The organism is Pseudomonas cuatrocienegasensis, from assembly GCF_900110925.1.
Taxonomy (GTDB): Bacteria; Pseudomonadota; Gammaproteobacteria; order Pseudomonadales; family Pseudomonadaceae; genus Aquipseudomonas; species Aquipseudomonas cuatrocienegasensis.
Genome location: NZ_FOFP01000021.1, coordinates 1 through 47,016 on the forward strand (window position 1 = coordinate 1; position 47,016 = coordinate 47,016).

Below are 47,016 nucleotides of genomic sequence, written 5' to 3' on the forward strand. Positions count from 1 at the left end.
GCGGGCAAGATCAAGCAGCAAGTGGTAACCGCCGTCGCACGGGAACTGGCAGGGTTCATCTGGGCCATCGCCTGCGAGGTTGCGGGCAAGGCACACGGCAGTAAGGCAGTGGCATGACCACGTCTCAGTGGCTTCGGTTCAGGGGGTGGAGGGCCGGTGAGGAGAACCCCTGGCGCTCCTATGTGGCGTCCTCTTCCGGGAGGACAGACCCACGACCGTAGAGAAGGGCAGCTCCGCGACGAAGTGAAGTCAGGTCGGTAACCAACCCACGCATATCAGAGTGATCCACCGTCGCCAAATCGCCCTCCACCCCCTGAACCGAAGCCATTGATGGAAAAGAGCAAAGCGAAAGAATAGACCCATAGTTGACAGGTCAATCCATATCAGGAGTCGCGCCCCGCGACGAATAGAAACCATCGCACAATCCCACAAGCACCCAACCGCTTCGCGCCGAGGCGGCGCTCCTACAAAAAGCGACAGATGATTCGTCTGGCGGCACTAGGTGTCTCACTCGATCTCGAACAAGCCATCACGCAACTGCGCGCCGCTCAGGCGTTGGCGGATGTCGTCGTCGATGCGCGGATCGTCCGGTGGGTAGAGCATCACCTGGCGATAGGCGTTGACCCGGTTGATCTCCGCGCCCAGGTACTGCCAGACCACGCGGGTGCAGGCCGGGGTACGTCGGTCGCCGCTGGAGACCCCGGTTTTCAGGCCGTTGAGGCGGGTGATGCGGCTTTTGAAGCTGGGGATGAGGATGGTCTGGCTCATCTCGTTGCCGGTCAGCGACTCATAGTCGATAAGAAACAGCCGGTCCTGCAGGTAGAACGCCGCGCCCAGGTAGCGGCAGCGCACCCAGTCCTCGGCGGTGCCGCCACGGGCACGCTCCTGCCGCTCCTGGCGTTCGAATACATAGCTGCCGCGGTCCTCGCGCAGGTGCACCAGCGACAGCAACACCTGCCCCGGCACCGACATGCAGTTGGAGTACTCGAAGTAGTAGCCGCAGTAGCGCGACAGCGAGCTGGCGTGCTCACGCAACGGGGCGAACAGCTCGAGTAACGGATCACCCGCCGCGACTGTCTGCTGGTCGTTGCCGCGGGCGCCGACCAGGCGCGCAAAGGCATCGGCCGGCAATGCCAGCTCGTGGGCCTCGACGCCGAAAAAATCGCAGATGCGCTTGAGGTTGTGTACCGTCGGCCGGCTCTGCCCGGCCAGGTAGCGGTTGAATTGCGCGCGGTTGAGGCCGAGCTTGCGGCAGACCTCGGCAATCGAGCGGTAGTGGCTGCACAGCAGTTTCAGGTTGGTGCCGAGGGAATCGGACATAGGACCGCTCCAGGTGATGCGCGTGACGCGATTCTAGCAGCAACTCGCACCAAAACGATGCGACCTGCGAAATTGCCCCGCGAGGCCTGATCGCGAACCATTCGCCAACCGCACGACGGTCCGCTTTCCAACCAAAACAACAAGAGAGAGACGCCCTCCTATGCTCGACCTCCTTAACGACCTTATCTGGAGCAAGTTGCTGATCGTCATGCTGATCGGCCTTGGTCTGTACTTCACCATCGCCTCGCGCTTCGTGCAGTTCCGCTACTTCGGCAGCATGTTCCGCATCTTCGGCGAAGCCTTCCAGCGCCAGCCCGGCCAGCTCAGCTCGTTCCAGGCCTTGATGCTCTCGGTCGCCGGCCGCGTCGGCGCCGGCAACATCGCCGGGGTTTCGGTCGCGATCATGCTCGGTGGCCCAGGCGCGATCTTCTGGATGTGGGTCGTGGCCCTGGTCGGTATGGCCACCAGCTACTTCGAGTGCTCCCTGGCCCAGCTGTACAAGCGCCGTGAGCCCGATGGCAGCTACCGTGGCGGCCCGGCGTTCTACATCCAGCACGGCCTCGGCCAGCGCTGGCTGGGTATCGTCGTGTCGATCCTGCTGCTGGTGACCTTCGGCTTCGGCTTCAATGCCGTGCAGTCCTACACCGTGGCCAGCTCGCTGCACGACACCTTCGGCCTGCCGACCTACGCCAGCGGCCTGATCCTGGCCGTGGTCATCGGCCTGATCATCTTCGGCGGCATCAAGCGCATCGCCAAGTTCGCCGATGTACTGGTGCCGATCATGGCGTTCTCCTACATCGCCATGGCGCTGGTGGTAATCGGCCTGAACCTGGGCGAAGTGCCGGCCGTGTTTGCGCTGATCTTCAAGAGCGCCTTCGGTCTGGAGCCAGCCTTTGCCGGCGGCATCGGCGCGGCCATCATCATGGGCGTGAAGCGCGGCCTGTTCTCCAACGAAGCCGGCCTGGGTAGTGCGCCGAACGTCGCCGCTGTTGCCGAGGTCAAGCACCCGGCCGCCCAGGGCATCGTGCAGTCGCTCAGCGTGTTTATCGACACCCTGATCCTGTGCAGCTGCACCGCGCTGATCATCCTGCTCTCGGGCGTGTACCAGCCCGGCACCGAATTGGCTGGCGTGGTGCTGACCCAGACCGCCGTGGCGGCCGTCGTCGGCGAGTGGGGCCGGGTATTTATCAGCGTGGCGCTGCTGCTGTTCGTCTTCACCACGCTGATCTACAACTACTACCTGGGTGAAAACGCCCTCGGCTTCTTCAGCGAAAAACGCGGCCCGGTGATGGTCTACCGCGTGCTGGTGGTCGGCCTGGTGCTCTGGGGCTCGATGCAGGACCTGGGCACGGTGTTCGCCTTCGCCGACGTCACCATGGGCCTGCTGGCGATCTGCAACCTGGTCGCCCTGGCGCTGCTGTTCAAGGTCGGCCTGCGCCTGATGCGCGACTACGATGCGCAGATCAAGGCCGGTGTCGAGTCGCCGGTATTCGATGCCCGTCAGTTCGCGGATCTCGATCTGGATGCCAAGGCCTGGGCCTCGACCGACCGCCCTGCAGCGGCCGCCCAAGACATGCCGCACACCGTCACCAGCCAGCGCTGAGTGATGCCGCGCCGGGGCACACCCGGCGCGTAACCCCCTTCTGCCCTCACCCAGCCGCTGACGCCTAGGCGCCGGCGTGCCTGGGTGCGCCTGGGCAACAGATCGGCACGGGATGACAGCCAGGCGCCGAGCCGGCACCATGCCCCTACTTGTTTCTGGAGACCTGCCCATGTCGGCAATCACAAAACTGCTGGTGCTCTACACCGGCGGCACCATCGGCATGCAAGCCACGGCCGAGGGCCTGGCCCCGGCGTCCGGCTTCGAGGCCCGGCTGCGCGCGCAGCAGAATCTGGAGAACCCGCCGCGCCTGCCGCAGTGGACCTTCCGTGAGCTGCTGCCGCCGCTCGACAGCGCCAACATGAACCAGAGCCACTGGCTGGCCATGGCCGCCAGCATCCGCGCGGCAGTCGAAGAGGACGGCTGCGATGCCGTGCTGGTGCTGCACGGCACCGACACCCTGGCCTACAGCGCTGCGGCCTTGAGCTTTCTGCTGCTCGGCCTGCCGGTGCCGGTGGTGCTCAGCGGTTCGATGCAGCCGGCCGGCGTGCCAGGCAGCGATGCCTGGAGCAACCTGTTCGGCGCCATGCAGGCGCTGCATGACGGTGTGAGCAATGGCGTGCACCTGTTCTTCAACGGCGCGTTGATGCACGGCGCGCGCGTCAGCAAGCTGCGCAGCGACGCCGCCGATGCCTTCGCCGTACTGCCCCGCCCGCGCGAAGGTGAACGGGCCACGGCGATTCCCGCCGCGCTGGACTATCGCCAGCCGCGCCAGCCAGTGAACCTGGCCGTGCTACCGTTCTACCCCGGCATCCAGTCCACCCACGTCAGCGCGCTGCTGGCCAGTGGCGTGCAGGGCCTGCTATTGGAATGCTATGGCAGCGGCACCGGGCCGGCCGACGATGAGGCGCTGATGGCTGCGCTCGAAGGCGCCCATGCCCAGGGCGTGGTGCTCGCGGCGATCAGCCAGTGCCCCCACGGCGCGGTATCCTTTGGCGTCTACGCGGCCGGTAGCCGGCTCAGCCAGGCAGGCCTGATCTCGGCGGGCGGCATGACCCGCGAAGCCGCCCTGGGCAAGCTGTTCGCCCTGCTCGGTGCCGGCCTAGACCAGGCTGCCGTGGAACACTGGCTGGCCCTAGATCTGTGTGGCGAGCGCGTCGACTGACAGCCCTTGCAGCGCCGCGCTGTGCGCTACAGGCTGAAGCCTGTAATTTAAGGCGATGTCCCACGTTGGCTGTTGCCCCCATGCGCAGGCCATAACGCAACTTCACGTAGGAGCCCCACCTCGGGGCGAAGCGATTGTAGCCCTTGCGCAAAATCGGCTGCGCCCATGGCATTCGCCGCGGGGCGCGGCTCCTACGAGAAGCATCGACGCCGTGCAACACAGCACTGGGACAGTGCCTACTTTAAGGAGTGACTGCCATGCCCGTACGCATCCCCGTCGAGATCCGTCCACTTACCGCCGCTGACGAGGCCGCCTGGCTGCCGCTGTGGCAGGGCTATCAGCGCTTCTATATGACCGAGATCCCGGCCGAGGTCAGCGCCATGACCTGGCAACGCCTGCTGGATGCCGACGAGCCAATGCACGGCGCCCTGGCCTGGCACGAGGGCAAGGCGATTGGTCTGGTGCACTACCTCTATCACCGCTCGACCTGGACGGTCGGCGACTACTGCTACCTGCAGGACCTGTTTATCGACAAGGCGGTACGCAGCGGCGGTGTGGGTCGTCGGTTGATCGAGCATGTCTATGCCGAGGCGCGCGCCGCCGACTGCGCGCGGGTGTATTGGCTGACCCACGAGAGTAACAGCCGGGCCATGCTGCTCTATGAGCGCATCGCCGAACGCTCGGGCTTCGTGCAGTACCGCAAGCTGTTCTAGGGGCGCGTCACGAATCGGATGTCGGTCGATGTCATGTCGCGTGGGAGGGGCCGGGCGGCGTTCCGCTGGGCGGCATCCCGCTTTAGCCGCGATGCTTTCAGCGCTTTCAAGGATTATCGCGAATAAATTCGCTCCTACAAATTATGTGTGTCGCGATACTAGGCGCCCCCTTCGCGCCTACAGAGGTTGTCGCAAGCCGCGTTGCCGCGAACGCAACAGCAACAGCCCCCAGCGCTTGGCATGCAACCCGCATCCCTGGCGGTATCTTCCTCCGCGAAAACTGCCGCCATGAACAAGCTCGACCACGCCCTGCTGAGCATCCTGATCAAGGACTCACGCACCTCCTTCGCCGACATCGCCCGCCAACTCGACATCTCTCGCGCCCACGCGCGCACCCGCGTGCAGGCGCTGGTCGACAGTGGCGTGATCGAGAAATTTACCGCAGTGGTCAACCCGGAAAAGCTCGGCAAGGGCATCTCCACCTTCGTCGACCTGACCGTCGCGCCCCATGCCATCGAAGCCGTGGCCGAGCGCCTGGCCTCGACCATGGAGGTGGTCAGCCTGTACATCATGAGCGACCTGAAAAGCCTGCACATCCACACCTTGACCGACAGCTACGAGACCTTCGACGCCTTCGTACGTGAGCACATTTTCAACCACCCGGAGATCCTTACGGTCGACTGCAAGGCACTGATGACCCGGGTTAAACACAGACGCGGCGGCGCGCGTCTATAACCGAGCACGGGACGAGGGTGCCTTAAAACAGCGCCCTGCGCGTCCTCATGGTGCACAGCTGACATTCGTCAGCTCAGAGCAAGCTCAGCGGACCGATCGTATGCAAATGGTTTGGCACTGCTGACAAATGTATTCATTACCCCGCGCTGATTGACGATTCGTCGCCAGAAAAACCCTGGAGGCGCTTAATTTTTGTGCAACCGGGTCACTGACTAAAAATCGACAATTAAAAATAAACCCATATAAATCATTAGCTTAAATATAAATTTTGCCTGGCACGCGTGTTGCTCTAAGGCTTCCAGACCACTTTACATCCGATAGGCCATCCCGCTGATCGGAGCCACTGTGTAACTGGAGACCGCCCCATGAGCCTTAACCGTCGTAAATTCCTCGGTGCTGGAGCCATTGCCGCAGGTGCAGGCCTGACCCTGGGTGCCTCGGGCATCGCGTCGGCCAGCGAGAAAACCTTCAACTGGAAGATGACCAACGCCTACGCGCCCGGCTCGCCATTCTATGTGCAGGGGCCAGGCAGCCCGACCGACTTCTGCAAACGTGTCGAGGCCATGTCCAATGGCCGCCTGAAGATCCAGCACTTCGCCGCCGGCGAGCTGATCCCGGCGCTGGAAGGCTTCGATGCGGTGTCCAGCGGCATGGTCGAAATGAACGCGGCCAACGCCTTCTTCTGGGCCGGCAAGATCCCCGCTGCGCAGTTCTTCACCGCCGTACCGTTCGGCATGAACACCCAGGGCATGAACGCCTGGCTGTACAACGGCGGCGCCCTGCAACTCTGGGAAGAACTCTACGAGCCCCACGGCCTGGTGCCGATGCCCATGGGCAACACCGGCACGCAGATGACCGGCTGGTTCCGCCAACCACTGGAAAACGTCGACAGCCTCAAAGGCCTGAAAATGCGTGTGCCTGGCCTGGCCGGCAAGGTCTACAGCGAGCTGGGCGTGGCGGTGCGTTTGCTGCCCGGTGGCGAGATTTTCCCGGCGCTGGAGCGTGGGGTGATCGATGCGGCCGAGTTCGTCGGCCCGTTCCAGGACCGCCGCATGGGCCTGCACAAGGCGGCGAAGAATTACTACACCACCGGCTGGCACGAGCCGACCAACGTCACCGAACTGATCATCAACAAGAAGGCCTGGGAAACCCTGCCGGCCGACCTGCAAGCCATCGTGCGCATCTGCGCCCAGGCCTGCAATGCCGAGAGCCTGGCCTGGTCCGACGCAGTCAATGCCGATGCTCTGGAAGACCTGGTGACCAATGAAGGCGTGATCGCCAAGCCGCTGCCGGGCGATATCGTCACCCGCCTGCGCGAAGTGACCAACGACACCCTGGCCAGCATGGCCGCCGCCGACCCGGCGACACGCAAGGTGCACGACCACTTTATGGCGTTCCGCAAGAAGTACAGCACCTGGTCGGCCACCGGCGAGAAAGGCTTTATGGACCTGGGGGTTTGAGGCGATGTCTGCTGTGATCAACCGCCTTGAGCAGTTGGTCGAGACCCTGGGCGGCCTGGCACGCGGATGCGTGCTGGTGCTGGTCCTGTTGGTGTCGGCCAATGTGCTGATCCGCTATGGCTTTTCCGTGAGCCCGGTGGCCTTGCAGGAGCTGGAGTGGTTCCTGATTTCGCCCATCGCCATGCTCGGTATTTCCTACGTGCTGAAACACCGCGCCGATGTGCGGGTGGACTTTATCTACGAGAAATTCCAGCCGCGCACCCAAGCGGCGGTGGACCTGTTCAGCGCCCTGGCGACCTGCCTGATCGGCGCGTTCCTGGCCTGGGTCTGCTGGCATTACATGATGCAGTCCTACGCCATCGGCGAAGGCTCACCGGACCCCGGCGGCCTGCCCCATCGCTTTCTGGTCAAGGCCTTCTTGCCGCTGGGCTTTGCCCTGTTCGCCTTGCAAGGCATCGCCGACACCCTGCGCGCTATCAAGGGCTTGCGCACGCCCAACCCCACACCTGAGGAGGTCTTGCCATGAGCCCCAATGAATGGCTGGCTATCCTGATGGTCTTCGCCTTTTTCTCGATGATGATGGTCGGCGTACCGGTGGCCATTTCCCTGGCCGTGTCCGGTTTCGCTGCCGGCCTGATCGGCTTCGGCCCTATGCTCTTCAGCCTGCTGCCGGCGCGCATGTTCGGTGTGGTCAGCAACTACACACTGCTGGCGATACCGCTGTTTACCTTTATGGGGGTGATGCTGGAGAAATCCAAAGTCGCCGAAGACATGCTGGAGACGGTCGGCCAGGCCATGGGCGGCCTGAACGGCGGCATGGGCCTGGCTATCGTGTTGGTCGGCGTGTTGCTCGGTGCCTCCACCGGTATCGTCGGCGCCACCGTGGTGACTATCGGCCTGCTGACCCTGCCGGTGCTACTGCGCCGCGGCTACAAACCCAGCGTGGCCTGCGGCACCATCTGCGCATCCGGCACCCTGGGGCAGATCATTCCGCCGAGCCTGGTGCTGATCCTCCTGGCCGATATCCTCGGCGAATCGGTCGGTTCGATCTTCGCCGCGGCTTTTATCCCCAGCCTGATGCTCGCTGGCGTCTACGTCGTCTATATGCTGCTGCTCGGCTGGCTGCGCCCGCAGTGGGTACCGGCGATTCCAGCCGCAGAGCGTGCCCTGCTGAGCCGCAAACAACTGTGGAAGAACATCGCCAAATCGGTCCTGCCGCCGCTGCTGCTGGTGGTCTGCGTGCTCGGCTCGATCATCGGCGGCCTGGCCGCACCCACCGAAGCAGCCTCAATCGGTGCGCTGGGCGCGCTGCTTATCGCCGGCTGCGCCGGGCGCCTGAACCGCGACACGCTCAAGCAGACCCTGCACGGCACCCTGAGCATCAGCGCGATGATCTTCCTCATCCTGCTCTGCTCGCAGCCGTTCTCCCTGGCCTTTCGCGGCCTGGGCGGCGAAGCGCTGGTGCATGACCTGTTCAGCCTGCTGCCGGGCGGTGAGTTGGGGGCAATCCTGTTCCTGATGGTGCTGCTGTTCGTGCTGGGTTTCTTCCTGGAGTGGATCGAGATTTCCTACATCGCCCTGCCGATGTTCCTGCCGGTATTCATGGGCTACGGCACCGACATGGTCTGGCTGGCGATTCTGGTCGCGCTGAACCTGCAGATGTCGTTCCTCACGCCGCCGTTCGGCTGGGCGCTGTTCTTCCTCAAGGGCGTCGCGCCGCCAGGTATCAGCACCAAGGACATCTACATCGGTGCACTGCCGTTCGTCGGCCTGCAAATGCTCGCGGTGGCCCTGGTATTCGCCTTCCCCACCCTGGCGACCTGGCTGCCCAACGCCATCGGCTGGTAACCCTTACATAAGAGAACGCTTATGGAATTTTTCTCTGCCTACAGCCCGCTGTGGCTGGCCGGGCTGGTCTGCGCCCTGCTGCTGACCGGCGCGGTGGCTGGCATCCTCGCCGGCCTGCTCGGTGTCGGTGGCGGTATCGTCATCGTGCCGGTGCTGTACCACCTGTTCACCCTGCTCGGTATCGACCCCGAGGTGCGCATGCACGTCGCGGTCGGCACCTCGCTGGCGGCCATCGTGCCGACCTCGATCATCTCCGCCAGGGCGCACTACAAACGCGGCGGGCTCAAGCCGGAACTGCTCAAGCCGCTTATCCCCGGCACCCTGGTCGGCGTGCTGATCGGTGCGCTGCTCAGCGGCTACCTGAGCGGTCAGGTGCTGGCGGCGATCTTCGCCGTGATCGCCCTATTGGTGGCGCTGAACATGGCGGTCGAGCGCAACCTGAGCCTGCGTGACGGCCTGCCCGGTAAAGCCGGCACCGGTGTGCTCGGGGTGTTTATCGGCAGCCTGTCGACCCTGATGGGCATTGGCGGCGGCACCCTCAGCGTGCCGATCCTCAACGCCTGCCGCACGCCCATGCACATTGCCGTGGGCACCGGTGCCGCGCTGGGCGTGGTGATCAGCCTGCCCGGCGCCCTGGCCTACCTGATCAACGGCCTGGGCGCGGACAACCTGCCACCGGCCACCCTGGGCTACGTCAACCTGCTCGGCCTGGCCATGATCGTGCCGGTGACCATGCTCACTGCACCCTGGGGCGCGCGCATCGCCCATGCCATCAACGCGCGCCTGTTGCGCCGTCTGTTCGCCCTGTTTCTGGCCCTCACAGCAATTCGTATGCTGTTTGGCGCCTTTGCCCTCTGAGGATCGACCATGCTGAAAAGTACCCACGCCACCCGCGGCATGTTCGTCGCGCCCCATCACCTGGCCGCCCAGGCCGGCCGTGACGTGCTCAAGGCCGGTGGTAACGCCGTCGAGGCCATGGTGGCCGCCGCCGCCAGCATCGCTGTGGTCTACCCGCACATGAACGCCATTGGCGGTGACGGCTTCTGGCTGATCCACGAGCCGGGCAAAGCGCCGGTGGCCATCGACGCCTGCGGCAGCAGCGCAGCCCTGGCTGATCGCAGCTTCTACGCAGGCCTGGAGACCATCCCCAGCCGGGGCCCAACGGCAGCGTTGACCGTCGCCGGGACCATCGGCGGCTGGGCCAAGGCGCTGGAAGTCGCATCCGCATGGGGCACGCCGCTGCCGCTGCGCGACCTGCTCGCCGAGGCCATCGGCCAGGCGCGCAACGGCATCGTCGTCAGCCGCAGCCAGGCGCACCTGACGCGGGTCAAGTTCGAGGAACTCAAGGACGTGCCAGGCTTTGCCGACGTCTACCTGAGCGACGGCCAAGTGCCCGCCGAAGGCAGCCTGATGCAGCAGACCGCCCTGGGCGACACCCTGGCGCACCTGGCAGAAAAAGGCCTGGATGACTTCTATCGCGGCGAGCTGGCCACGCGCATGGCCGCCGAGCTGGAGCAACTGGGCAGCCCGCTGCGCCTGGCCGACCTGCAGGGCTACCAGGCCCAAGTGGTCACCCCGCTGCAGGTGCGCCTGGGCGACGCCACGCTGTACAACATGCCGCCGCCAACCCAGGGCCTGGCTTCGCTGTTGATCCTTGGCGTGTTCGAGCGCCTCAAGGTCGCCGAGGCCGAAGGCTTCGCCCATGTGCATGGCCTGGTCGAATCGACCAAGCAGGCCTTTATGATCCGCGATCGGGTGGTCACCGACCCGCGCCGCGTACCGGCTGACCCGCAAGGTTTTCTCGCCCCCGACAACCTCGACGCCCTGGCGGCGGCGGTCGACCCTGACCGCGCCCTGGAATGGCCGCGCCCGACTTCGCCCGGCGACACCATCTGGATGGGCTGCATCGACAACCAGGGCCGCGCGGTGAGCTTTATCCAGAGCGTGTACTGGGAGTTCGGCTCCGGCGTGGTGCTGCCGTCCAGCGGCGTGGCCTGGCAGAACCGTGGCATCAGCTTCTCCCTAGACCCGACCGCGCTGCAGGCGCTGGAACCGGGACGCAAGCCGTTCCACACCCTCAACCCGGCCCTGGCGCTGTTCGACGACGGCCGCGTGCTGAGCTACGGCACCATGGGCGGCGAAGGCCAGCCGCAAACCCAGGCGGCGGTGTTCAGCCGCTACCGCCTGGGCAGCGACCTGCAGGCCGCCATCACCGCACCGCGCTGGCTGCTGGGGCGCACCTGGGGCGACGTCAGCACCAGCCTCAAGCTAGAGAACCGCTTCCCGGCCGAGCTGGTCGAGCAACTGCGCGCCGCCGGCCATGTGATCGAGGTGCTCGACGAAGCCTTCAGCGACACCATGGGCCACGCCGGCGCGCTGCTGCGCCACCCCAGCGGCGTGCTCGAAGGCGCGGCGGACCCGCGCAGCGATGGCAGCGTTTGCGGTTTGTAAAAACCCTGTGCGAGCCATAACGCACACCTGTAGGAGCCCCGCCTCGGGGCGAAGCGATTGCAGCCATTCAGTGAAACCGATGGTGTACACCGCATTCGTCGCGGGGCGCGACTCCTACAACAGGCCCTATGGCCGACGCGCAATAAAGTCGATTTCCACCAGGGCATGGCGCGCCAGCCCGGTGGTGCCAATGCAGGTGCGCGCCGGGCGTTTGCCTTCGGGGAAATAGCTGGCGTAGACCGCATTGAAGCGCTCGTAGTCGCCATAGAAATCGGTGAGAAACGCCCGCGCCGAGACCACGTTTTCCAAACCCAGACCGAGACCTTTCAAGACCACCAGCAGGTTGTCGAAGGTCTTGTGGGTTTGCGCCTCGATACCCTCGGGCAGGGGCGCGGACTCGTTACCCGGATCGATGGGCAACTGCCCGGTGACAAACACCCAGCCGTCGGCTTCGCAAGCGTGGGAAAAGGGTGCAACCGGCGCCGGGGCAGCGGCGAACATGTGGTATTCAGGCAACGACATAAGCACTCCAGGGCTGATCAACGGGCATCGGCGCAGCACTGCACCGGCCCCTGTGACCATACCTCAGAATACCGACCAGCCAATGCGTTCGCTGAGCAATTCCAGCGCCTTGATCCCCGCCAGGGAGTTGCCCGCTGCGTTCAGCTCCGGCGACCACACGCAGACGCTGAACTGCCCCGGCACCACCGCGATAATTCCGCCGCCCACGCCACTCTTGCCCGGCAGGCCGACGCGGTAGGCGAAGTTACCGGCCTCGTCGTACAGCCCGCTGGTGGCCATGATCGCGTTGACTTGCTTGCTCTGCCGCGCGCTGAGTATCTGCTGGCCGCTGTGCTTGCAGAAGCCGTCGTTGGCCAGAAAGCAGAACGCCCGCGCCAGGTCGGCGCAGCTCATGCGCAGCGCGCAGTAACTGAAGTAACTACGCAGCACCGCTTCCACATCGTTGTGGAAATTGCCGAACGACTGCATCAGGTAGGCCGCCGCGGCATTGCGCGCGCGGTGCTGGTATTCCGACTCGGCCACGCGCCGGTCCACTACGATCTGCGGGTTACCGGCCAGGCGCCGGACAAAATCGCGCATCGATAATACCGGCGCGGCAAAGCGCGACTGGTTGATGTCGCAGATCACCAAGGCACCGGCATTGATAAACGGATTGCGCGGCTTGCCACGCTCGAATTCCAGCTGCACCAGGGAGTTGAACGGCTGACCGGAAGGCTCATGCCCCAGGCGCTGCCAGATGTCTTCACCGGAATGCTCGATGGCCTGCACCAGGCTGAACACCTTGGAGATGCTCTGCACGGAAAACGGCGTGTGCGCATCACCGGCGCAGTACAGCTCGCCGTCGTTGCTGTACACCGCAATGCCCAGCTGGTTGGCCGGCACGTCGGCCAGCGCCGGGATGTAATCGGCCACCTTGCCCTGCCCGATCAGCGGGCGGACCTGGTCAAGAATTTCAGTCAACAGTGCTTGCATGTTCAGGCTCGCGAGCAACCCCGGACGGCGTCCGGGCAGTGCCTGCTAGACGCACGGCGCCGGCGACAAAGCACAGCGCCGCGCACTGCTTAGCGCAGGCGCTCGGCCAACACCGTTATATGCTCCGGACCGATGCCACAGCAGCCGCCCAGGTGGCTGGCGCCGCGCGCACGCCAGTCGGCGGCCCACTGCAGGTAGCCGGGCGGGTCGAGGTCGTCGCGCAGCGGGTCGAGGCCGTCGTTGGCGGTGGCTTCTTTCGGTTGCGGCGGGAAGGCGTTGGCGTAGGCGCCGATGGCGACCTGCACGCCCAGGCGGGCGAAGGTCTCACGCGCTGCATCGATGGCCCCGCCGATCACTTCCGGCTGGCTGCAGTTGAACAGCAGCACCTCGACACCCAGCTCAGCAGCCACCGCCGCAGCCTCGGCCACCGGCTCGCCGGAGCGCAGGCGTGGCACCTCGTCAGTGTCTTCATCCTGCAGGGTGAACGACAGCCAGAAGGGTTTGCCATCGGCCGGCAAGCCGGCGCGGATGGCCCGTGCTTCGGCCGTGGCGCTCTGGGTTTCCGCCAGCCACAGGTCAACGTGGGGCGCCAGGCCGGCCACCAACGGAGCGAGCACTTCATTCACCCGGGCCGCGTCGAACAGGTCCGGGCGGTAGGAGCCGAACAGCGGCGGCAGCGAGCCGGCGACCCGCACCTGACCATCCGCGGCATCGGCGGCCTGACGCGCCAGGCGCCCGGCGGTGTCAGCCAAACCTTGGCCTTCAGCGGCAAAGCGCGCCTCGCCAATGTGGAACGGCACCACCGCATAACTGTTGCTGGTGATCACCTGGGCACCCGCGGCGATATAGGCCGCATGCACCGCCACCACCTGCTCAGGGGCCTCGCTCAGGGCCAGGGCCGACCACTCGGGCTGGCGAAAAGGCGCCCCACGGCGTTGCAGTTCACGGCCCATGCCACCGTCGAGAATGACTACCGAATTTGCGCTCATATGCTGCCTGCTTATATGTTTATGAAAAAAACTCACTATCAGAGCGTTCTCTATAACTATTTAATACGCCCGCCTCGGCGCTCCACAACCACTTTCGTACCAGGGATTCCCATGAAACTGCACACGCTACTGGCCTTGGGCCTCACCGTACTGGCTGCATCCACCCAGGCCCTGGCCGGCGCCACCCTGGATCGCGTCGAAAAAAACCAGGAAGTGGTCAGCGTGCTGATGGAGAGCTACCCGCCGTTTTCCTTCCTCAACGAGCAGAACCAGCTCGACGGTTTCGACGTTGACGTGGCCAAGGCCTTCGCCGAAAAGCTGGGCGTCAAGGTGCGCTTCGAGACACCGTCCTGGGACGTGATCGCCGCCGGCCGCTGGGGTGGCCGTTATGACATCTGCATCTGCTCGATGACCCCGAGCAAGGCGCGCGCCGAAGTCTTCGACTTCCCGGTGCAGTACTACGCCTCGCCGGCAGTGATCGTGGTGCACAAGGACCAGCAGGCCATCAACTCGGCCAAAGACCTCAGCGGCAAGAAAGTTGGCCTGGTCAGCGCGTCCAGCTACGAAAGCTACGTGAACAAGAACCTGGTCATCGAAGGCGCTGAAGACACCCAGCTGGAATTCCCCTTCGACAACGTCCAGGCCGCGCCTTACGACTCCGATAACGTGGCCTTCCAGGACCTGGCCCTGGGCGCCGGCGTACGCCTGGACGCGATGATCACCAACCTGGTCAGCGCCCAGCCGCGCCTGGATCAGGACGGCCGCTTCAAGCTGGCCGGCGCGCCGCTGTATGCCGAGCCCAACTCGGTGGCGATCGAGAAAGGCGATGCCGAGTGGGACGCCAAGGTCCGTGCGGTATTCGCCGAGCTGAAAGCCGACGGCACCCTCAGCGCCCTGTCGCAGAAATGGATCGGCGCCGACATCACTCAATGAGCCCCACCCCACAGTCGCCTCGCCCGGCCGAACCGCGCGAGGCCCCGCTGGCCCGCCTGTTCGGCTTTCGCACCCGCCTGTACCTGACCTGGGCGCTGATGCTCGCCCTGTGTGTGGCGTTCTTCCTGACCTTCGACCTGAAGTTCTCGATCATTCAGGAAAAGCTGCCGTTCCTGCTCGGCCTGCAACTGGCGCCCAACGGCTTCCTGCAGGGTGCGGCGCTGACCCTGTTCGTCTGCGTCTGCTCAATCTTCGCCTCCCTGGCCCTGGGCTTTGCCACCGCCCTGGCGCGGCTGTCGAGCAGCGCGGTGGCCTTTGGCATCGCCAGCTTCTACGCTTCGTTCTTTCGCGGCACGCCGCTGCTGATCCAGATCATGCTGATCTACCTCGGCCTGCCGCAGTTGGGCGTGGTGCCAGGCGCGATCACCGCCGGGGTGATTGCCCTGTCGCTGAACTACGGCGCTTACCTGAGCGAGATCTTCCGCGCCGGCATCATCGGCGTACCCAAGGGCCAGCACGAAGCCTCCCTGGCGCTGGGCCTGAAACCGGCGGTAATCTTCTGGCGGGTGACCCTGCCGCAAGCCATGCGCACCATCATCCCGCCGTCGGCCAACCAGTTCATTTCGATGCTCAAGGACTCTTCGCTGATCTCGGTGATGGGCGTCTGGGAAGTGATGTTCCTGGCGCAGTCCTACGGCCGTTCCTCGTACCGCTATATCGAGATGCTGACCACCGCAGCGGTGATCTACTGGCTGCTGTCGATTGGCCTGGAACTGCTCCAGGCCCGCCTCGAGCGGCATTACGGCAAGGCCTACCTGAACGCGCGTTAACATAGCGGCCCACATACCGAATCCGTAGGAGCGAATTTATTCGCGATGCTTTTGCTGTGTAGGCATAAACGAGCAATTGCAGGTATGTAGGCGCTAAAAAAGGTGTCCAGCCTTATACCCGCGAAATGCGTGACAGCATCGCGAATAAATTCGCTCCTACAGTCGCGCGTAGCGCTCAGCCCGCTAGAACTTCTCCGGGCGCAGCACTTCCACCTGCGACAGGTAACAGACCATCGCGTAGTCCGCGTAATACTGCGCCTGCAGATGGCTGGCGATGCGCTCGGCCAGCTCACGGTTGCAGATGATCTCCAGGCGGATATTGCCCTCGGCCTCCCAGCCGGCGCTGCGCACGCCACGGCCGCCGCGGCCACGGGCGTCGGAAATGGTCCAGCCAGGGGCGCCGAGCTGTTCCAGGTCGGTGACCAGCTTCTTCTCCAGCGCCGCTTCGGCGATCACGGTCAACAGGCTGCGGGTGTGTGCGTTCATCTCAAAGCCCCCAGGCGATCAGGCGCTCGCTCAGCGCCAGGTACAGCGGTATGCCGACCAGTATGTTGAAGGGAAAGGTAATGCCCAGCGAAGCCGTCAACGACAGTGACGGGTTGGCCTGGGGCAGCGCCAGGCGCATGGCCGCTGGTACGGCGATATAGGAGGCGCTGGCCGCGAGGGTGGCGAGTACCGCCGTGCCGCCCAGGGACAGGCCGATAAAGCGCCCCAGCAGCGCGCCGATCAAGGCGCCCAGCAGCGGCATCAGCAAGGCAAAGCCGAGCAGGCGCAGGCCAAACTGGCGCAGCGCGCCGAGCTGACCGGAGGCGATCAGGCCCATCTCCAGCAGAAACAGCGCCAGCACCGGTTTGAACATGCTGGTGTAGAACGGCTCCAGCGGTTTGATCGCCTCCTTGCCGGCCACCGCACCGATGATCAAACCGCCGATCAGCAGCATGATGCTCTTGCCCAGGAAGATCTCACGGCCCAGCTCGCCCCAATGGGTGTCGCGGGCAATGCCCTTGGCCAGGAGGATGCCGACCAGAATCGCTGGAATTTCCAGAATCGCCACAAACAGCGGCATATAGCTCTCGAAGGTGATGCCCTTGGCCAGCATATAGGCCACCACCACGGCGAAGGTCCCGGCGCTCACCGAGCCGTAGTGCGCCGCCACCGCCGCCGCGTTGACCCGGTCGAAGCGCAGCAGGCGCAACACGGCAAACGCCAGCACCGGCAAGCCGATACCCAGGGCCAGCACCCAGGCTGCCTGGCCGAGCAATTGCAGGCTGGCTTGAGCGGCCAGCTCCACCCCGCCGTGCAGGCCGATGGCGAGCAGGAGGATGATCGACAGGGTTTCATAGAGTGCCGGCGGCAGCTTCAGCTCGCTTTTCAGCAGCCCCGCGCACACGCCGAAGACAAAGAACAGCACAACCGGATCCAGGCCCATCTCACTCTCCGCAGCGTTAAGCGTTGACCTTGGAAACCCAAATTCGCAACGCAGTCACAATCGTTGCACCCGCCACTGGTGACAAGCTGTTGCAAACACTACGGGGGAGCCTGAGCTCGTAGGGTGCGCCGTGCGCACCGGCGCAAGCGTCTGCAACATTTATTAATTGGGCTATGTCCCAGTTCGGTGTTGCACGGCGCCGCTGCTTCTCGTAGGAGCCGCGCCTCGCGGCGAATAGCGGCCATTCAGCGGTCTATCAGATAGCCCACAAGCTTCGCGCCGAGGGCGGCGCTCCTACGGGATTCGCGTTTATGGTCTGCATGCGACTGCAACATTTAATTGGGAAATAACCTAAAAAAGAGGCGCCAACACCGGCCATAAGCCGGGTTGACGCCCCATGAGGTTAACCTTCGATTTCCACCAGCACCTCGCCCGGGTTGACCCGGTCGCCCTTGGCCACGTGCACCGCTTTGACCGTACCGGCAATCGGCGCCTGGACTTCGGTTTCCATCTTCATTGCTTCGCTGATCAGCACCGCCTGGCCGGCCTTGACCGGGTCGCCAACCTTGACCAGCACCTCGACGATATTGCCCGGCATGCTGGTGCTGACATCACCCGGCGCACTGGCGCTCTTGCGCTGGCTGCCCCCAGCGCCGCCGACGTAATCGTTGAGCGCCTCGAACACCACCTCTTCGGGCATGCCGTCGATCGACAGATAGAAGTGGCGCTTGCCGTTGCCTTTGACACCCACGCCGGTGATGTCCACGCGATAGCTCTCGCCGTGCACGTCGATGACGAACTCGGTCGGCACGCCTTCGCCACCCACCGGCGCCACACCACCGGCCTCGGGGATCGGCAGCAGGGCTTCAGGGGTCAGGGTGCCGGCGGCGCGCTCCTCAAGGAATTTACGGCCGATATCCGGGAACATGGCGTAGGTCAGCACGTCTTCTTCGCTGGCGGCCAGGGCGCCAACCTCGGCACGCAGGCGCTCAAGCTCCGGCTTGAGCAGGTCAGCGGGGCGCACATCGATGACCTCTTCGCTGCCGATCGCCTGTTTGCGCAGCTCGGCGTTGATCTGGCCCGGCGCCAGGCCATAACGACCCTGCAGGTAGAGCTTCACCTCGTTGGTGATGGTCTTGTAACGCTCGCCGGCGAGTACGTTGAACACCGCCTGGGTACCGACGATCTGCGAGGTCGGCGTGACCAGCGGCGGGTAGCCGAGGTCGGCACGGACCTTGGGGATCTCGGCGAACACTTCGTTGATGCGGTTCAGCGCGCCCTGCTCCTTGAGCTGGTTGGCCAGGTTGGAAATCATCCCGCCCGGCACCTGGTTGACCTGCACGCGGGTGTCGACGCCGGTGAACTCACTCTCGAACTGGTGGTACTTCTTGCGTACGGCGTAGAAGTACACGCCGATTTCCTGCAGCAGCTCCAAGTCCAGGCCAGTGTCGTAGGGCGTGCCGCGCAGGGCCGCGACCATCGACTCGGTGCCCGGGTGGCTGGTGCCCCAGGCCAGACTGGAGATGGCGGTGTCGATATGCTCGGCGCCGCTCTCGATGGCCTTGAGCTGGCACATGCTGGCCACCCCAGCGGTGTCGTGGCTGTGGATAAACACCGGCAGCTTGATCTCGGCCTTAAGCGCCTTGACCAGCTCGGCAGTGGCATAGGGCGTGAGCAGCCCGGCCATGTCCTTGATCGCGATGGAGTCGACACCGAGCGCGGCCATGGCCTTGCCCTGGGCGACAAAGGCATCGGTGGTGTGCACCGGGCTGGTGGTGTAGGCGATGGTGCCCTGGGCGTGCTTGCCGGATTTTTTCACCGCGCGGATAGCGGTTTCCAGGTTACGCACATCGTTCATCGCGTCGAAGATGCGGAACACGTCGATGCCGTTGGCCGCCGCCTTGGCGACGAAGGCTTCGACTACGTCATCGCTGTAATGGCGATAGCCGAGCAGGTTCTGCCCGCGCAGAAGCATCTGCAGGCGAGTGTTGGGCAGCGCCGCCTTGAGCTGGCGCAGGCGCTCCCAGGGGTCTTCCTTGAGGAAGCGCACGCAAGCATCGAAGGTCGCCCCGCCCCAGACTTCCAGGGACCAGTAACCCACGCGGTCGAGCTTGTCGCAGATCGGCAGCATGTCTTCGGTGCGCATGCGCGTGGCCAGCAGCGATTGGTGGGCATCGCGCAGGATGGTGTCGGTGACGTGAATCTTCTGGCTCATCTGTTGTTCTCCTGACCCGGTGTCAATCCGGGGCGCACGGTGCACGATTCGTCAAAGGTTGGCGTAGGCGGCAATGGCCGTGGCGATGGCGATGGCCAAATGCGACGGGTTGCGCTTGATCGAGTACTGGGTCAGTTCCGGGTGGCTTTCCACGAAGCTGGTGTTGAAGCGGCCACTGCGAAATTCCGGGTCGCGCAGAATTTCCTGGTAATAGGCGGCCGTGGTCTTCACCCCCTGCACGCGCATGTCGTCCAGCGCGCGCAGGCCACGGTCCATCGCTTCCTCCCAGGTCAGCGCCCAGACGATCAGCTTCAGGCACATGGAGTCGTAATACGGCGGGATGGTGTAGCCGGTGTAGATCGCCGTGTCGGTGCGCACGCCAGGCCCGCCAGGGGCGTAGTAACGGGTGATCTTGCCGAACGAGGGCAGGAAGTTGTTCTTCGGGTCCTCGGCGTTGATCCGGAACTGCAGGGCGAAACCGCGGTACTGGATGTCTTCCTGCTTGACCGACAGCGGCAGGCCGCTGGCGATGCGGATCTGCTCGCGGACGATGTCGATGCCGGTGATTTCTTCGGTGATGGTGTGTTCCACCTGCACCCGGGTATTCATCTCCATAAAGTACAGCTCGCCATCCTCGGCCAGGAGAAACTCCACGGTGCCGGCGTTCTCGTAGCCCACCGCTTTGGCGGCGCGCACCGCCAGGTCGCCGATATAGGCGCGCTGCTCGGGGGTCAGCTGCGGGCTGGGGGCGATCTCGATGAGCTTCTGGTTACGCCGCTGGATCGAGCAGTCACGCTCGTACAGATGCACGGTGTTGCCAAAGCTGTCGGCGAGAATCTGCGCCTCGATATGCTTGGGGTTGACGATGCACTTCTCCAGGAAGACTTCGGCACTGCCGAAGGCCTTGGTCGCCTCGGAGATCACCCGTGGGAAATTCTGCTCCAGCTCCTCGCGCGAGTTGCAGCGGCGAATACCGCGCCCGCCGCCACCGGAGGTGGCCTTGAGCATCACCGGGTAACCGATGCGGTCGCCTTCGGTGAGGGCTTCAGCGATGTCGACGACGTTGCCTTCGGTGCCCGGCGTGACCGGTACGCCGGCCTTGATCATGCTGCGCCGCGCTTCGGTCTTGTCGCCCATGCGGCGGATCACTTCGGCCGACGGACCAATAAACTTGATCCCGCGCTCGGCGCAGATATCCGCCAGCTCGGCGTTCTCCGAGAGAAAGCCATAACCGGGGTGCAGCGCGTCGCAACCGGTCTCGACCGCCAGGTTCACCAGTTTGCGCGGGTTGAGGTAGCCGGCCAGCGGATCGTCGCCCAGGCCGTAAGCTTCGTCGGCACGCTTGACGTGCAGGGCATGGCGGTCGGCATCGGCGTACACCGCCACCGAGCGCACGCCCATCTCGGCACAGGCACGCACGATGCGCACTGCAATCTCGCCGCGGTTGGCGATCAGGATTTTCTTGATCACGAGCCTAAAGTCCTTGATCACATGAACAGGCGGCCGAACCCTCCGGCCAGTCGCGCCCCGCTGCAGTACCAGGGCGTGGGGCCTACCCTACGCCGGGGCATGGATTAACCAAAATCAATATTTATTGGGCTAGCCATAAGTAAAGACTTATAGTTGTGCGCAAACCTCCCCGGCGAGATTCCAGGCAATGCGCAAGTCGTTGTTACGCATGACATTTCGTCAGCTGCAGATTTTTCGCGCGGTGTGCGATAACCGCTCGTACAGCCGCGCAGCCGAGGAAATGGCCCTGACCCAGCCGGCCGTAAGCCTGCAGATTCGTCAGCTTGAAGAGCTGGTGGGCCAGCCGCTGTTCGACTATGTCGGCAAGAAGCTCTACCTCACCGATGCCGCCGAAGTGCTGCAACGGGCCAGCGCCGATATCTTCGGTCGCCTGGAGAGCCTGGACATGCAGTTGACCGACCTGCAGGGCTCGCTGCAGGGCCAGCTGAGCCTGGCGGTGGAGTCCAGCGCCAAGTATTTCGTGCCGCACCTGTTCGCCGCGTTCCGCCGCGAGTACCCGGAAGTCAGCCTGCAACTGACGGTGGTCAACCATACCCAGGCCATCAGGCGCTTGAGCGCCAACCGCGACGACCTGCTGATCATCTCCCAGGTGCCGTCCGACATGGACCTGGAGTTTCTGCCCTTTCTCAACAACCCGATCATTGCCGTGGCGCCTGCCGACCACCCCCTGTGCAGCCAGCCAAGCCTGCACCTGCAGGACCTGACCGGCTGGCCGCTGCTGGTCCGCGAGCCCGGCTCCGGCACACGCCGGGCCTGCGAAGAGTACTGCCACCAAAAACGCGCGCACTTCGCCCAGACCCAGGAAGTCGGTTCCATGGAAGGGCTCTGCGAAGGCGTGATCGCCGGCCTGGGCCTGGCCCTGCTGCCCCGTCATGCGGTGCGCCGCGAGCTGCAGACGGGGGTATTGCGCGAGCTGCCGGTGGTCGAGCTGCCGCTGCTGCGCAGCTGGTGCGTGGTGCACCCGCGCGGCAAGTACCTGTCACCCGTGGCCCAGGCGTTTTTTACCTTCGTGCGTAACCAGCGCACGCAGATTGGCGCGCTTGCCGAGCATTTCGGCGGCGCAGGAAATTCACCGCAATAATTTCGTATAAGATATCCAAAACCTGTCCTGACTCGGTACACCCGCGTGCCTTTACCTCGATTCAATGCGCCCAACCTGGGCATCGCGCCCTCTGCCTCGGAGGTCATCACCAAGCATTTGCGTGAGGCCATCGTCGCCGGCCACTTCGCTGAAGACGAGCCTATTCGCCAGGACGACATCGCCAAGCTGTTCAACGTCAGCAAGATCCCTGTGCGCGAAGCCCTGAAACGCCTGGAGGCCGAAGGCCTGGTGATGTTCCAGCGCAACAAGGGCGCGGTGGTCACGCGGATTTCCGAACCGGAACTGGCGCAGATGTTCGAGGTACGCATCCTCCTCGAGGACAAAGTGCTGCGCCTGGCCATCCCCAACATGAGCGAAGAAACCTTCACCCGTGCCGAACGCATCTGCGACGAATTCATTGGCGAAAACAACATCGGGCGCTGGGCCGAGCTCAACTGGGAACTGCATGCCTGCCTTTACGAGCCGGCGCAACGGCCGTTTCTGGTCGGGCTGATTCGCTCCATCCACGACAAGCTGGAGCGCTACCTGCGCCTGCAGATGAGCCTGTCGGAGGGCAAGGACCGCGCCGACCACGAGCACCGCGAGATCATCGCCGCCTGCCGCGCCCGCGACATCGAGCGCGCCGTAACGCTGCTCGACGAGCACATCATCGGCGTCTGTCGCACCCTCTACGAGCACCTGCCGGAACACCGTTAGGGCCTTGTAGGGTGCGCCGTGCGCACCAGCTCAGCGGCGGCTCTTGGTGCGGCGCACCCTACTCTGCTCATCTAGATCCGGTTGGACGCCTCCAGCGCCTTGAGCAGGCGCGCGTCATGGCCGTAGATATCCGGGCGGAACTGCACCTGACCATCAGCGCCGACCTGGGCGGTCCAGTAGGCCATCAGAATCGGCACCGGCCGCGGCAGGTTCGCCCGCAGGGTTCGCCCGCTCTCCCATTGCCGGGCAATACGCGCGCGCTCACCCGGCGTGGCCTCGGCAAGCAGGTGCTCGACCAGTTCGGTGACGCGCTCGATGCGCACGCAACCGGAGCTGAACAACCGTGGCAGGTTGTCGAACAGGCGCTGGCTCGGGGTGTCGTGCAGGTACACCGAGAACGGATTGGGGAAGCGGATTGCCACCTTGCCCAGCGGGCTGTGGGCGCCCGCATCCTGGCGGATCATCACCCGGCCGGGGCGCTCCCAGTCGACGCTGCGCGGGTCGACCGGGTTGCCGTCGTAGTCGATCACCCGCATATGGTTGGCCGCCAGATAGCCGAGCGCATCACGGCGCAGTTCCGGCAGTTTGTCTTCGCGCAGGATGGTCGGCGGAATCGTCCAGGTCGGGTTCAGGGTCAGGTGGGTAATCGATGAGCGCAGCAGCGGTGTCGGCCGGGCTGGGCGACCGACCTGGGTGCGCGCCTGCCAGACCGCCACGCCGTCGCGCAAAAACATCACCTCGGCCCCCGCTACATCGATCAGCACACTGGTGGGTTCGAGTGTCCGCGCCAGCCAGCGCATGCGCTCGAGGTTGATGCGGATCTGCTGCATACGCTCGCTTGCCGAGTGGTTCAACTCCGCCAGGGTGGCCGGGCCGACCACGCCATCGGGCTTGAGCAGGTGATCGCGCTGGAAGGCCTTGACCGCCTCCACCAGAGCCGTGCCGTACACCGGGCCGTCCTCGCCGAGGAACAGCGCCGAGCCCTGGGACAGATCACCGCGCACCTGCAGACGCTGCTCCAGCAGCGGCACCCGAGCATCCACCGCACCGGGGCGCAACAAGCTGCCACTGGGTATCGCCAGCCATTGCGGCAGCGGCTGGCGGCGCAACGCGGCATAGCGCTGGCGCAGCTCGCGATAAGGCGCGAAGGTCGGGCGCGCCTGCTCGAAGGCGTCGGCCGGCGCGGCCAGTCCGGCATGGGCGATAGCCAGCAAGGGCGCGTGATTCGGCGCCTCGACACTGTCTTGCGGTTGCCAGAGTGGCTCGACACGGGCCTGCTCCAGACGGCCGTAGGCCAGGTCGCGCAAGGCCTGCAAATACGCCGTGGACGCCAACACCTCGATGCAGGCCGACAAGGTGGCCGAGGGCTGCTCGACCGCCGCCAGCGTTCGCAGCGGCTCCAGGTGATAGGCGCGCGGCTCCAGCCCGTCGTCTGCCAGGTCCTCAAGCTGCACCAGCAGTGCCTGCAGGCTGGGCTCGTTCCATGCCGGCTGAGCGCCGCGCAGCAAATAAAAGGGCTGCAACCACTCCAGGTCGCTCGCCGACAGACTCAACGCAGGCGACACACAGGCCAGGCTGGGCGCGGCAAGCTGTTGCTCAAGGGGGCTGAGCGGCTGGTCTTCGGCCAGCGCCAGAGGTGCAATCAAGGCCAGCGCCCAGACAATGGATAAGTCGCGATAAAACACAGCACTGCTCCAGATATAAGACCGACTAGTGTCGCGACACGAATCAAATGTCGGTAATGCCAGGTCACGTGGGAGGGGCCGGGCGGCGTTCCGCTTTAGCCGCGACTTCTGTAGCGCTTTCAAGATATATCGCGAATAAATTCGCTCCTACAGAGAGATGACCTGTGTTGCGACGCTAGCCTGCTAGATGACAGCCTGTCGGATTCGTCCATGGCTCAGGGGAATCGGCCAGATGGGCTGCTAGACTCGCAGGCTTGACTACGCATTGCCTGGCGTCAGTGTGAGGCTTGCTGGCCGCTCCCCAGAGACTGAATGATGACAATGATCCAGCGGATTTGCTTCGCCATTTTTTGCCTGGCACTGCCAACCCCTTCGTTACTGGCCGCCAACCTGGCGCCTGATGCACTGCTGGAGAACCTCGCCGCCGAAGCGCCGGCACTGCAACGCAAGGTGCTCGGCCATGCCATCAGCGCCATGCGCTGCGCGATCAACAACGGCGCCCAGCCAGCAAAACGGCTGGCGGTCATCGACTTCTCCAAGCCCTCCAGCGAACGCCGCCTGTGGATCTTCGACCTGACCAGCCAGCGTCTGCTGCTGCACGACCTGGTCGCCCACGGCCAACAGTCCGGCGAGAACTTCGCCACGCAGTTCTCCAATCGCGAAGGTAGCCATCAATCCAGCCTGGGGCTGTTTCGCACCCAGGAAAGCTATACCGGCAAACATGGCTACTCGCTGCGCATGGACGGCCTGGAGCCCGGGATCAACGACCGCGCCCGGGAACGCGCCATCGTCATTCACCCAGCCGATTACGTGGACCCAGCGTGGATTACCGCCCAAGGCCGTATCGGTCGCAGCCAGGGTTGCCCAGCCGTGCGCCCGGAGGTCGCCCGCATGGTGGTGGACAGCCTCAAAGGCGGGCAATTCATGTTTTCCTACTACCCGGACCCACGCTGGCTGCAATCCTCAGCGTTTATCAACTGCCAGCCACGGCTGGTGGCCGGCATCATCAGCGCTAAAGAAGGCTAAGACGCCGCAAAGCGATCACGACCCGCCCCGTCTACCGCTCTGCGATCGCAATGGTGGATGAGAAAAGCGTCATCCACCCTACGTGAAGGTGGCGTGGCTGTGCCGATTTCGGCATCACCACCGAGCAAATCCCTCAAGCCGGGCAGGCCGCACGCGCGGCACTCTGTCAGCCACTCCACCGGTTTACAGGCGCAGCCCCATGAAACGCATCGAGGTTATCGACTCCCACACCGGCGGTGAGCCGACCCGCCTGGTGATCAGCGGCTTTCCTGACCTGGGCAACGGCAGCATGACCGAGCGTCGGCAACACCTGGCCTACGCCCATGACGCCTGGCGTGCCGCCTGCATTCTCGAACCACGGGGCAACGACGTATTGGTCGGCGCCCTGCTCTGCGAGCCGGTTGACCCCAGCGCCTGTGCCGGGGTGATCTTCTTCAATAACACCGGCTATCTCGGCATGTGTGGCCACGGCACCATCGGCCTGGTGGTCTCGCTGGCGCACATGGGCCGCATCGGTGCTGGCGTGCACAAGATCGAAACGCCGGTGGGCACGGTCGAGGCGACCTTGCATGAAGATCGCTCGGTCAGCGTGCGCAACGTGCCGTCCTACCGTTACCGCAAGGCTGTCGAACTGCAGGTGCCGGGCTGTGGCCCGGTGCTGGGCGATATCGCCTGGGGCGGCAACTGGTTCTTCCTGATCGCCGACCACGGCCAACGCATCGCCGGCGACAATGTCGAGGCTCTCACCGCTTACACCTACGCGGTGCAGAAAGCGCTGGAGGAGCAAGGCATTCGCGGTGAGGACGGCGGCCTGATCGACCATATCGAGTTGTTTGCCGAAGATGAACAGCCAGTTCCCAACGCAGCATCATCGAGCGCAGCAGCTTCGCTGCGAGCCGACAGCCGGAATTTCGTGCTCTGCCCGGGCAAGGCCTACGACCGCTCGCCTTGCGGCACCGGCACCAGCGCCAAGCTGGCGTGTCTGGCAGCCGACGGCAAACTGCAGCCTGGCGAGATCTGGCATCAGGCCAGCGTGATCGGCAGTCTGTTCGAAGGCTCGTTCGAATGGCAGGGCGACAAGGTGATTCCGACCATTCGCGGCCGCGCCCATATCAGCGCCGAAGCCACCTTGCTGCTCGAACAGGACGACCCCTTCGCCTGGGGCATCCGCCCGTGAAGCCCACGCGGGTCGCCGATGTCATCGTCATCGGCGCCGGCATTATCGGCGCGGCCTGCGCCCGTGAACTGGCCCGCTGCGGCCAGCAGGTGCTGGTGATCGACGCTGGCCTGCACAGCGCCACCGCCGCCGGCATGGGTCACCTGCTGGTGCTCGATGACAACCAGGCCGAGCTTGATATCAGCCGCTACTCGCTGCGCCGCTGGCGCGAGCTGGGCCCACAGCTGCCGGACGACTGCGCCTACCGCAGCAACGGCACCCTGTGGCTGGCCGCCAACGAGCAGGAGCTGGCGGCAGCGGAAGCCAAAAGCATCAACCTGCGCGGCGAAGGCATCCGCTGCGAAATGATCCCCGGCCATTCCCTGCAGGAAATGGAGCCGATTCTGCGTGATGGCCTGCACGGTGCCCTGCGCCTGCCGGACGACGGCATTCTCTACGCGCCGAATACAGCACGCTGGATGCTCGATAACCCACGTATCAGGCAACGCCGCGCGCGGGTCACTGAGCTGGACGGCAACCGCGTGCGCCTCGACAGCGGCGAGTGGCTAAGCAGCGAGGCCGTGGTGCTGGCCAACGGCATCCAGGCGGTGGACCTGTGCCCGGAGCTGCCCATCGCGCCGAAGAAAGGCCATCTGCTGATCACCGACCGCTATCCCCATCCGGTCACCCACACCATCACCGAGCTGAGCTACCTGACCAGCGTGCACAACAGCAGCGGCGCCTCGGTGGCCTGCAATATCCAGCCGCGGCCGACGGGCCAGCTATTTATCGGCACCTCGCGGCAGTTCGATACGCTCGACCCCGAGGTCGAAGGCTGGCTGCTAGCACGCATGCTCAAGCATGCCGCGAGCTATGCGCCGGGCCTGGCGAAACTCAACGGCATCCGCGCCTGGGCGGGCTTTCGCGCCGCTACGCCGGATGGCATGCCGCTGATTGGCGAGCACCCTGCACAGCCTGGCCTGTGGCTGGCAGTCGGCCACGAAGGCCTGGGGGTCACTACCGCCCCGGCGACGGCTGATCTGCTGGCCGCGCTGCTGTTCAACGAGGCGGAGCCGATACCGGCTGCCGCCTACGCGCCTGGCCGTTACCTGGGAGAACCGACCCATGCCTGATCTGCACCTCGACGGCCGTCCGCTCTGCGTAGCGCCAGGAACCACGGTCGCTGCCGCCCTGGCCCTGGGTGGCGACGGCAGCAGCCGCACCTCGATCAGCGGCCAGCGCCGTGCGCCGCTGTGCGGCATGGGTATCTGCCAGGAATGCCGGGTGAGCATCGACGGCGTACGGCGGCTGGCCTGCCAGACCCTGTGCCAAGACGGCATGCAAGTGGAGACACAAGCATGAGCGAACACGCTGACGTATTGATCATCGGTGCCGGCCCGGCTGGGCTGTCGGCGGCGCTGGCGGCCGCCAACGATGGCGCGCAGGTCGTACTGCTCGATGACAACCCACTGCCTGGCGGGCAGATCTGGCGTGATGGCGCTCAGGCCAACATCCCCAGCCAGGCGCGCCACCTGCGCGATAGCGTGGAGGCGCACACGCATATTCAGCGCCACGCCGCCACGCGTGTAGTAGCGAAAGCCGGCAGCCAGGCGCTGCTGGTAGAGAATCCTGAGCGCGGCTGGGTTATCACCTATCGCTCGCTGATTTTGTGTACCGGCGCGCGCGAGCTGCTACTGCCGTTTCCCGGCTGGACATTGCCCGGTGTTACCGGTGCCGGTGGCCTGCAGGCCCTGATCAAAGGCGGCATGCCGGTAGTCGATGAGCGCATCGTCATCGCCGGCAGTGGTCCGCTGCTGCTGGCCAGCGCGGACACGGCCAAGCACCACGGCGCCCAGGTGGTGCGCATCGCCGAGCAGGCGCCGCTGGGCGCGGTCGCTACCTTCGCCATGCAGTTACCGCGCTGGCCGCACAAGCTGTTGCAGTCTTTCAGCCTGTTCGACGCGGGTTACCGCACCGGCACGCGAATCGTCGCTGCGCTGGGTCAGGATCACCTGGAAGGCGTGCGCCTGCAGCGGGGTAATAAGGTCGAGGAACTGGCGTGCGAGCGCCTGGCCTGCGGTTTCGGTCTGATACCCAACGTGCAGTTAGGGCAGGCCCTCGGCTGTGCGCTGGGTAACAACGCCATCCAGGTGGATGCCTGGCAGGCGACCGATGTGGCGGGCGTCTACGCCGCGGGCGAGTGCACCGGCTTCGGCGGCAGCGAGCTGGCACTGGTCGAGGGCCGTATCGCTGGGCATGTGGCTGCGGGGAATCGCGAGGCGGCGCAACGCTTGTGGGGCGAACGCCAACGCTGGCAGCGCTTTGCCGGCTCGCTGAACCAGCACTTCGCGCTTGACCCCACCCTCAAGCACCTGGCCGCGCCGGATACGCTGCTGTGTCGCTGCGAAGACGTGCCCTATGCCGCCGTGGCCGCCCACGCCAACTGGCGCGAAGCGAAGCTGTCGACCCGCTGCGGCATGGGGGCCTGCCAGGGCAAGGTATGCGGCGCAGCAGCGCACTACCTGTTCGACTGGCCGCCGGTAGCCCCCCGCCCGCCGTTTACACCAACGCGCATTGAAACGCTGATACAGCTGGAAAGCGCCGCACAAAGCGAGCACTGACGCGCAGCCCCGGTGTGTTCCAGTGACAACCCCAGGGCGATAAGGCGGGTAGAGCGGTAACGTTTTCTGTGACGCCAGCGCACACCCGCACGGCCAAAAAAACTAACCCATTGAAAAATATAGCAATTAAAAAATTGGCACAGGATATGCTCTATGTTTCGCACAACAAAAATAACAAGACGCACCCCATGACAAGAACAACACCACGGCTCTAGCATAAGAAAGACAATAATCGCAGAGACGCAGCTAACTGATTTCTTTGGAGAGGAACGCCAGCGGGCTTGTACCGCAACCGGGTCGATAACAATAAAATCGCGTTTTAACGCAACGACAGTCGGGTTGGATCTCAGGATCAAGGCAACATCAGCGTCCAAACAAATCCGTTCGCTCCTGGCCTCCGTTGGAGGCCGCGGCTAAAACAAGAACAACAGGCCGGTAGCACTAACAAGAACGATGATGCAGATACGATTGGGGGAGTTTAGGCTCCCCTTTCTGCTTTCTGGCATTCAGCTCTCCCAGCATCTTGCACCGCTTGCCCCCCCCAGAGAGGTCGCGGTTTTTCATGCGCACGCAACCTGTCAGGTTCAGTAGCCTTTCGTTCGCAGCAACGCGGCTTGCGACAAGACGCCAACAGACCCTAATGTCGTCTCAAGCATCAAATGTCGGTCTGTGGGAGGGGCTTTAGCCGCGACGCTTTCAGCGTTTTCAAGATCTATCGCGAATAAAAGCTAGGCGCCCCCTTCGCTCCTACAGAAAGCGACAAATGATTCGTGTTGCGACACTAGCAGGCCGTTAAAAACGCAGGCGAGGCAGTCAGCGCTAGACCGATGGCGGCCCCACCTAGGCGGCCCCACAAAAACAGGCGAAAAACTGACTGGGCTCGCACGCGAGTTTACGAGTTGTAAATGAGCATTTGATTCGCTTCGCTCACCCCTTCGGGGCCGTGCTAAAGCACGCTCAGCCTCTGGCTGTGAGCCCTGTTTTTAACGCTGCGCTGGCAACGTAGGTAGTTTTTCAACAGCCTGCTAGGCTGTCCCTTTCGATCAGCTCGCAGCCCCTATGCACAGCCTGTTACCCACCGCGCACCACCCTGACCTGCCGACCTTGATCAGCAGCCTTCGGCAGATCGAGCCGCTGCTCGATGCCATGCCCGAGGTGGTGTTTTTCATCAAGGATACGCAGACCCGCTACGCCCTGATCAACCAGACCCTGGCGCACCGCCTGGGCTGCAAAAGCAAGGACAAGCTGCTTGGCATGACCGCTGAACAGGTGTTCCCAGCCAGCTTCGGGCCGTCCTACACCGCGCAGGATCGACGGGTGCTCAAGGACGGCACACAGCTGACCGACCAGTTGGAGCTGCACCTCTATTACGCTAACCAGCCTGTCTGGTGCCTGACCCACAAGCTGGCGCTGCGCAATGCGGCGGGCGAGATCATTGGCCTGGCCGGTATTTCCCGGGACGTGCAGTTGCCGCAATCGAACCACCCGGCTTACCCAAAGCTGGCAGCGGTGGACGCGCATATTCGCCAGCACTTCGCCCGGCCGATCAGCCTGGCCGAGCTCACCGAACTGGCTGGCCTATCGGTGGCGCAACTGGAGCGCCACTGCAAGCGCATCTTCCAGCTCACCCCGCGGCAGATGATCCACAAGGCGCGCCTCGGCGAGGCCAGCCGCCTGCTGCTGCAGGACCTGCCGATCACCGAGATCGCCCTGCGTTGCGGTTACACCGACCACAGCGCCTTCAGCCGCCAGTTTCGCGCACTGACCGGGCTGACCCCGAGCCAGTTCCGCGAATCGCACAAGGGCTGACGCTTAGCTGTGTTCCGAAACGAGGCGTGCGCCATAGCGTATCGCTCCAATCTGTAACACCAGGGCGCGCATCAGCGTTTCCACTATCCTTTGTGCTTTAGCTCGATCCCTCAGCCCATGGGGCCTGCAGCAGCAGCCCGAAGAACAGGCACAGCCGTTGCATATCAAATATCGTATACGAAATTTCCTATAACTATCGTCTGCACACTTTCGAGGCCCCTATGAAAAACACCGCTTTTGCCGTAGCCCTCAGCGCAGTACTCGGCAGCACCCTGATCGGGACTGCTCACGCCGACAAACTCGATTCGATCATCGAGTCCGGCAAGTTGCGTTGCGCCGTGACCCTGGACTTTCCGCCCATGGGTTCGCGCGACGAGAAGAACGAGCCCGTCGGCTTCGACGTCGACTATTGCAACGACCTGGCGAAGGTCCTCGGCGTCACCGCCGAAGTGGTCGAAACCCCCTTCCCCGATCGTATCCCGGCGCTGGTTTCCGGCCGTGCCGACGTGATCGTCGCCTCCACCTCCGACACCCTGGAGCGGGCCAAGACCGTGGGCATGACCATGCCCTACTTCGCCTTTCAGATGGTCGTGCTGACCCGCGATGACACCGGCATCAACAGCTACGCAGACCTCAAGGGCAAGCCGGTCGGTAACACCAGCGGCACCTACGAGGCCATCGCCCTGGAGAAGGACGTCAAAGCCTGGGGCGGCGGCAGTTTCCGCGCCTACCAGTCGCAGAACGACACCATCCTCGCCGTCGCCCAGGGCCACATCGCCGCCACCGTGGTGACCAACACCGTCGCCGCCGCCACCCTCAAGTCCGGCAAGTACAAGGGCCTGAAAGTGGTCGGTGATGCACCCTATGTCGTCGACTACGTGTCCCTGGCGGCCAAGCGCGACGAATACGGCCTGCTCAACTACCTCAACCTGTTCGTCAACCAGCAGGTGCGCACCGGCCGTTACGAAGAACTGTGGCTGAAGTGGGTGGGCGACGAAATCAAACCGGCCAACCTGACCGTGCCGGGCGTGTATTACTGATCCAGGCCCTACCGCGCCGCCCATTGGCGGCGCACTTTTCCTCCTTTGCGCTCGCGAGCCCCCGTGGCTCCGAGCATTGCTGCCCCCGTGGAGCCCATTGATGCCCGCCGCCATGGAATTCTCCTCACTCAGCGCCGCTAGCTGCGTACTCCAAGGCCGCAGCCTGGTTGCCGGCCATGCCGAGGGGGAGTTGCTGTTCGCCGACATGGGCCTGAGCTTCTGGGGCGGCGTCGACCCGTTCACCGGTGAGGTGATCGACCGTCATCACCCGCTCAACGGTCAGTGCCTGGCCGGGCGCGTGCTGGCGATCCCCAGCGGTCGTGGCTCCTGCACCGGCAGCAGCGTGATGATGGAGCTGCTCAGCGGCGAACACGCGCCCACGGCCCTGGTCATGGCCGAGGCCGATGAGATTCTCACCCTCGGCGTACTGGTGGCCGAACGGCTGTTCCAACGCTCGATTGCCGTGCTGTGCATCGGTCATGAGGCCTTCGCCCGCCTGCGCGGTCAGGCCTATGCCCGTCTGGAGGGTGAACAACTGACGCTGTACCCGCAGCGTCCCGCCGATGCCCAGCCGACCCGCGTGGCCTCCGTGCACCAACAGCCCGCCTTCAGCACGGCATTAGCGCTGAGCGAGGGCGACCGCGCGCTGCTCGACGGCAGCCAGGGCCAGGCCGCCCAGGTGGCCATGCAACTGGTGCTGCGCATGGCCGAGCTGCAGGGCGCCACTGAGTTGCTCGACGTGACCCAGGCGCATATCGACGGCTGCATCTACACCGGCCCGGCCAGCTTGCGCTTCGCCGAACAGTTGGTGGCCTGGGGCGCCAAGGTGCGGGTGCCGACCACCCTCAACTCGATTTCTGTGGACCAGCGCCGCTGGCGTGCGCTGGGCATTGATGCCGCATTCGGCGAACCGGCCAGTGCTCTCGGTGATGCCTATATGGCCATGGGCGCGCAGCTCAGCTTCACCTGCGCGCCCTACCTGCTGGATAGCGCGCCGGCGGCGGGCGAGCAGATCGTCTGGGCCGAGTCCAACGCCGTGGTCTATGCCAACAGCGTGCTTGGCGCGCGCACCCTGAAATATCCCGACTACCTGGATATCTGCATTGCCCTCACTGGCCGCGCGCCCAAGGTCGGCTGCCACCTGGACGCACACCGCCTGGCCAGCCTGCAGATCGAGCTGCCAACGCTCGGCGAGCTGGACGATGCCTTCTACCCGCTGCTCGGCTATCACATCGGCCTGCTCTGCGGCAGCCGCATCCCGCTGGTGCGCGGCCTGGAGCACGCCCAACCGACGCTGGACGACCTCAAGGCCTTCGGCGCCGCCTTCGCCACCAGCTCGGCCGCGCCGCTGTTCCATATCGCCGGGGTGACCCCGGAAGCCCTGGCCCCGGAAAAAGTTATCCACAGCGACCAGACGACGCCGACGGAGCGCATCAGCCTCGACGACCTGCGCCGCAGTTGGGACGAGCTGAACAGCGCCCGCGACGCCGAAGTAGGACTGATCGCCCTTGGCAACCCGCATTTCTCGCTCAGCGAGTTCGCCAGCCTCGCGGCGCTCTGCCAGGGTCGCCATAAACATGCGGCGGTCAGCCTGGCGATTACCTGCGGCCGGGCGATTCTCGAACAGGCCCGCGCCGCAGGCCACATTGCCGTGCTGGAGGCCTTTGGCGCGACCCTGATAACCGACACCTGCTGGTGCATGCTCGGCGAGCCGGTGGTGCCGACCCACTGCCGCAGCCTGATGACGAATTCCGGCAAATACGCCCATTACGCGCCTGGGCTGGTCGGCCGCTCGGTGCACTTCGCCAGCCTGGCCGAGTGCGTCGACGCCGCCTGTTCGGGCCAGGCCAGCGGTCGCCTGCCGCGCTGGCTGCAACCGGCTGCCCCTGTGGAGAACCCCACGCATGTTTGACTACACCTTCCAGTGGCGCCAGGCGTTCAAAGCCCTGCCCGATATGCTCGGCGGCGCCTGGGTCACCTTCGAGACGGCCGCCCTGTCGATGATCTTCGGCGTACTGATCGCCCTCGCCCTGACGGTGATGCGTGAAGTGAAAAACCCGCTGGCCCGCGGCTTCGCCAATACCTGGGTGTCCATCGCGCGCAATACGCCGTCGCTGTTCCAGATCTACATCCTGTATTTCGGCCTCGGCTCGCTGGGCCTGCATGTCAGCTCCTGGATCGCGCTGCTGGCCGGCATCACCTTCAACAATGCCGGCTACCTGGCAGAAAACTTTCGCGGTGGCCTCAAGGCGGTGCCCGACACCCAGGTGCGCGCCGCGCGCTCCCTGGGCATGAGCGCCTTCCAGGCCTACCGGATGATCGTCGTGCCGCAGTTGCTGCGCATCGTCTTCTACCCGCTGACCAACCAGATGGTCTGGGCCGTGCTGATGACCTCGCTGGGGGTGATCGTCGGCCTCAACAACGACCTCACCGGCGTTACCCAGGACTACAACGTAAAGACCTTCCGCACCTTCGAGTTCTTCGCCATCGCGGCGGTGCTGTATTACCTGATCGCCAAGGCGATCGTAGCGGTAGCCCGGCTGTTGGCCTGGCGCCTGTTCCGTTACTGAGGAAGCGCTCACCATGTTCGATACCAGCTTCACCTGGAACGATTTCCTCTACCTGCTCGACGGCGCCTGGGTCACCCTGCAACTGACCTTCTGGGCCATCCTGCTGGGTTCTTGCGTGGGCCTGCTGTGCGGCCTGCTGCGCGCCTTGCTGCCGCGCGCTACCTTGCCCCTGTCCTGGGTGCTGGACGTGTTTCGCAGCGTGCCCCTGCTGATCCAGTTCGTGCTGTTCAACTCGTTCAAGAGCATCGCCGGCATCGATATCAGCGCCTTCGCCGTGGGCTGCATTGTGCTCGGCATCTACGCCGCCGCCTACTTCACCGAGATCGTGCGCTCAGGCGTGCTTTCGGTGCCGTTCAACTTGCGCCGCGCCAGCCGCTCCCTGGGCCTGAGCTACCTGCAGGATTTGCGCTACATCGTCCTGCCGATGGCCACGCGGGTGGCCTTTCCCGGCTGGCTGAACCTGGTGCTGAGCGTGATGAAGGACAGCGCGCTGGTCATGTGGATCGGCATCGTCGAGCTGCTGCGCGCCTCGCAAACCATCGTCACCCGCATTCAAGAGCCGCTGCTGGTGCTGTGCATCGCCGGCCTCATCTACTACGTCATGAGCCTGGTGGTCGCCCGCCTGGGCGCCCGTCTGGAAAGAAGGTGGCAGGAAAATGATTGAGATCGATAACGTATACAAATCCTTCGGCGCGCTCGAGGTGATCAAGGGCGTCAGCCTGACGGTGAACAAGGGCGAGGTGGTGTCGATCATCGGCGGCTCGGGCTCCGGCAAGTCGACCCTGCTGATGTGCATCAACGGCCTGGAGTCGATCAACAGCGGCAGCATTCGCGTCGACGGTACCGAGGTGCACGCGCCGGGCACCAACATCAACAAACTGCGGCAGAAGATCGGCATCGTGTTCCAGCAATGGAACGCCTTCCCGCACCTGACCGTGCTGGAAAACGTCATGCTCGCGCCGCGCAAAGTGCTCGGCCTGAGCAAGCAGGACGCCGAAGCCATGGCGGTGAAACAGCTCACCCATGTGGGCCTGGCCGACAAGCTCAAGGTGTTCCCCGGCAAGCTCTCCGGCGGCCAGCAACAGCGCATGGCGATTGCCCGCGCCCTGGCCATGAGCCCCGACTACATGCTGTTCGACGAAGCCACCAGCGCCCTCGACCCACAACTGGTCGGTGAGGTGCTGGACACCATGCGCCTGCTCGCCGAAGACGGCATGACCATGGTCCTGGTGACCCACGAGATCCGCTTTGCCCGCGATGTGTCCGACCGGGTGGCGTTCTTCCGCAACGGTCTGGTGCACGAGATCGGCACCCCCGAGCAGGTGATCGGCAACCCGCAGCAGCCGGAAACCATCGATTTTCTCAAGTCGATCAACTGAGGGGACAGTCGCGTGCGCTCCAGCAAAATCATTCATGTGGTCAGCTGCCATGCAGAAGGGGAAGTCGGCGACGTCATCGTCGGCGGTGTCGCGCCACCGCCTGGCGAGACCCTGTGGCAGCAATCGCGCTGGATCGAACAGGACGATTTCCTGCGCAACTTCGTGCTCAACGAGCCGCGCGGCGGGGTGTTCCGCCACGTCAACCTGCTGGTGCCGGCGAAGAACCCCAAGGCGCAGATGGGCTGGATCATCATGGAGCCGGCCGACGTACCGCCGATGTCCGGCTCCAATTCGCTGTGCGTGGCCACCGTGTTGCTGGAGAGCGGCATCCTGCCGATGAGCGAGCCGCAGACCCGGCTGACCCTGGAAGCGCCCGGCGGCCTGGTGGAGGTGATCGCCGAGTGCCGTGACGGCAAGGTCGAGCGGGTCGAGGTGAAGAATCTGGCGTCGTTCGCCGACCAGCTCGACGCCTGGATAGAAATCGAAGGCCTGGGTTCGCTGCAGGTCGATACCGCTTATGGCGGCGACAGCTTCGTCATCGCCGACGCCCAGCGCCTGGGCTTCGCCATCCAGGCCGATGAAGCGGCCGACCTGGTCGCCATGGGCCTGCGCATCACCCAGGCCGCCAACGAACAGCTTGGCTTCCAGCATCCGCTGAACCCGGACTGGAGCCATATCTCCTTCTGCCAGATCGCCGCGCCGCTGGTGCGTGAGAACGGCATCGCCACGGGTGCCAATGCGGTGGTCATTCGCCCCGGCAAGATCGACCGCTCGCCCTGCGGCACCGGCTGCTCTGCGCGCATGGCGGTGCTGCACGCCAAAGGCCAACTGGCCGTGGGCGAGCGCTTTATCGGCCGCTCGATCATCGGCTCGGAATTCCACTGCCGCATCGACTCACTGACCGAGGTGGCCGGCCGCCCGGCGATCTATCCCTGCCTCTCCGGCCGCGCGTGGATCACCGGCACTCACCAGCACCTGCTCGACCCCAGCGACCCCTGGCCGACGGGCTATCGCCTGTCGGATACCTGGCCGCTGGGGCTGAAGCTGTAAGACGGGTTGAAGATTTAGAACTGCCGGTTCGCCGGCGCAATGAACCGGGCCTAACGCCCAACAACGGAAAACAGACGGCTTATTGTGGCCATTTGCTTTCGTATACGAAATACATTAATCCAAACGGAGAAAATGCATGAGCAGAGCAGTCAACTGGAGCGGCGTGTTCCCCGCCGTCACCACCCAATTCAACGATGACTTCTCCATCAACCTGGAAGAGACCCACAAGGTCATCTCCAACGTGATCCGCGACGGCGTCTCGGGTCTGGTGGTGTGCGGTTCGGTCGGTGAAAACACTTCGCTGAGCGCCGAAGAGAAGATTGCTGTTACCGAAGTCGCCGTGGATGCCGCCAAGGGCCGGGTACCGGTGATCTGCGGGGTCGCCGAGTTCACCAGCGTGGCCGCCGCCAAGACCGCCAACCTGGTACGCAAGGCCGGGGTCGACGGGGTGATGCTGATGCCTGCGCTGGTGTATGGCTCCAAACCCTACGAAACCGCCGAGCACTACCGCTACGTGGCCAAGCACGCCGACGTGCCGTTGATGGTTTACAACAACCCGCCGATCTACAAGAACGACGTCACCCCGGACATCCTTATCTCCCTGGCCGACTGCGACAACGTGGTGTGCTTCAAGGACTCCTCCGGCGATACCCGCCGCTTTATCGACGTGCGCAACGAAGTCGGTGACCGTTTTGTTCTCTTCGCCGGCCTCGATGACGTGGTCCTGGAAAGCCTGGCCGTCGGCGCCGAGGGCTGGGTCTCGGGGATGAGCAACGTGTTCCCGAAAGAAGGCGAAACCATCTTCCGCCTGTGCAAGGCCGGGCGCTTCGCCGAAGCCATGCCGATCTACGAATGGCTGATGCCGATCCTTCACCTCGATGCCCGTGCCGACCTGGTGCAGTGCATCAAACTCTGCGAAGCCATCGCCGGTCGCGGCGGCGAGCTGACCCGCCCACCGCGCCTGCTGCTGCGCGGCGAAGACCGCGCCCACGTCGAACGCATCATGGCCAAAGCCCTGGCCAACCGTCCAACCCTGCCGGATGTGGGGCTATAGCGCACGGGGCTCGCTATTGTAGGAGGGGCCGGGCGGCGCTCCGCTTTAGCCGCGAAGCTTTGGCTATGCCGCGAAGAGTTCGCGGCTAAAGCCCCTCCCACAAACCAATATTTCGTCGTAGACACGCGGTGAGCGAGAGACGAACCTCCCGCCTTCCAGGCGCCGCTCCACAGCGCGGGCGGTGAAGTGCAACCACTGCCAGATAAAGACGGAACGGCCGCTGCCATCAGTCGAATATTCCCGTGCATCACTGCAGGTTTGCGCAACTCATCAGACATCGTACAATCAAAGTCTTTCCGTACGTGTCCATACACCCGCAACAGGAGCTAACAATGCCCGCTACCATCGGCCACAACATCATCGGCGGCGCGTTCAGCGCAGCCGGCTCCGTCACTCACAAAAGCCACGACGCCAGCACCGGCGAAGCCCTGCCTTACGACTTCATCCAGGCCACCCCTGACGAAGTCGATGCCGCTGCCAACGCTGCCGCTGACGCCTACCCCGCTTACCGCAGCCTGTCGGCCGCCAAGCGCGCCGATTTCCTCGACGCCATTGCTGACGAGCTGGATGCCCTGGGTGACGAATTCGTCGCCACCGTTTGCCGCGAAACCGCCCTGCCGACCGCCCGTATCCAGGGTGAACGTGGCCGCACCAGCGGCCAGATGCGCCTGTTCGCCAAGGTCCTGCGCCGCGGTGACTTCTTCGGTGCACGCATCGACCGCGCACTGCCAGACCGCCAGCCGCTGCCACGTCCGGACCTGCGCCAGTACCGTATCGGCCTCGGCCCGGTCGCCGTGTTCGGCGCCAGCAACTTCCCATTGGCCTTCTCCACCGCCGGTGGCGACACTGCCGCCGCACTCGCGGCCGGTTGCCCGGTGGTGTTCAAAGCCCACAGCGGCCACATGGCCACTGCGGCGTTCGTGGGCGAAGCCCTGCTGCGCGCCGCCGACAAGACCGGCATGCCCAAAGGCGTGTTCAACATGATCTACGGCAGCGGTGTCGGTGAAGCGCTGGTCAAGCACCCGGCCATCCAGGCGGTCGGCTTCACCGGTTCGCTGAAAGGCGGCCGTGCCCTGTGCGACATGGCCGCGGCACGCCCGCAGCCGATCCCGGTGTTCGCCGAGATGAGCAGCATCAACCCGGTCATCCTGCTGCCCGAAGCCCTCAAGGCGCGCGGCGAGAAGGTTGCCGGTGAGCTGGCCGGTTCGGTGGTCATGGGCTGTGGTCAGTTCTGCACCAACCCAGGCCTGGTGATCGGTATCCGCTCGCCGGAGTTCAGCGCTTTCCTGACCGCCTTCACCGCGAAGATGGCCGAGCAACAGCCGCAGACCATGCTCAACGCCGGCACCCTGAAAAGCTACGTGAAAGGCCTGCAAGCGCTTAACGCGCACGCCGGCATCACCCACCTGACCGGCGCGAATCAGGAAGGCAACCAGGCTCGCCCGCAGCTGTTCAAGGCTGATGTCAGCCTGCTGCTCAACGGCGACGAACTGCTGCAGGAAGAAGTCTTCGGCCCGACCACCATCGTCGTCGAAGTGGCAGACAAGGCTGAGCTGTTGGCTGCAATCAACGGTCTGCACGGCCAACTGACCGCTACCCTGATTACCGAGCCGGGCGACCTGGCTGGCAGCGAAGCGCTGTTCGCCCTGCTTGAGCAGAAGGTCGGCCGCGTGCTGTTCAACGGCTACCCGACCGGTGTGGAAGTCTGCGACTCCATGGTCCACGGCGGCCCGTACCCGGCGACGTCCGACGCCCGTGGTACCTCGGTTGGCACCCTGGCCATCGACCGCTTCCTGCGCCCGGTGTGCTACCAGAACTGCCCGGACGCCCTGCTGCCCGACGCCCTGAAAAACGCCAACCCGCTGGGCATTGCCCGCCTGGTCGATGGTGTTAGCTCGAAGGAAGCGCTGAGCTAAGCCACACCGCTATCGCTTGATCCTTGAGCCCCGGTCCGCCGGGGCTTTTTTGCTTTTGTAGAAGCGAAGGGGCGCCTAGCCTTTATTCGCGATAAATCGTTAAGGCGCTGCAGACGTCGCGGCTAAAGCGGATCGCCGCCTGGCCTGGCATTGACCGACAGTTGATGCAAGATGCCACACCATCGCGAATAAATTCGCTCCTACAGGTATGCAGGACAGAGCCTTTACCCATGGCGAACACAACCCCCTAATTGACTGCAGCGAACCTCAACCCCGCAGGGCCATCAGGTCCTGATACAGACTGTCGGCGATCTCCACGCCGTTCGCCAGGCTGTTTGCCCGAGCGGTATAACGGCGCTGCGAAGGCAGACGCGCACCCTGCCCTTGAATCGTCTCGAACAACAACTCGGCACGCGCCAAATGCTGATCCGCCTGCTCGCCGAGAAACCGCTGTGGGTCGAGGGCGATGATCAGCTCACCGTGATACGGCAAGGCATTATGGCCCTCGTCGAAGACCGCCGACTCAAGGCTGGTCAGGTCGCCGATCAGCGGCCCGGCGATCAGCTCGATCATCGCCGAGAGAGCCGAGCCCTTGTGCCCGCCGAACGTCAGCATGGCACCCTGGTCGAGCACCTCGGCCGCGTCGCTGCACGGTTGGCCGTGTCGATCCACACCCCAACCGGGCGGCAACGGCTGGCCGGAGCGGCGATGCAGCTCAATCTCACCGCGGGCGACAGCGCTGGTGGCAAAGTCAAAAACGAACGGCTGGGCACCGGCACGTGGCCAGCCAAAGGCTATCGGGTTAGTGCCGAACAGCGGTCGGCTGCCCCCCGCCGGCGCCACATAGGCCTGGGTCGGGTTGCACGCCATGGCCACCAGCCCCAGCTCGGTAAGCGCCTCCATTTCCACCCAGAGCGCGGAAAAGTGCACGCAATGATTGATCGCCATGGCGGCGATACCGTTGCTGCGGGCCTTCTCGGCCAACAGCGGCAAACCGGCGGCAAACGCCAACTGGGAGAAACCACCCCGCGCATCCACACGCACCAGCGCGGGCGCCGGCTCACTCACCAGCGGCTCAGCGTCTGCCACCGCCTTGCCTGACTTGAGCGTGCGCACGATGCCCAACAAGCGCCACAAACCGTGGGACGTGCAACCGTCGCGCTCACCGGCCACCACAGTGGCGGCGATGGCCTGTACAAAGGCCTCACTAAAACCGGCGTGGCGCAGAATAGAGGCGGACAGCTGATGGGCTTCGCTCAGGGTCAGGCGGGTCATAACAGGCTCCGGCATAAACGCACAGGTAACGGTAGCCCGTTACAGTGGCCCCTGCCGGCGCCTTAAGCTTGATCGCTTTGCGTATTCAGCATGCCGAATTCAGCACACTGGCGCGCAACTCAGGCCGCGCGGTGCCGCTGACCCTGCTTGGTCTGTTGGCTACTGGCGCTGAGCAGATCGGGGTAATCGGCCAACTCACGTTCTAGCCGGTACTGCTCGGTGTAGGACTCAATGGCCCGGCGGTAAGCCATGCGCCGTTGGTCCAGCAGTTTGCGACGGGTTTTGGCGTCGTTCTGTTCATGCAGGTCATCGAAGATACGAGGCATCTCGGTTCTCCCGGAGCGAGGACTGGAGCCCTCAGCATCCCCCGGGTAGATGACGGTTTCACGGCGTCGACATGACCGACCGATGAACATGCAAGGCCTAGGAGCCTGTCGGACTTAACACTGTTCTACTGCGGGAAAGCCGAATTTGGCCATTTTTGCTGCTTTCCCTCGTTAAATAGCTCGCTATTCGCCTCGGTAAAGCAGCAAAACTGTCGCAAACCGATCTTTCCCTCGCTACGAACGGTCAAGCCCGACAGGCTCCTAGTGCCTCACTCCTCGGCGTTGCGCAACGACTTGGGCGACAGGCGCAGGCTGCGCAAGCTGCGTTTCACGCTCTTGAGGTGGTTGACCAGGCTTGGGCCACGCGCCATGGCCACGCCCATGGCCAGCACGTCGATCACCACCAGGTGGGCGATGCGCGAGGTCAGCGGAGTGTAGATCTCGGTGTCTTCCTGCACGTCGATGGCCAGGTTGACCGTGGCCAGGTCGGCCAGCGGCGTCTGCCCCGGGCACAACGCGATCAGCGAAGCACCGGCCTCACGCACCAGGTTGGCGGTGATCAGCAGGTCCTTGGAGCGCCCGGACTGCGAGATGCACACCGCTACATCACCCGGCTTGAGGGTCACGGCGGACATCGCCTGCATGTGCGGATCGGAATAGGCCGCGGCGTTGAGCAGCAGGCGGAAGAACTTGTGCTGCGCATCCGCCGCCACCGCGCCGGAGGCGCCGAAGCCATAAAACTCGACGCGTTGCGCCTGCGAGCAGAGGCCAATGGCGCGTTGCAGCGCTGCAGGGTCGAGCTTCTCGCGCACCTCGATCAGGGTGTGCAGGGTGGTGTCGAAAATCTTCAGGCTGAAGTCGGCGACCGAGTCGTTTTCATGGATCGCAAACTGGCCAAAACTGGCACCGGCGGCCAGGCTCTGGGCCAGCTTCAACTTGAGGTCCTGAAAGCCGCTGCAGCCGATGGCGCGGCAGAAGCGCACGATGGTCGGCTCGCTGATCCCGACGCTGTGCGCCAGATCGGCCATGGAGCTGTGCATCACCGCCGCAGGGTCGAGAAGCACGTAATCGGCCACCTTCAACTCCGACTTGCGTAACAGATGACGCGACTGGGCGATGTGCTGCAACAAATTCACAAGATTAGGCTCGATTGAAAGGTAACGAATCCGTCGGTGGCCCGTTGCCGGTACGGGTACTCGGTTATTATCGAAGGCACACCGGGTTGTAGTGACCTTGTAGTTATACTACATGGACGCTCGGCTCGCACGGCCAAACCGAGTCGGAGTTCCTGATTTGAGCATTCCCTGCGACATGCTGGTCTTTGGCGGAACGGGCGATCTGGCCCTGCACAAACTGCTGCCAGCGCTCTACTACCTGCACCGCGACGGGCGTCTACACACCGACCAGCGCATCATCGCCCTGGCCCGCAGCCCCCATAGCCGCGCGGCCTTTCAGGCCCTGGCCGAGCGCCATTGCCGCGCCCAGGTGGCCCGCGCTAACTTCAGCGATACGCTCTGGGCCAGCTTTGCCGAACGCCTCGATTACCTGGCCATGGATGCCAGCCAGAGTGCCGACTACGGTCGCCTGGCACGCCACCTGGGCAACGACGACAAGCGTGTGCGCGTCTACTACCTTGCCACCGCCCCGGACCTGTTCGCTGACATCGCCACCTACCTGAGCGTCGCCGGCCTGGCCGGGCCGAAAGCGCGCATCGTGCTGGAAAAACCTATCGGCCATTCGCTGGAATCGGCACGGGAAATCAATGCCACCCTGGGCGCGGTCTTCGATGAGTCGCGGGTGTTTCGCATCGATCACTACCTGGGCAAGGAAACCGTGCAGAACCTCATGGCGCTGCGCTTCGCCAACGCTCTGTTCGAGCCGGTATGGCGCGCCGCACACATCGACCATGTGCAGATCAGCGTCTGCGAAACCCTCGGCGTGGAAAACCGTGGCGCCTACTACGATAACGCCGGCGCCATGCGCGACATGCTGCAGAACCACCTGCTGCAACTGCTCTGCCTGGTGGCCATGGAAGCACCGGTACGCTTCGACGCCGAGTCGGTGCGCAACGAAAAGGTCAAGATTCTCGAAGCGCTCAAGCCCATCACCGGCCTTGATGTGCGCGACAAAACCGTACGCGGCCAATACACCAACGGGCAGATCGGCGGCCAGGAAGTGCCGGCCTACTACTTCGAGAAGAACGTCGACAACGACAGCGACACCGAAACCTTCGTCGCCGTGCAGGCCGAGATCGAGAACTGGCGCTGGGCCGGCGTGCCCTTCTACCTGCGCACCGGCAAGCGCCTGGCGAAGAAAACCTCGGAAATCCTTATCCAGTTCAAACCCGTACCCCATCAACTGTTCGGCGACGGCGAAGCCAACCAGTTACTGATTCGCCTGCAACCCGAAGAGCGCATCAGCCTGCAACTGATGGCCAAAAACCCCGGCAAGGGCATGCACCTCAAGCCGGTAGAACTGGACCTCAACCTGGCCAATGCCTTCAGCACGCAGCGCCGCTGGGCCGCCTACGAGCGCCTGCTGCTCGACGTGATCGAAGGCGACTCGACGCTGTTTATGCGCCGCGACGAAGTAGACGCCGCCTGGCAATGGGTCGACCCTATTCTCCAAGGCTGGCACCAGCACTATCAGCGCCCACGCCCCTACCCGGCCGGCAGCGATGGCCCGGAACAGGCCGAGGCACTGTTGGAGCGACATCGCCGTCATTGGCACGCTGACCGGGATACCAACTGAAAACTGCACAACTTTTTGTGCAGTTGAGGGGGGAATAGGTTCGTGTACAAAGCGCTACAGGGCTTTAAAAGGGCCTCATTCCAGATGATTAGCGCCAGCACCATCACGAGAACTTCGTCGGCTATAGCTTCCGGCTAGATCTGGCTCAAAGCTCATCCACGTTGCCATCAGCGGGGCAGCCTGAATAAAACTCAACAGGAGTGGTGATCATTAATACCCCAAGCGTTATGCGCTTGGGCGGGACTGGAGCAGCAACCCTCAGTCTGTGGATAACTCTGTTGAAAAGCCGGTGAAAAAGTCGCGCAATCCGCCTCTCTAGAGCCTCTGCTTTTATCCGCCCGGCCTTTCCTGGCGCGCCCGTCAGGTTATTTGCAGAGACCGCAGACAAGTCTGTGGAAAATGTGGATAAAAAACTAACTGCCTGTTTCGCAAAGCCTTTTTCTCACTCAATGGCGCACCCGCTGCAGCCCTGGTAACACCGCCACGAGGACCAGCGCGCCGAGAGCACCGGCCAGCAAAAACAGGCCGTCGTAACCCAGCCATTTGGCCAGGGCGCCGCTGCTGGCGCCGACCACGCCGGCAAGCAGCAATTGGGCAGAGGCCTGCAGGGTAAAGTCGGCGCCTTCATGCTCGGGCCGGCACATGCGCATCATGGCGGCGAACAGGGCGACCGTGGACATGCCGTCGGCGGCCTGCTCGAACAGGGCGATGGCATACACCAGCGGACGATCGGCACCCGCACTCACCAGCAGGGCCATGGCGGCGATGCCGGCTGCCTGCAGCGCACCGAACAGCAGCAGCGCCCGCAAGGCACCGAGGCGCGCGTAGAGCAGGCCGCCGAGCAGCGCGCCGGCGATGCCGACCAGGCTGCTAATCAGGGTCAGTTGGCCCAGTTCGGTGGTGCTCCAGCCTTGGTCGACCAGCATGGGTTTGATCATCGGCGAGCCGAGCGCATCGCCCAGCTTGAAGGTCAGCACCACCAGCAGCCAGGCGAGCATGCCGGGCTGCAACAGCAGGCCGCGGTAATGGGCCAACAACAGGCCTGGACCCAGCGTGGTTTCAGCCAGGGCGGGCTGCTGCGGTGCCTGGCGCGACTCGGCGAATAGCCAGATAGGTACGCTCATCAGCAGCAGTAAACCGGCAACCAGGCCCATGGCCAGGTTCCAGCCCAAAGGGTCGATCACCAATAACAGGCCGCTGCCGCTGACCAGCATACCGACTTTGTAGCCGCCCACTTGCAGGCTGTTGCCCAGGCCACGCCAGCGCTCGGGCAACAGGCGCACGGTAAGGCCATCGGTGGCGATGTCCTGGGTCGCGGCAGCGAAGTTGATCAGCAGGAGCACGCCCAACAGCCAGACCAGCCCACTGCCAAACAGGCTCTGCGGCGCCATCAGGGCCAGGCCGGCGACGCCAAGGGTGACCCCGCCCTGCAGTGGCAGAATCCAGCCACGGTGGTGGCCCAGGCGGCGGGAGCCAATGCGGTCGACCCAGGGTGCCCAGAGCACCTTGAGCAACCAGGGCAGCGCCAGCAGCTTGAGCAGGCCGATCCACGTCAGGTCGACGCCGTGCTGACGCAGCAGCACCGGCAGGGAATGGGCGATCAGCCCCGAGGGCAGGCCCTGGGCGCAATATAACGATGCCAGCAGCACCAGGGTGGCAGTGGCCGGGCGGTCAGGGGCGAAGCGGTTGAGCGGCATCACGACCTCTGGGGCACGGGCCTGGGCAAGGTGCGAATTGAGCCAGCCTGGCGCGCTGCGTGCAAGATGGCGCGGGCGTAGCGTTACATATCCGTTAACAAAGCGGCGGCCTGTATCGCGTCAATTCGCCGGAAAATGCCAAACATCGTACTCCCGGACGGGTCTATTGCCGGTCCCCAGTACCGCCCTCTTCGATCAGGATCTGCACATGATGACCTCCCTTGCCGCGCTGTTGCGCCGTCGCTGGCTGAGCATGAGTTTGCTGGCATGCCTGTGCCTTGGCTTGCCGATAGGCTGCGCGCAACTGGAGCGCAAGGAGCGCGAGCTGGTCTTTCGCATTGAGCCGGGCACCGCCCGCTGGTTCGGCGGCCTGCCGGCTGGTGTGGAAGAACGCCAGCTGAATGTGCCGACTTTCGGCCCCGACCAGAGCCTGCATGCCTGGTGGTGGCCGGCCGTCAGGGCCGATGCGCCCACCCTGCTCTACCTGCACGGCTCGCGCTGGAACCTCACCGGCCAGTTGTTTCGCATCGAGCAGCTGCATGCACTGGGCTTTGCCGTGCTGGCCATCGACTACCGCGGCTTTGGCGAGAGCCGCGGCGAGCTGCCGTCCGAGCGCACGGTATACGAAGACGCCGAAGCGGCCTGGGCGCACCTGACCGAGCTGCAGCCCCAGGCGAGCAAGCGCTTTATCTACGGCCATTCCCTGGGTGGCGCGGTGGCGGTGAACCTCGCCGAGCAGTTATCCACAGGCACGGACGAGCCGGCGCTGGGTGGGTTGATCGTTGAGTCGAGCTTCACCAACCTGGCCGATGCAGCCACGGCCGTGGTGCGTGAGCACACCTCGCTGCCGGTGCACTGGCTGCTGTCGCAGAAGTTCGACTCACTGAGCAAGATCGAACACATCAAGGTGCCGGTGCTGATTGCCCACGGCACCGGTGACCGCTACATCCCCGCGCGCTTTAGCGAACAGCTCTACGCCGCTGCCCCGGAGCCCAAGCGTCTGTTGCTGATCGACGGCGCCAACCACAACAACGGCCTGCGCGCGGGCCAGCGCGAATACCGCGAGGCGCTGCATAGCCTGTTTGGCCTGCCGCGCTCGTAGCGCGAGGGGTTGTGTCTTTTATTCGGCCACGGCGCGCCGCGCCTACCGG

Annotated in this window: 42 protein-coding genes; 29 read left to right on the forward strand and 13 right to left on the reverse strand. The window is 64.3% G+C overall.

From position 1 onward, the window contains the following. Positions 1-507: 507 nt before the first annotated feature. Positions 508-1,320, reverse strand: coding sequence for a helix-turn-helix domain-containing protein (locus BMW49_RS21285; protein WP_069519753.1), 813 nt, complete (start codon positions 1,318-1,320; stop codon positions 508-510). A 160-nt stretch (positions 1,321-1,480) separates the two neighbouring features. On the opposite strand from BMW49_RS21285, the gene BMW49_RS21290 reads away from it, so the two are divergent. From BMW49_RS21290 to BMW49_RS21330, 9 genes are all read left to right on the forward strand, one after another. Continuing rightward, positions 1,481-2,923, forward strand: coding sequence for an alanine/glycine:cation symporter family protein (locus BMW49_RS21290; protein WP_069519754.1), 1,443 nt, complete (start codon positions 1,481-1,483; stop codon positions 2,921-2,923). Positions 2,924-3,092: 169 nt separating this feature from the next. Then, complete coding sequence (locus BMW49_RS21295; RefSeq protein ID WP_069519755.1) at positions 3,093-4,085, forward strand: asparaginase; 993 nt, start codon at positions 3,093-3,095, stop codon at positions 4,083-4,085. 257 nt (positions 4,086-4,342) lie between these two features. After that, entirely contained in the window at positions 4,343-4,798 is a 456-nt protein-coding gene (locus BMW49_RS21300) for a GNAT family N-acetyltransferase (protein ID WP_170829061.1), read from the forward strand. 288 nt (positions 4,799-5,086) lie between these two features. Next, entirely contained in the window at positions 5,087-5,533 is a 447-nt protein-coding gene (locus tag BMW49_RS21305) for an Lrp/AsnC family transcriptional regulator (RefSeq protein ID WP_069519756.1), read from the forward strand. A 365-nt stretch (positions 5,534-5,898) separates the two neighbouring features. Beyond that, a complete protein-coding gene (locus BMW49_RS21310) occupies positions 5,899-6,993 on the forward strand; it encodes a TRAP transporter substrate-binding protein (RefSeq protein ID WP_069519757.1) in 1,095 nt (364 codons plus the stop codon). A gap of 4 nt (positions 6,994-6,997) precedes the next feature. Beyond that, positions 6,998-7,519: a TRAP transporter small permease subunit gene (locus BMW49_RS21315; RefSeq protein WP_069519758.1), complete on the forward strand. Its 522-nt coding sequence runs from the start codon at positions 6,998-7,000 to the stop codon at positions 7,517-7,519. Next, positions 7,516-8,841, forward strand: a complete 1,326-nt coding sequence (locus BMW49_RS21320; protein WP_069519759.1) for a TRAP transporter large permease — start codon at positions 7,516-7,518, stop codon at positions 8,839-8,841. Before BMW49_RS21315 ends, BMW49_RS21320 begins: the two co-directional genes overlap by 4 nt. Before the next feature lie 21 nt (positions 8,842-8,862). Further along, complete coding sequence (locus tag BMW49_RS21325) at positions 8,863-9,699, forward strand: sulfite exporter TauE/SafE family protein (protein ID WP_069519760.1); 837 nt, start codon at positions 8,863-8,865, stop codon at positions 9,697-9,699. Between the two features lie 9 nt (positions 9,700-9,708). Next, on the forward strand, positions 9,709-11,292 hold the full coding sequence (locus BMW49_RS21330) for a gamma-glutamyltransferase family protein (protein ID WP_069519761.1): 1,584 nt from the start codon (positions 9,709-9,711) through the stop codon (positions 11,290-11,292). Positions 11,293-11,418: 126 nt separating this feature from the next. Here the strand turns inward: BMW49_RS21330 and BMW49_RS21335 are convergent, their stop codons facing one another. The 3 genes from BMW49_RS21335 to BMW49_RS21345 form a co-directional block, all read right to left on the reverse strand. After that, positions 11,419-11,814, reverse strand: coding sequence for a RidA family protein (locus BMW49_RS21335; protein WP_069519762.1), 396 nt, complete (start codon positions 11,812-11,814; stop codon positions 11,419-11,421). 63 nt (positions 11,815-11,877) lie between these two features. Then, complete coding sequence (gene glsB, locus BMW49_RS21340; protein ID WP_069519763.1) at positions 11,878-12,786, reverse strand: glutaminase B; 909 nt, start codon at positions 12,784-12,786, stop codon at positions 11,878-11,880. An 89-nt stretch (positions 12,787-12,875) separates the two neighbouring features. Beyond that, the gene (locus tag BMW49_RS21345) at positions 12,876-13,775 is read right to left on the reverse strand and encodes a homocysteine S-methyltransferase family protein (protein WP_069519764.1); all 900 of its coding nucleotides are present in this window, start codon (positions 13,773-13,775) and stop codon (positions 12,876-12,878) included. Positions 13,776-13,886: 111 nt separating this feature from the next. Between BMW49_RS21345 and BMW49_RS21350 the strand changes: the two genes are divergently transcribed. Both BMW49_RS21350 and BMW49_RS21355 read left to right on the forward strand, forming a co-directional pair. Further along, a complete protein-coding gene (locus BMW49_RS21350; protein WP_069519765.1) occupies positions 13,887-14,708 on the forward strand; it encodes an ABC transporter substrate-binding protein in 822 nt (273 codons plus the stop codon). Continuing rightward, positions 14,705-15,538, forward strand: coding sequence for an amino acid ABC transporter permease (locus BMW49_RS21355; protein WP_069519766.1), 834 nt, complete (start codon positions 14,705-14,707; stop codon positions 15,536-15,538). The genes BMW49_RS21350 and BMW49_RS21355 overlap by 4 nt, the downstream gene beginning before the upstream one ends. Positions 15,539-15,721: 183 nt before the next feature. On the opposite strand, the gene BMW49_RS21360 is transcribed toward BMW49_RS21355, so the two are convergent. From BMW49_RS21360 to BMW49_RS21375, 4 genes are all read right to left on the reverse strand, one after another. Further along, on the reverse strand, positions 15,722-16,024 hold the full coding sequence (locus BMW49_RS21360) for a P-II family nitrogen regulator (RefSeq protein WP_069519767.1): 303 nt from the start codon (positions 16,022-16,024) through the stop codon (positions 15,722-15,724). Position 16,025: 1 nt separating this feature from the next. After that, complete coding sequence (locus BMW49_RS21365; protein WP_069519768.1) at positions 16,026-16,967, reverse strand: sodium-dependent bicarbonate transport family permease; 942 nt, start codon at positions 16,965-16,967, stop codon at positions 16,026-16,028. Between the two features lie 403 nt (positions 16,968-17,370). Then, the gene (oadA, locus tag BMW49_RS21370; protein ID WP_069519769.1) at positions 17,371-19,182 is read right to left on the reverse strand and encodes a sodium-extruding oxaloacetate decarboxylase subunit alpha; all 1,812 of its coding nucleotides are present in this window, start codon (positions 19,180-19,182) and stop codon (positions 17,371-17,373) included. Positions 19,183-19,233: 51 nt separating this feature from the next. Then, on the reverse strand, positions 19,234-20,652 hold the full coding sequence (locus BMW49_RS21375) for an acetyl-CoA carboxylase biotin carboxylase subunit (RefSeq protein WP_069519770.1): 1,419 nt from the start codon (positions 20,650-20,652) through the stop codon (positions 19,234-19,236). A 187-nt stretch (positions 20,653-20,839) separates the two neighbouring features. Between BMW49_RS21375 and BMW49_RS21380 the strand changes: the two genes are divergently transcribed. Both BMW49_RS21380 and BMW49_RS21385 read left to right on the forward strand, forming a co-directional pair. Next, a complete protein-coding gene (locus tag BMW49_RS21380; RefSeq protein WP_069519771.1) occupies positions 20,840-21,793 on the forward strand; it encodes a LysR family transcriptional regulator in 954 nt (317 codons plus the stop codon). Positions 21,794-21,838: 45 nt separating this feature from the next. Continuing rightward, entirely contained in the window at positions 21,839-22,510 is a 672-nt protein-coding gene (locus tag BMW49_RS21385) for a GntR family transcriptional regulator (RefSeq protein ID WP_069519772.1), read from the forward strand. Positions 22,511-22,581: 71 nt separating this feature from the next. Here the strand turns inward: BMW49_RS21385 and BMW49_RS21390 are convergent, their stop codons facing one another. Continuing rightward, a complete protein-coding gene (locus tag BMW49_RS21390) occupies positions 22,582-24,195 on the reverse strand; it encodes a L,D-transpeptidase family protein (protein ID WP_083251776.1) in 1,614 nt (537 codons plus the stop codon). Between the two features lie 312 nt (positions 24,196-24,507). Between BMW49_RS21390 and BMW49_RS21395 the strand changes: the two genes are divergently transcribed. From BMW49_RS21395 to BMW49_RS21460, 14 genes are all read left to right on the forward strand, one after another. Beyond that, positions 24,508-25,221 (forward strand): murein L,D-transpeptidase catalytic domain family protein, encoded by a 714-nt coding sequence (locus BMW49_RS21395; RefSeq protein WP_069519773.1) that lies wholly within the window; start codon positions 24,508-24,510, stop codon positions 25,219-25,221. A gap of 199 nt (positions 25,222-25,420) precedes the next feature. Beyond that, positions 25,421-26,398, forward strand: coding sequence for a 4-hydroxyproline epimerase (locus BMW49_RS21400; RefSeq protein WP_069519774.1), 978 nt, complete (start codon positions 25,421-25,423; stop codon positions 26,396-26,398). Further along, positions 26,395-27,510, forward strand: coding sequence for an NAD(P)/FAD-dependent oxidoreductase (locus tag BMW49_RS21405; RefSeq protein ID WP_069519775.1), 1,116 nt, complete (start codon positions 26,395-26,397; stop codon positions 27,508-27,510). The genes BMW49_RS21400 and BMW49_RS21405 overlap by 4 nt, the downstream gene beginning before the upstream one ends. Further along, entirely contained in the window at positions 27,503-27,739 is a 237-nt protein-coding gene (locus tag BMW49_RS21410; RefSeq protein WP_069519776.1) for a (2Fe-2S)-binding protein, read from the forward strand. Before BMW49_RS21405 ends, BMW49_RS21410 begins: the two co-directional genes overlap by 8 nt. After that, a complete protein-coding gene (locus BMW49_RS21415; RefSeq protein ID WP_069519777.1) occupies positions 27,736-28,998 on the forward strand; it encodes an NAD(P)/FAD-dependent oxidoreductase in 1,263 nt (420 codons plus the stop codon). Before BMW49_RS21410 ends, BMW49_RS21415 begins: the two co-directional genes overlap by 4 nt. Before the next feature lie 1,059 nt (positions 28,999-30,057). Then, the gene (locus BMW49_RS21420) at positions 30,058-30,807 is read left to right on the forward strand and encodes an AraC family transcriptional regulator (protein WP_069519778.1); all 750 of its coding nucleotides are present in this window, start codon (positions 30,058-30,060) and stop codon (positions 30,805-30,807) included. Positions 30,808-31,028: 221 nt separating this feature from the next. Beyond that, positions 31,029-31,847, forward strand: coding sequence for an ABC transporter substrate-binding protein (locus BMW49_RS21425; RefSeq protein ID WP_069519779.1), 819 nt, complete (start codon positions 31,029-31,031; stop codon positions 31,845-31,847). 100 nt (positions 31,848-31,947) lie between these two features. Further along, positions 31,948-33,759, forward strand: coding sequence for a cis-3-hydroxy-L-proline dehydratase (gene lhpI, locus BMW49_RS21430; RefSeq protein ID WP_244168388.1), 1,812 nt, complete (start codon positions 31,948-31,950; stop codon positions 33,757-33,759). Then, the gene (locus BMW49_RS21435; RefSeq protein ID WP_069519780.1) at positions 33,752-34,417 is read left to right on the forward strand and encodes an amino acid ABC transporter permease; all 666 of its coding nucleotides are present in this window, start codon (positions 33,752-33,754) and stop codon (positions 34,415-34,417) included. Before lhpI ends, BMW49_RS21435 begins: the two co-directional genes overlap by 8 nt. Before the next feature lie 13 nt (positions 34,418-34,430). Beyond that, positions 34,431-35,081, forward strand: a complete 651-nt coding sequence (locus BMW49_RS21440; protein ID WP_069519781.1) for an amino acid ABC transporter permease — start codon at positions 34,431-34,433, stop codon at positions 35,079-35,081. Further along, a complete protein-coding gene (locus BMW49_RS21445) occupies positions 35,074-35,796 on the forward strand; it encodes an amino acid ABC transporter ATP-binding protein (RefSeq protein ID WP_069519782.1) in 723 nt (240 codons plus the stop codon). The genes BMW49_RS21440 and BMW49_RS21445 overlap by 8 nt, the downstream gene beginning before the upstream one ends. A gap of 12 nt (positions 35,797-35,808) precedes the next feature. Beyond that, positions 35,809-36,846, forward strand: coding sequence for a trans-3-hydroxy-L-proline dehydratase (locus tag BMW49_RS21450; protein WP_069519783.1), 1,038 nt, complete (start codon positions 35,809-35,811; stop codon positions 36,844-36,846). A gap of 136 nt (positions 36,847-36,982) precedes the next feature. Beyond that, entirely contained in the window at positions 36,983-37,900 is a 918-nt protein-coding gene (locus tag BMW49_RS21455; RefSeq protein ID WP_069519784.1) for a dihydrodipicolinate synthase family protein, read from the forward strand. A 332-nt stretch (positions 37,901-38,232) separates the two neighbouring features. After that, entirely contained in the window at positions 38,233-39,816 is a 1,584-nt protein-coding gene (locus BMW49_RS21460) for an aldehyde dehydrogenase (NADP(+)) (RefSeq protein WP_069519785.1), read from the forward strand. A 267-nt stretch (positions 39,817-40,083) separates the two neighbouring features. On the opposite strand, the gene BMW49_RS21465 is transcribed toward BMW49_RS21460, so the two are convergent. The 3 genes from BMW49_RS21465 to hexR all read right to left on the reverse strand — a co-directional run bounded on the left by BMW49_RS21465 (position 40,084) and on the right by hexR (position 42,553). Next, positions 40,084-41,091, reverse strand: coding sequence for an Ldh family oxidoreductase (locus tag BMW49_RS21465; protein WP_069519786.1), 1,008 nt, complete (start codon positions 41,089-41,091; stop codon positions 40,084-40,086). Between the two features lie 119 nt (positions 41,092-41,210). Further along, on the reverse strand, positions 41,211-41,417 hold the full coding sequence (locus BMW49_RS21470; protein WP_069519787.1) for a PA3496 family putative envelope integrity protein: 207 nt from the start codon (positions 41,415-41,417) through the stop codon (positions 41,211-41,213). A 269-nt stretch (positions 41,418-41,686) separates the two neighbouring features. After that, entirely contained in the window at positions 41,687-42,553 is an 867-nt protein-coding gene (gene hexR / locus BMW49_RS21475) for a transcriptional regulator HexR (protein ID WP_069519788.1), read from the reverse strand. A gap of 112 nt (positions 42,554-42,665) precedes the next feature. Between hexR and zwf the strand changes: the two genes are divergently transcribed. Continuing rightward, on the forward strand, positions 42,666-44,168 hold the full coding sequence (gene zwf, locus BMW49_RS21480; protein ID WP_167362828.1) for a glucose-6-phosphate dehydrogenase: 1,503 nt from the start codon (positions 42,666-42,668) through the stop codon (positions 44,166-44,168). 446 nt (positions 44,169-44,614) lie between these two features. Here zwf and BMW49_RS21485 read toward each other — a convergent pair whose 3' ends face one another. Next, entirely contained in the window at positions 44,615-45,865 is a 1,251-nt protein-coding gene (locus tag BMW49_RS21485) for an MFS transporter (protein WP_090391073.1), read from the reverse strand. A 208-nt stretch (positions 45,866-46,073) separates the two neighbouring features. Between BMW49_RS21485 and BMW49_RS21490 the strand changes: the two genes are divergently transcribed. Beyond that, positions 46,074-46,967, forward strand: coding sequence for an alpha/beta hydrolase (locus BMW49_RS21490; protein ID WP_069519791.1), 894 nt, complete (start codon positions 46,074-46,076; stop codon positions 46,965-46,967). Positions 46,968-47,016: the final 49 nt, after the last annotated feature.

What these genes read in the sequence shown, in the direction of transcription:
- glsB (WP_069519763.1), bottom strand. Translation starts at nt 12,786, where the DNA reads ATGCAAGCACTGTTGACTGAAATTCTTGACCAGGTCCGCCCGCTGATC.
- BMW49_RS21425 (WP_069519779.1), top strand. Translation starts at nt 31,029, where the DNA reads ATGAAAAACACCGCTTTTGCCGTAGCCCTCAGCGCAGTACTCGGCAGC.
- BMW49_RS21305 (WP_069519756.1), top strand. Translation starts at nt 5,087, where the DNA reads ATGAACAAGCTCGACCACGCCCTGCTGAGCATCCTGATCAAGGACTCA.
- BMW49_RS21345 (WP_069519764.1), bottom strand. Translation starts at nt 13,775, where the DNA reads ATGAGCGCAAATTCGGTAGTCATTCTCGACGGTGGCATGGGCCGTGAA.
- BMW49_RS21400 (WP_069519774.1), top strand. Translation starts at nt 25,421, where the DNA reads ATGAAACGCATCGAGGTTATCGACTCCCACACCGGCGGTGAGCCGACC.
- BMW49_RS21440 (WP_069519781.1), top strand. Translation starts at nt 34,431, where the DNA reads ATGTTCGATACCAGCTTCACCTGGAACGATTTCCTCTACCTGCTCGAC.
- BMW49_RS21320 (WP_069519759.1), top strand. Translation starts at nt 7,516, where the DNA reads ATGAGCCCCAATGAATGGCTGGCTATCCTGATGGTCTTCGCCTTTTTC.
- BMW49_RS21355 (WP_069519766.1), top strand. Translation starts at nt 14,705, where the DNA reads ATGAGCCCCACCCCACAGTCGCCTCGCCCGGCCGAACCGCGCGAGGCC.
- BMW49_RS21325 (WP_069519760.1), top strand. Translation starts at nt 8,863, where the DNA reads ATGGAATTTTTCTCTGCCTACAGCCCGCTGTGGCTGGCCGGGCTGGTC.
- BMW49_RS21310 (WP_069519757.1), top strand. Translation starts at nt 5,899, where the DNA reads ATGAGCCTTAACCGTCGTAAATTCCTCGGTGCTGGAGCCATTGCCGCA.
- BMW49_RS21485 (WP_090391073.1), bottom strand. Translation starts at nt 45,865, where the DNA reads ATGCCGCTCAACCGCTTCGCCCCTGACCGCCCGGCCACTGCCACCCTG.
- BMW49_RS21445 (WP_069519782.1), top strand. Translation starts at nt 35,074, where the DNA reads ATGATTGAGATCGATAACGTATACAAATCCTTCGGCGCGCTCGAGGTG.
- BMW49_RS21420 (WP_069519778.1), top strand. Translation starts at nt 30,058, where the DNA reads ATGCACAGCCTGTTACCCACCGCGCACCACCCTGACCTGCCGACCTTG.
- oadA (WP_069519769.1), bottom strand. Translation starts at nt 19,182, where the DNA reads ATGAGCCAGAAGATTCACGTCACCGACACCATCCTGCGCGATGCCCAC.
- BMW49_RS21290 (WP_069519754.1), top strand. Translation starts at nt 1,481, where the DNA reads ATGCTCGACCTCCTTAACGACCTTATCTGGAGCAAGTTGCTGATCGTC.
- BMW49_RS21470 (WP_069519787.1), bottom strand. Translation starts at nt 41,417, where the DNA reads ATGCCTCGTATCTTCGATGACCTGCATGAACAGAACGACGCCAAAACC.
- BMW49_RS21285 (WP_069519753.1), bottom strand. Translation starts at nt 1,320, where the DNA reads ATGTCCGATTCCCTCGGCACCAACCTGAAACTGCTGTGCAGCCACTAC.
- BMW49_RS21300 (WP_170829061.1), top strand. Translation starts at nt 4,343, where the DNA reads ATGCCCGTACGCATCCCCGTCGAGATCCGTCCACTTACCGCCGCTGAC.
- BMW49_RS21315 (WP_069519758.1), top strand. Translation starts at nt 6,998, where the DNA reads ATGTCTGCTGTGATCAACCGCCTTGAGCAGTTGGTCGAGACCCTGGGC.
- BMW49_RS21410 (WP_069519776.1), top strand. Translation starts at nt 27,503, where the DNA reads ATGCCTGATCTGCACCTCGACGGCCGTCCGCTCTGCGTAGCGCCAGGA.
- BMW49_RS21435 (WP_069519780.1), top strand. Translation starts at nt 33,752, where the DNA reads ATGTTTGACTACACCTTCCAGTGGCGCCAGGCGTTCAAAGCCCTGCCC.
- zwf (WP_167362828.1), top strand. Translation starts at nt 42,666, where the DNA reads ATGGACGCTCGGCTCGCACGGCCAAACCGAGTCGGAGTTCCTGATTTG.
- BMW49_RS21460 (WP_069519785.1), top strand. Translation starts at nt 38,233, where the DNA reads ATGCCCGCTACCATCGGCCACAACATCATCGGCGGCGCGTTCAGCGCA.
- lhpI (WP_244168388.1), top strand. Translation starts at nt 31,948, where the DNA reads ATGCCCGCCGCCATGGAATTCTCCTCACTCAGCGCCGCTAGCTGCGTA.
- BMW49_RS21380 (WP_069519771.1), top strand. Translation starts at nt 20,840, where the DNA reads ATGCGCAAGTCGTTGTTACGCATGACATTTCGTCAGCTGCAGATTTTT.
- BMW49_RS21360 (WP_069519767.1), bottom strand. Translation starts at nt 16,024, where the DNA reads ATGAACGCACACACCCGCAGCCTGTTGACCGTGATCGCCGAAGCGGCG.
- BMW49_RS21365 (WP_069519768.1), bottom strand. Translation starts at nt 16,967, where the DNA reads ATGGGCCTGGATCCGGTTGTGCTGTTCTTTGTCTTCGGCGTGTGCGCG.
- BMW49_RS21350 (WP_069519765.1), top strand. Translation starts at nt 13,887, where the DNA reads ATGAAACTGCACACGCTACTGGCCTTGGGCCTCACCGTACTGGCTGCA.
- BMW49_RS21455 (WP_069519784.1), top strand. Translation starts at nt 36,983, where the DNA reads ATGAGCAGAGCAGTCAACTGGAGCGGCGTGTTCCCCGCCGTCACCACC.
- BMW49_RS21465 (WP_069519786.1), bottom strand. Translation starts at nt 41,091, where the DNA reads ATGACCCGCCTGACCCTGAGCGAAGCCCATCAGCTGTCCGCCTCTATT.
- BMW49_RS21330 (WP_069519761.1), top strand. Translation starts at nt 9,709, where the DNA reads ATGCTGAAAAGTACCCACGCCACCCGCGGCATGTTCGTCGCGCCCCAT.
- BMW49_RS21490 (WP_069519791.1), top strand. Translation starts at nt 46,074, where the DNA reads ATGATGACCTCCCTTGCCGCGCTGTTGCGCCGTCGCTGGCTGAGCATG.
- BMW49_RS21335 (WP_069519762.1), bottom strand. Translation starts at nt 11,814, where the DNA reads ATGTCGTTGCCTGAATACCACATGTTCGCCGCTGCCCCGGCGCCGGTT.
- BMW49_RS21415 (WP_069519777.1), top strand. Translation starts at nt 27,736, where the DNA reads ATGAGCGAACACGCTGACGTATTGATCATCGGTGCCGGCCCGGCTGGG.
- BMW49_RS21295 (WP_069519755.1), top strand. Translation starts at nt 3,093, where the DNA reads ATGTCGGCAATCACAAAACTGCTGGTGCTCTACACCGGCGGCACCATC.
- BMW49_RS21395 (WP_069519773.1), top strand. Translation starts at nt 24,508, where the DNA reads ATGATGACAATGATCCAGCGGATTTGCTTCGCCATTTTTTGCCTGGCA.